Below are 56,261 nucleotides of genomic sequence, written 5' to 3'. Positions count from 1 at the left end.
GTACCCGCTCGACCAGGGTCGTGAGGTTGGCCCGGTAGGTGGCGGCGTCGGTCTGCTTGTCGTTGTGGGCGAGCTGGATGAGGACCGGGTCGCCGGGCCGTACGGCGGCCTCCACCCGGTCGAAGAGGGCCGGGTTCGCGAGGAAGGTGACGGTGGACTCGCCGCCGTCCGCGTGGTTGGCGACGGCCACCCCCCGCTTCAGGTGGACGGGGAGCCGCTGGCCCCAGCCGGTGTACGGGTCGCCGGGCTGGTCGCAGACGGTGGAGTCACCGATCAGGAAGAGGCGGGTGGCGGTGGGGGCGGGCGTGACGAGGAGGGCCGCCACGCGCGGGGCGGAGCCGTCGAGCAGCAGGTCGAGGCCGGGGCTGCCGGTGGCTCCCGTGGGCTCGCCCTCGGGGTCGCGGACGTCGACGGTGAAGGAGCGGCGGATCCGCTCGCCGGCCCCGGTCGCGGTCTCGGCGAGCAGGGCGCGGCGGGTCTCGCCGCTGATCGCGGTGGCTCCGGCGGTGTCGCCGCCGAGGGTGACCGTGACGTCGTAGGTGCCGGGCGGGAGGTCGAAGTGGCAGGAGAGGGCGGTGGTCTCGGCGACGGCGGCGCAGTGGTCGAGGCCCTGGCCGTAGGAGTCGTCGGCGTGGGCGGCGGGCGCGGTGGCGGCGAGCAGCGCGAGCAGGCTCGCCGCCAGGACGGGGGTCCGCTTCAACGGAGTTCTCCTGGGAGTCAGTTCGGGAGGTGGTCGCCGACGAGGGCGAGGTTCTGGATGGCGGCGAGGCCGTAGAGGGCGGTGGTGTTGGTGCTGATCCACAGGTGCTCGTAGCCGGGTTCGAGGGCGGCCGGGCCCCGCACCGGCGTCTTGTCCCAGACCATGGCGGACGTGTAGCCGTCGCTCTTGTCGAACTTGGCCCAGGCGCGCTGGGCGAGCTTGGCGTCGTTCAACTGGGCGGCCGCGTAGGCGTCCTGACGGGAGTGGCCCTGGAAGAGGAGCAGGGTGCCGAAGTTCTTGCCGTAGCGGGCGGCCTGCTCGGCCTTGGTGGCGTTGAAGTAGCGGCAGTAGTCGAGCCACGCGCTCCTGAAGGCGGGCATGTCGACGAGGTCGATGAGCTCGGCGCACATCTCGACCAGGCCGAACATGGCGGAGAGGTGGGAGACGCCGACGACGGGCGTGTCGGCGACGGCGAAGCGGCCGGTGTCCAGGTCGTAGAGGCCGGTGCCCTGGACGAAGCCGTTGGGCTGGGCGGCGATCGTCTCCATGGTGGAGCGGAGCCGGGCCTCGGCCTTGGCGGCCTTCGGTCCGCCGCGCTCCCACTCGGTGAGCCAGGCGGCGGCGAGTCCGCTCCAGTCGGTGCCGAAGCCGATGGAGAGGGCGTGGCGGTCGGGGGTGTAGGGCTCGGTGCGGATCTTGCGGATGGGGTCGAGGACGAGGAAGGTCTCGTCGGAGTCGACCAGGTCGTGCATGAGGTCGCCGACGCGTTCGTCGGCGGTGAGGAAGTAGTAGGGGCGGCGGTAGACGGCGGTGGAGATCCGCTGCTGCTTGGCGCTGCACGCGAAGTGCTGGACGCCGTGGCGGGTGCCGAGGCCGGCCCACTCGCCGAGGTGGTAGACGTCGACCTCGCCGGTGTGGCGGGTCATGGCCTCGGCGAAGCGGAAGACGTCGGCGCGGCCGGACCGGAGGTAGGCGTACCAGAGCCACAGGTCGGGCGAGAGCTCGGAGTTGTCCCAGGCGTAGCCGCCGACGTCGTACCGCCACTGGTGCCGGTCCTCGTCGTAGGTGTGCATGATGTCGCCGTAGTCCCAGAAGCCGTACCAGCGGCGCTGTTCGACCTGGTCCTTGTAGTAGGCGAAGAGGTAGTCGAGACGGTCCTCGATCCTCGCCCTGGCGGGGGTGGAGCGGTCGACGGGCGAGAACAGGCCGCCGAAGACGCGGGCGCGGACCAGGTCCTCGGGGCTCGCGGCGAGCTGCGGCGGGACACGGACGGCGGCGGCCTGGGCGACGAGGGCGGCGGCGGTCGGGGTGGCGGCGTTGGCCCAGAACATCAGCTCGCTGGTGCGGGCGATGCCGTACGGGGTGCCGAAGCCGGGCTCGTAGTCCTCGTAGGTGATGTTGAGGCCCTCCAGCTGCTCGGGGAAGGTGTCCTGACCCATGCCGTCGTGGTAGAAGCGCAGGTCCATGGGCTGGGCCTCGGGCGACCAGAGCCAGAGGGTCACCTCGGCCTCGTCGCCGGCGGCGCCCCGGATGTCGAGCTGGGCGGGGTGCTTCTGCCAGAAGTCCCGCAGGCCGAAGGAGAGTCCGCCGCTCGCGCCGCCGACGTAGCCGAAGCCGCTCGCGCGGCGGCCGCCGCCGGCCGGGATCCAGCCGTGGCCGGCCTTGGTGCGCTTGCGGATGCCGAAGCCGTCCGCGGTGAGCTGCGCGAGGGTGTAGTCGCCCCACGTGGGGATGTACCGCAGCCGGCTGGTGACGCGCTGGTCCCAGGTGGCCGGGTCGGGCAGCTTCTCCCCCTTGACCTGTGCCGCGCGGACGGCGGCGCCGGGGTCGCGGCGCAGGCCGGTGATGCCCTGCACGGCCTCGGTGAGGAAGCCGGCGTCCTCGCCCGCGAGGCGGATGTGCCGGTCGTAGCAGGCGTCGCGCATCGGGACGGTGAAGCGGACGCCGAGGCCGCGGACGAAGTCCTTGTTCTGGTCGCCGTCGTAGGTGATCGTGTGGACCATGCGCAGGGCCTCGGAGCCGGCGTGGAAGTACAGCCGGATCGAGAAGGGCAGCCAACTGCGGTTGCCCTTGCGGTGCTTGCCGTCGACGCGGACGACGGCCCTGACGGGGCCGGACTGTTCGACGACGGCGCGGGAGATCTCGCCGTCGAACCGCTCCCACCTGGCGTTGCCCTGGTCGCCGTCGTCGAGGTCGCCCTGGCGCAGCAGCACGAGCCGCCCGTCGCCGGCGATCCTCACGCCGTCGCGGGTCAGGGACTCGACGAGCTTGCGGCCGTCCTTCCCCAGCACGGCCGTCACGACACCGGTGTCGACGGTGATCCTGCGGTCGGTCTCCACGACCGTCACGGTCTTCGCGCCCGCGACGGGCGTGCCGGGCGCGAGCGAGAAGCGGTCGGCGCCGGCCGCCTCGGGGCCGACGGCGTGGGCCGTCCACTTCAGCGAGCCGTCGGGCCAGCGGGCGGTCGTCCAGGTCTGCACGGGGACGGGGGCGCCGTCCGCGGTGGTGAGCGCGAACGCCGTGTCACCGGCGTGGACGCCCTTGGGCCAGGCGACGCCGAAGGTGGACCCGCCGGCGGCGCCGAGGCCGCCCGGCTCCAGCCATGTGAGGGTCGCGGGCCGCTCCTCGGCGGCCACCTCGGCGACAGGGGCGGCCTGCGCCTCGCTCCGCCCGAGCACCCAGCTGAACTGCGCGGCGGCACCGGCGACGGCGGCCGCCCTGAGCAGAGAACGACGAGGTATCGAAGACACGGAAGCTCCTTTCGAGGGCACACCGATCGGCACACCCGAGGGAGGGGGAAGGCGTGGGGGTACGAAGGTGACGGCCGGGCCCCGGGCACGCGCCCGACCGGACCGGGTTCGGCGCCGGCGGTCGGGCGGTCGGTGGACCGGGGCCCGGGGACGCGGGGGCGGTCAGCTCCCCGGGAGGGTGGCCGCGCGGCGTTCCGTGGCGAGGGTGCCGGCGGTCAGGAGGCCCAGGGCGGGCAGGGAGAGGGGGGCGGAGAGCCAGCCGGAGGCGGCGACGACCGCCAGGCCGCAGACGACGAGCAGCGAGCCGGCCGGATCGCGCAGGGAGCGGCGCCCGGCGGCCGGGAGCAGGGTCCGCCAGGTCGCCCCGGGCCGCCAGGCGGTGGCCGCCCGGAGGACGGCGACGGTCGCCCAGAGCGCCGCGAGGATCGCGACGGCCCCGGCCGCGCGCCCGCCGGGCACCGGCAGCGCCCGTACGAGCGCGAGGTCGGCCCAGACCAGCGCGAGCACGGCCCACCAGCCGAGGCCCACCGCCCACCCGCCGCCCCGGAGCGCGGCGCGCACCTCCGCGGCGAAGGCCCGCGGCCCGGTCTCCTCGTCCCCGACGGTGCGCCGCAGGTGCCCGGCGCCGGCGGCGAACGCCGCCGGCAGCGTGACGAGCGGGAGCGCGGCGACGGCGATCCACACGCCCGTCAGCAGGCACTCGGCGAACACCGCGAAGCGGGCGAAGAAGCGCGCGCCGCGCACCGGGGCTTCGGCGGCGGTCACTTGAGCCCCGAGGTGGCCATGCCGTCGATCAGGTACCGCTGGAAGGCGAGGAAGAAGGCGACCACCGGCAGCAGCGCCACCAGCGACATCGCGATCATGCCGCCGTAGTTGGCGACGCCGTCCTGGTCGACGAACATCTTCAGGCCGAGCGACACCGTGTACTTCTCGGGTTCGTTGAGGTAGATCAGCGGGCCCAGGAAGTCGTTCCAGGCGTTGATGAAGGTGAAGATCGCGCTGGTGATGAGGGCGGGCCGGCACAGCGGCAGCACGATCGACCAGTACGTCCGCAGGTGCCCGCACCCGTCGAGCCGCGCCGCCTCGTCCAGCTCCTTGGGGAGCCCGCGCATGAACTGCACCATCAGGAAGACGAAGAAGGCGTCGGTGGCGAGGTACTTGCCGAGCAGCAACGGCGTGTAGGTGTTGATCAGTTCGAGCTTCTGGAAGAGCACGTACTGCGGGATGAGGAGCACGTGGTACGGCAGCAGCAGGGTGCCGATCATCAGCGTGAAGAGCAGGTTGCGGCCGGCGAAGCCGATCTTGGCGAAGGCGTACGCGGCGAGCGAGCTGGAGACCAGCACGCCGACGACCGAAGCGACCGCGAGGAAGAGCGAGTTGGAGAAGAAGGTGGAGATGGGGATGTCGGCGATGCCGTCGGCGAGCCGCCGGTAGTTGTCGGTGATGGGGTCGGTCGGGATGACGTTCAGGCTGCCGACGATCTCGTCGTTCGGCTTGAACGAGCCGCCGATCACCCAGAAGACCGGGTAGAGAACCACCGCGAGCACGGCGAGGGAGCCGAGGTGCCAGGCGGCGGCGCCGGCGTTCCACCGCCGCGCGCCGGTGCGGACGAGGCTCATCGGCCTCCCTCCTCGTAGTGCACCCAGCGCCGCTGGGACCAGAACAGGACCGCCGTGACCAGGCCGACGGCGAGCAGCAGCATCCAGGCCATCGCGGAGGCGAGCCCCATCCGGCTGTTCTCGAAGCCCTGGACGTAGAGGTAGCAGGTGTAGACGAGGGTGCCGTCGGCCGGGCCGCAGGCGTTGCCCTGGCTGCCGATGATGTAGGCGGAGCCGAAGATCTGGAAGGAGTGGATCGTCTCCAGGAGCACGTTGAAGAAGAGCACCGGGGAGATCATCGGCAGGGTGATGTTCCAGAACCGGCGCCACGGTCCCGCGCCGTCCATCTGCGCGGCCTCGTACAGCTCGCGGGGCACCTGCTTGAGCCCGGCGAGGAAGATGACCATGGGGGCGCCGAACTGCCAGACGGTGAGCGCCACCAGCGCGTAGATGATCTTGTCGGGGTCGCCGATCCAGCCGCCCGGGTCGAAGCCCAGCAGCCGCTGTGCCCGGTCGACGGGCGCGTCGTCGGCGAAGAGGGCGCGCCACACGATGGCGATGGAGACGCTGGCGCCGATGAGCGAGGGGGCGTAGAAGGCGGCCCGGTAGAAGCCCTGGCCGCGCCGGCTCTGGTTGAGGAGCACGGCGACGCCGAGGGCGGCGGCCAGTTTCAGCGGGGTGCCGACGAGCACGTACCAGCCGGTGACCTCGACGGAGGTGCGCCAGCGGGGGTCGCCGAACATCTCGGTGAAGTTGTCGAGGCCGATCCAGCGGGGGGCGTCGAAGAGGTTGTAGTCCGTGAAGGCGAAGTAGAGCGAGACGGCCATGGGGCCCGCGGTCAGCAGCAGGAAGCCGGTGATCCAGGGGGACATGAAGAGGTAGCCGGCGAGGTTGTCGCGGGCGGTGCGGGAGCGGGGCGCGGCACCCGGCCGCCGGGGGCGCCGTCCGCGCGGGGCGGGGACCGCGGCTGCGGCCCCCCGGCCCGGCGGGGCCGCGGCCGGGGACTCCGGGGCGGCGGGCTTCGGTGCGGTGGTCACGGCGGGGTCCATCAGGAGCCGAGGGCCGTCTTCGCCTCGGCGAAGTACTGCTTCACCGCGTCGGCGACGGTCCGGGTGCCCAGGGACATCTCCTCGGAGAGGCGCAGGAAGGCGGCCTCGCAGACGTCGGCGCCGGCCGGGTGCGGGGTGATCGGCTCCAGGACGCGGGACTCGACGAGCTGCTTCTCGTAGGCGGCGATCTGCTTGCCGACCTCGTCGGCGGGCACGTAGGCGGCGTTCTGCGCCTCGGTCGCGGGGACGCCCCGGTCGTAGCCCATGATCGTGCCGACCTCGGGGTCGTGGACCATGAAGTCGATGAACTGGGCGACCTCCTTGGGGTGCTTGGTGCGCTTGGAGGCGCTGAGCATCAGCGAGCCGAGGTACTGTCCGGTGCGCTTGCCGTCGGTGGTGGGGATGGGGGCGAGGCCGTACCGGCTCTTGCCCTCGGCGGTGTAGCGGACGGCGAAGTTGTCCCAGGTGAACTCGGCGCCGGCGAGTTCGGCGGTCACCGCGGACTTGGGCTTGGCCTGGATGGTCTTCTTCGGGTCGGCGTAGACGCCGGACTGCACCCGGGCGGCGGCCTTGGTCCACCAGTCCGTGAGGTCGGCCTCGGTGAAGCCGAGGCCGGAGGCGGTGAAGAAGGCCTTGCCCTGCTGGCGCAGGTACATGTCGTACAGGTACATGATCCCGTAGGGGCCGGCGTCGCCGGCCCGGCCGGCCGTCTCCCGGATCTTCGCGAGGGCGTCGTGGTACTGGTCCCAGGTCCAGCCGGGCTGCGGGGCGACCCTGGCCTTCTCGAAGACGGCCCGGTCGATGACGAGGGCCATCGAGTTGGAGCCGACGGGCACGCCGAGGAGCTTGCCGTCGACCTCGCCGAACTTCTCCAGGCCGGCCCGGAAGCCCTCCATGCGGAGGTGCCCGGCCTCGACCTGCTCGCGCAGGTCGAGGAGGACGTTCTTGGCGTCGTACTTGCGCAGGAAGCCGATGGCGTTCTGGAAGACGTCGGGCGTGTTGCCGCCGGACGCCTGGGTGTTGAACTTCTTCCAGAAGTCGGCGTACGGCTGGAAGTCGGTCTTCACCTTGATCTTCGGGAACTTCTTCTCGAAGAGGGCGATCGACCGGTTGATCCGCTTGGCGCGGTCGTCGGAGCCCCACCAGGTGTACCGGATGGTGACGGTTCCGTCGCCGGCCGAGCCGGAGCCGCCGCCGCAGCCCGCCGCGGTCAGGCCGAGTGCCGCCACCGAGCCACCCGTGATCTTCAGCAGACTCCGACGGTCGACAGTGCCATGAGTACGCACAGTTCGTCCTCCCGCGCGTGATTAGAACGTTTCAGGAAAGCGCTTGCTGGGTCACCGTAGGGTTGCCCGTCAGTCACGTCAACGCTTCGGACAGGATCTTTCGAAGCGCTTCAAACCCGGCGCACGCTCCCCTCTGATGAAAGGATTCAAAGCAGCGGATCAGGCCAGCCGTACGACGTTCCACGACAGCGGCTCCAGGACGGCCTTCAGCACCCCGTCCGAGAGCTCCGCCCCGGCCACCTCGTGGGGCACCACCCGCTCCGGTTCGGCCAGGGTGTTGCGCGCCTCCGGGTCGGCGTCGGCGAGCGCGCTGTGCCCCACCACCCTCGTCAACCCGCATCCCCGCAGGGCGACTTCCAGCGGAAGCGACCTCTCCCGGTCGCGGTTGACCGCGAAGACGGTGACGCTCCCGTCCTCGGCGCGCACCGCCGTCGCGTGCAGCAACGGCACCTCGCCGTACTTCTCGGTGCGGTACGCGGGCGAGACCGGCCGCACGTCGAGGACGGTCCCCCGGCCGTGCCGCGCGGCCTGCGCGAAGGGGAAGAAGGTCGTCTGCCGCCAGGCGGGCCCGCCGGGTTCGGTCATGATCGGCGCGATCACGTTCACGAGCTGGGCGAGGCAGGCCACCGCGATCCGGTCGGCGTGCCGCAGCAGCGTGATGAGGAGCGAGCCGAGGACGACCGCGTCGGTGACCGTGTAGACGTCCTCCAGAAGCCGGGGCGCCTCCTGCCAGTCCTCGAAGGGGTGCGGGTTGGGGCGGCGCTGGTACCAGACGTTCCACTCGTCGAAGGAGAGCGTGAGCCGCTTCCCGGACTTCAGCCGGGCCGCCACGTGGTCGCAGGTGGCGACGACCTCCTCGATGAACGCCTCCATGTGGACGGCGGAGGCGAGGAACGAGTCGCGGTCGCCGTCGACCTCCTCGTAGTAGGCGTGCAGCGAGACGTGGTCCACGACCTCGTACGTCTCCGCCAGCACGGTCGCCTCCCAGGCCGCGAAGGTGGGCAGGTCGCGGGCGGAGCTGCCGCAGGCGACGAGTTCGAGGCCCGGGTCGATCTGGCGCAGGGCCCGGGCGGTCTGGGCCGCGAGCCGGCCGTACTCCTCGGCGGTCTTCTGGCCGGTCTGCCAGGTGCCGTCCATCTCGTTGCCGAGGCACCACAGCCGGATGCCGAACGGCTCCTTGTCGCCGTGGGCCACCCGCAGGTCGGAGAGGGCGGTGCCGCCGGGGTGGTTGGCGTACTCGACGAGCTCCATCGCCTCGGTGATGCCGCGGGTGCCGAGGTTCACGGCCATCATCGGCTCGGCCTGCGGGCCGATCTTGCGCAGGAAGCCCATGAACTCGCTCAGGCCGAAGCGGTTGGACTCGGTGGTCCGCCAGGCGGGGTCGAGCCGGCGCGGGCGGTCGGCGACGGGGCCGACGCCGTCCTCCCACCGGTAGCCGGAGACGAAGTTCCCGCCCGGGTAGCGCACGGCGGTGACGCCGAGCTCGCGGACGAGGTCGAGGACGTCGGTGCGCAGGCCCTCGGCGTCGGCGGCGGGGTGGCCGGGCTCGTACACGCCGGTGTAGACGCAGCGCCCCAGGTGCTCGACGAACGAGCCGAAGAGGCGGGGGTCGACGGGACCGACGGTGAAGTCGGGGTCGAGGGTGAAGCGGGCGGTGTGCTCGGGAAGTGACACGCGGATCCCTCTCGATCTCGTTCGGTATTTCGACCAACGGTCGTATGTCCGGACGAGAACGTAGGAGCGGAGCACCCGGGCGTCAATGGATCACCTGCCCCGACGCCCGAAGGCCGGGCGGACCCCTTTCGGGGGCCGCCCGGCCTCGTCGTACGCGGAGCCCGCTCTCGCGGGGCGGGCTGTTATTCGAGCAGCTCCGCGTACGAGCCCATGGCCAGGGCGATGTCCGCCTGGGCCCAGAACCGGTGGTAGGTGAAGACGGGGGCGGCGCCGCCCGCCAGGTACGCCTCGATCTTCGGCCAGGCCGGGTCGTCCTGGTAGAAGGAGCGGATCGAGGCGAAGGTGGAGGTGGAGTTCACCGCGTCGCCGTTCGGCATCACGCCGGACCAGCCGGTCGGCACGTAGACCGGGTCGTCGAAGCGGTTGTAGTCGGCGCGGGTCTCCGCCACGGCGATGCCCAGCGGGTCCTGGTGGTGGTCCCACATGCCGTCGAGGAGGGCCTTGGCGACCCGCTTGGCCTCCGCGTGGCCGGACTTGGCCGCGTAGTAGGTCAGGGTCTTGGCGTAGGCGGCGGCGACACCGACGTCGTTCGTGTAGTCGGCGACGGTGACGTGCAGGCCGTTGTTGGCGCCGGGGTTCGCCGCGTTCCAGGTGTCCGGGGCGCCGGACCACTGGAGCGTGGACGGGATGCGGTAGGTGCCGTCGGGGTTGACCGTGGTCTCCGAGAGCGCCCACGAGACCCACTTGTCGAGGACGGTCTTCGCCTCGGCGTCGCCGGTCTGCTGGTAGTACTCCGCGACCCGCTCCATCGACCACGCCTGGAAGCCGAACCACTGGTTCGACGCCGGGTCGTGGTAGACGGGCTTCTCGTCGTAGAACATGCCGTAGAAGGTCGGGGTGCCGGCCGGCGGAGTGGCGTACCGGCCCTGCCAGCTGTTGGTGGCACCGCCGGCGATGGCGCCCTCGGAGGACTGGAGCCAGCGGTAGAACTCCAGCTGCCGGTCGAGGCTGGTCGCCCAGTCCGCCTGTCCCGTGGCCGACTTCGGCTTCAGCGGGGCGTAGGAGCTGAGGGCGTGGGCCGCGAGCGGGTTCTGGTAGCCGCTGTGGTTGTGGCTGGAGCCGATCCGCCACGACCAGCCGGCCGAGGTGTCGACGGCGCCGCCCCAGGCGTAGTACCAGGACAGCAGGTAGTGGGAGCTGTTCTTGCCGGTGCCGGCCGGGCAGGCGGTCGGGCCGACGCAGTCGCCGATCTTCTTGAAGTACTTGTCGAACATGGCGTACCGCAGGTAGTCGCCCATCTTGGCGGCCTTGCCGACGGTCGTGGCGACCTGGGCGCCCTTGCCCTGCTCCTTGGCCCAGAGGTCGGCCCAGTAGGCGGCCTGGATGGCGCGGGCGTCGGCGTCCGGGGCGTTGGTGTACTTCCACTGCTTGGCGTAGGACGCGTCCCCGGTGAAGATGTCCAGGTAGCCGTTCTTGCCGCCGTAGGAGAAGTTGTCGCAGGTCGGGTGGGTGACGGTCTCCCAGACGGACTCCTGCGGGCCGCGCTGGAAGGTGTTGATGTACGAGGGGCCGGTCGCCGTCGGACCCGCGGAGCACTTGCCCGGCTCGTTGCCGAACCCGTAGACGTTGTCGACGTCCTGGATCCAGTGCATCCCGTAGATGTCGTCGGTGCCGTAGGCGCTCTTCAGCTCGGCCGCGATCGGGTCGGCGCCGGCGCTGACGCCGGAGTCGAGGCGGGCCGGGTACTGCGAGGGGAGGTCCCACTCGGGTGCGTACGTGGCCGGCTTCGAGGCGTTGTAACTGGAGTTCGTGGGCTGGTCGGCGTGGGTCGGGATCATGAACTTCTCCATGGTGTCCCACGCGCCGTTGAACTTGGTCCAGTCGCCGGTGATCTTGCCGTACATGGCCTGGAGCCAGATGAGGTAGCTGTACGCCTCCGAGGTCGTCTCGTGCCCGTGGTCGGGGGCCTCGACGATCAGGGTCTCGACGGAGTGGTACGGGATGCCCTCGGGCGAGAAGTAGCCGTTGGCCGGGTTGGTGATCTTCCCGTACAGGTCGAGGAAGCGGGCGTCGTACGTGGAGTTCGCGGCCAGCTGCGTGACCTGGACCTCGGCCTTGGCGTGGCCGGGGGCGGTCGCGGCGAAGACGGCGACGCCGGTGCCGGTGGTGCCCGCGGTGACGGTCACCTTCTGGGCGGTGTTCCAGTTGGCCGGGGTGAAGGTGAGGGTGGCCGGGGAGGCGGTGAGGTTCGTGTTGCCCGAGGTGCGGGCCACCGTGACCGTGACGTTCGCCGTCGGGGCCGTGGAGAGCTTGAGGTCGAAGGTGCCGGTGGCGCCCTGGCGGACGGCCAACTGGCCCGGCGTGGCGACCAGCGCGGCGCCGGCGGCCACCGTGATGCCGACCGGCGCGGACTCGGCGGAGGCGCCCTGGCTGTCGTACGCCTTGGCGTAGAGGGAGTGGGCACCGGCGGCGAGACCGGCGGCGCTGTGGGTGAACGGCGCGGTGGTGTCGGTGCCGAGCAGGGTCGTGTCGCTGTAGAACTCGACCTTGTCCACGGTGGCGCCGTCGGCCGCGGCGGCGGTGGCGGCGAGCGGGACGGCGGTGCCCTCGGTGTAGACGGCGCCGGCGGCGGGGCTGGTGAGGACGGCGACCGGCGGCTGGTGGGCGCCGGTGCACGGGGTGCCGTTGACGGCGAAGTTCGTGGGTGCGGCGTTGGTGCCCGTGTAGGTGAACTGGCCGCCGGCGGTGACGGCCGCGCCGGCGGCGACGGTGCCGTTCCAGCCGGCGTTGGTGACCGTCACGTTCTTGCCGGACTGGGACCAGACGCCGTTCCAGCCGTTGGCGAGCTTCTGGTCGCCGGCGTAGGAGTAGGTGAGCGTCCAGCCGTTCAGGGCCTCGGAGCCCCGGTTGGTCAGGGTGAGTTCGGCGGTGAAGCCCGAACCCCAGTCGTTGGTCTTGTAGTCGACGCTGCACTGCACGGCGGCGGCCTGCGCGGTGCCGGCCCCGGCTCCGGCGGCCAGCAGGCCGAGGGGGAGCGAGAGCGCGGCCGTCAGGGCGGTCAGATGCCTGCGGGGGCGTTTTCTGATGCGTGGCATGCGGGTGGATCTCCTCGCGGCTCGGGAGGTCGGGTGGTGCCTTGAGCGGGCCGTACGGGGAGTGCGGGGCGGTGCTCGATGGTGCGGGGGCGGGCTTGGAAGCAGGCCCTGCGCGGGCAGGGGGAACAAGCCCTGAACCAGTGGGAGCGCTCCCACTGTGCAAGCGTGACGCAACCACGTCAAGATGCGTGAAGAGTCGAAGGCAGGACACGAGGAATTTCCTCAACTCCTCTTTTGCTTGGCCGCTGTTGACGCTACGGTCTGCCCGACCAGTGGGAGCGATTCCATCCAGTCGGCACGCCGTAGGGGGCGTGCCCTCGCTGCGAGGACTCGCTCATGCGACATCCCCCACGTCTCACCGCGCTGCTCGCAGGAGCAGCGGTCATGGCGGCGAGCACCGCGCTCGCCGTCGTGGGTACGGCCTCAGGAGCCGCGGCCGCACCCGTCTGCACCGTGGAGTACTCGGTCACCAACCAGTGGACCGGCGGCTTCCAGGGTGCGCTCACCGTCACCAACCACAGCACCGCGCTGAACGGCTGGAGCCTCGGCTTCTCCTTCCCGGCCGGCCAGCAGGTCAGCCAGGGCTGGGGCGGCAAGTGGACCCAGTCCGGCGCCGCCGTCACCGTCGCCAACGAGAGCTGGAACGCCCAGCTCGGCACCGGCGCGAAGGTGACGACGGGGTTCATCGCGTCGTGGACGGGGGCCAACACCGCCCCGGCCGCGTTCACGCTCGGCGGAGTGGCCTGCGACGTCGACGGGCCGACCACCCCGCCGACGACCACTCCCCCGACCACGCCACCCACCACCCCGCCCACCTCGCAGCCGCCGACCCCCGTCACCGGCGCGCCCGAACTGTCCGTCACCGGCAACACGTTCACCGACCAGAACGGCGCGGTCCGCCGGCTGCTCGGCGTCAACCGCTCCGGCGGCGAGTTCATGTGCGTCCAGGGCTACGGCATCTGGGACGGTCCGGTCGACGACGCCTCCGTGAAGGCGATCGCCGACTGGAAGGCCAACACGGTCCGCATCCCCCTGAACGAGGAGTGCTGGCTCGGCCTGGACAACATCAAGCCCGAGTACCGGGGCGCCCCCTACGTCGGCGCCGTCAAGGACCTGGTCGCCAAGGTCCTCGCCCACGGCATGACCCCGGTGGTCGAACTGCACTGGAGCCACGGCCAGTACACCGGCAACTCCGCCGGCTGCGCCGACGTGCACGCCTCGTGCCAGAAGCCGATGCCCAACGCCCGGTACACCCCGGCGTTCTGGACCTCGGTGGCCGACACGTTCAAGCACGACAAGCGGGTCGTCTTCGACCTCTTCAACGAGCCCTATCCGGACCGGGCGACCGCCACCGCGACCCAGGCGTGGACCTGCTGGCGCGACGGCGGCACCTGCCCCGGCATCGGGTACGAGGTCGCCGGCATGCAGGACCTGGTGGACGCGGTCCGCGCCACGGGGGCGAAGAACCTGATCCTCGTCCCGGGCCTCGCGTACTCCAACGACCTCAGCCAGTGGCTGACGTACCGCCCCACGGATCCGGCGGCGAATCTGGCCGCCGCCTGGCACGTCTACAACTTCAACACCTGCTCCACCGAGACGTGCTGGAACGACACCCTCGCCCCCGTCGCCGCGCAGGTACCCCTGCTGGCCGGCGAGATCGGCGAGAACACCTGCGGACACGCGTTCATCGACCGCGTCATGAAGTGGTTCGACGACCGCGGGCTCTCGTACCTGGGCTGGACCTGGAACACCTGGAACTGCAACTCCGGTCCCGCGCTGATCAGTTCGTACGACGGCACACCCACCGCGTTCGGCATCGGGCTGCGCGACCACCTGCGCGCGGTGAACCCGTGAGGTCCGCCCGTCCCGTCCCTCCCGCACACCACCCGCACACCACCCCGAAAGGAACCCCCACCCCCATGAGCCGCACCAGCCGTACCGCCCTTCTGGCGGCCCTCGGCCTCGTCACCGCGACCGGGGCCACCGCCACGGTCTTCGGCGCCACCGCCGGCGCCGCGACCCCCGGCTGCAAGGTCGACTACACCATCACCAACCAGTGGAACACCGGCTTCGGCGCCAACGTCGCGGTCACCAACACCGGCGACCCGGTGACCTCCTGGACGCTGGAGTGGAGCTACGGCGGCAACCAGCAGGTCACCCAGGGCTGGAACGCCACCATCACCCAGTCCGGCGCCGCCGTCACCGCCAAGAGCATGTCCTACAACGGCACGCTCGCGACCGGCGGTTCGACGTCCTTCGGCTTCAACGGCTCCTACAGCGGGACCAACGCCGTACCGACGACCTTCAAGCTCAACGGCGTCACCTGCAACACCACCACGCAGCCGACGGACCCGCCGACCACGCCCCCGACGACCCCGCCCACGACGCCGCCGACCACCCCGCCCGGCCAGAAGGCGGACAACCCGTACGCCGGCGCCAAGGTGTACGTGAACCCCGAGTGGTCCGCGAACGCCGCCGCCGAACCGGGCGGCAGCAGGATCTCGAACCAGCCCACCGGCGTCTGGCTGGACCGCACCGCCGCGATCAACGGCGTCAACGGCGGCATGGGCCTGCGCGCCCACCTCGACGAGGCCCTCCGCCAGAAGGGCTCCGGCGAGCTGGTCGTCCAGTTCGTGATCTACAACCTGCCCGGCCGCGACTGCGCCGCGCTCGCCTCCAACGGCGAGCTGGGCCCCACGGAGATCGACCGCTACAAGACCGAGTACATCGACCCGATCGCGGCGATCCTCTCGGACCCGAAGTACGCGGGCCTGCGGATCGTCACCACCGTCGAGATCGACTCCCTCCCCAACCTCGTGACGAACGTGGCCGGCCGTCCGACCGAGACCGCCAACTGCAACGTCATGAAGGAGAACGGCAACTACATCAAGGGCGTCGGCTACGCGCTCAACAAGCTCGGCGCGATCCCGAACGTCTACAACTACGTCGACGCGGGCCACCACGGCTGGCTCGGCTGGGACTCCAACTTCGGACCCTCCGCGGAGCTGTTCAAGACGGCCGCGACCGCCGAGGGCTCGACCGTCGCCAACGTCCACGGCTTCATCGTGAACACCGCCAACTACAGCGCGCTGAAGGAGGACCACTTCAAGGTCACCGACAGCGTCAACGGCACCTCCGTGCGCACGTCGAAGTGGATCGACTGGAACCAGTACGTCGACGAGCTCTCCTACGCCCAGGCGATGCGCGACAAGCTGGTCTCGATCGGCTTCGACAGCAAGATCGGCATGCTGATCGACACCTCCCGGAACGGCTGGGGCGGCACCGCCCGGCCCACCGGTCCGGGCGCCCTCACCAGCGTCGACACCTACGTCAACGGCGGCCGCTTCGACCGGCGCATCAACCCCGGCAACTGGTGCAACCAGTCCGGGGCGGGCCTCGGCGAGCGTCCCCAGGCGGCCCCGGCCGCCGGCATCGACGCGTACGTCTGGATGAAGCCCCCGGGCGAGTCCGACGGCGCGTCGAAGGAGATCCCGAACGACGAGGGCAAGGGCTTCGACCGCATGTGCGACCCGACCTACACGGGCAACGTCCGTAACGGCAACAGCATGTCCGGCGCCCTTCCCGACGCGCCGCTCGCGGGCAAGTGGTTCTCCGCCCAGTTCCAGGAGCTCATGAGGAACGCGCACCCGGCGCTGTGACCCCTCCGCCCCGCGCCCGGATCCGGCGGACCGGGCGCGGGGCCGGAGCGTCCACGAGACGGCCGGACGGGACCCCCACGGTCCCGTCCGGCCGTTCCCTCGTCCGGGGAGCCGGGGCGTGCGCCCCCGGGGCTCAGCAGGACCCCCGGACCACCAGCTCCGTCGGGAAGACCCGGCGCGGGTCCTCCGGCGAGCCCGCGACGGCGTGGAGGAGCATCCGGGCCATCGTGCGGCCCATGCGCTCCGTCGGCTGCCGGACGCTCGTCAGCGGCGGGTCCATCAGGCGGGCCACCGGGGAGTCGTCGACGCCGACGAGGGCCACGTCCTCGGGGATGCGGCGGCCCGCCTCGCGCAGGGCGCCGCGGGCGCCGGCGGCCATCACGTCGGAGGCGACGAAGACGGCGTCCAGGTCCGGGCGGCGGGCGAGGAGTTCGCGCATGGCCGCGCGGCCGCCCGCCTCGGTGAAGTCGCCGGGCGCGACCAGGCCCTCGTCGGGCGCGTGGCCCGCCTCGGCGAGGCCGGCGCGGTAGCCGCCGAGACGGGCCCGGGCGACGTACATGTCCAGCGGGCCGGTGACGGTGGCGATGCGCCGCCTGCCGCGGCCCACCAGGTGGGCGACGGCGGCGCGGCCGGCGCCGATGTTGTCGGAGTCGACGTAGGGGACGGGCTCGGCCTCGGAGCGGCGCCCGTTCATGACGACCGGGATGCCGAGTTCGCGGATGCGGTCGGGCAGCGGGTCGTCGCCGTGCACGGAGGCGAGGAGGACGCCGTCGACGCGCTGGGCGGCCAGGTACTGCTCGAAGCGCTGGCGCTCCTGCTCGCTGCGGACCAGGGTGAGCAGCAGTTGCTTGTCGGCCTCGGCCAGTTCGGCGCTGACGCCGCGGATGAGGTCGAGGAAGTAGGGCTCGGCGAAGAGCCGCGCCTCGGCCTCCGGGATGACGAGGGCGACGGCGTCCGTGCGGCTGCCGGCGAGCGCGCGGGCGGCCTGGTTGGGTACGTAGCCGAGCTCGGCGACGGCCCGCGCCACGGCGGCGCGGGTCTGCTCGCTCACGCGCGGGGAGCCGTTGATGACCCGCGAGACGGTGCCCCGGCCGACCCCGGCACGGGCCGCGACCTGCTCCAGGGTGGGTCTGCTGTTCTGCCGTCCGTTCACCGTCGCCGTACTCCCCTCGTCGGACATCGCGCCGCTCACCAGGGCCTCGGCTGGGCGGACCCTCCGGCGGGCGGAGCGGCCGTGCAGGTGGAAAGGGGCCCGCGGGGGCCCCACCGGGATGGGAGCGCTCCCACCCTAGAGCACCGCCCTCCCGCCGCGCCACGCGCGCGTTCAGGAGATGACGTGAAGACCCGCGTCCTGGCGCCCCGAAACCCGCCGAACACCTTCCGGTAACGAATCCGCGTTCATGTCTTGACACCCCCACCTCCCCGGCGGCAACCTTCCGGCAACGACGTGGGAGCGCTCCCATCAGGGGAGTCGGCACAGCCTGCATCAGGTCCCAGGGCCCGCCGAGCCGCGAGCAGCCGGCCGGACCTCTTGGCGCACAACGAGCACCACCTTGGACGAGGAGAGTGGAATGCGCACTTCCAGCAGCAGACGTGGTCGTCGCACGGCCGCCGCGGCGGTCGCCGCAGTGGTGACCGGCACGGTCCTGCTCACCGGTTGCGGAAGCGACACGGACGACGAGGCCGGGAAGGACGCCGGCAAGATCACGCTGCGGGTCGGCACCTTCGGCTCGTTCGGCTACGACAACAAGACGGGCGCGAAGCTCTACGCGGAGTACGAGCGGCTCCACCCGAACATCAAGATCGAGGAGTCGAACGTCTCCGACGGTCAGAAGTACTGGGACACCCTGAAGCTGCGCCTCTCCCAGAACAGCGGCGTCGCCGACATCCAGGCGATCGAGGTCGGCTACATCGCCGAGGCCACCGGCGAGAGCATGGCCTCCAAGTGGGTCGACCTGAGCAAGGAGGGCGGCGCCGACACCTCCAAGTTCCTCGACTGGAAGGTCAAGCAGGCCACCACCGGCGACGGCAAGGTCATCGCCCTCGGCACCGACATCGGCCCGATGGCCGTCTGCTACAACAAGGAGCTCTTCGGCAAGGCCAAGCTGCCCACCGACCGCGAAGAGGTCGGCAAGCTGTGGAACGGCGACTGGTCGAAGTTCCTCACGGTCGGCGAGACGTACAAGAAGAACGCGCCGGCCGGCACCGCCTTCCACGACTCCGCGAGCGGCCTCTTCAACGCGGTGCTCTCCAGCGACCCGGTCCAGTACGCGAACTCCAGCGGCCAGCTCGACTGGGAGAACAGCCCCGGCGTGAAGAAGGCGTGGGAGCTCGGCGTGAAGGCGGCCGAGGGCGGACTCACCGCCAAGCTGCGCCAGTTCGACGAGAAGGGCACCTGGAACGCGGCCTTCAAGAACTCCAAGTTCGCCACCGTCGCCTGCCCCTCCTGGATGACCGGCATCATCAAGGACCAGGCCGGCCCCGCCAACCAGGGCAAGTGGGACATCGCCGCGCCGCCGGTCGCCGGCAACTGGGGCGGCTCCTTCCTCGCCGTGCCCAAGGCGAGCAAGCACGCCAAGGAGGCCGCCGAGCTCGCCGCCTGGCTGACCGCCCCCGAGCAGCACGCCAAGGTCTTCGCGGTGAACGGCAACATCCCGTCCACCAAGGACACCCTCCTCTCGTCCACCGTGCAGAACGCCAAGCTGCCGTACTTCGGCGACACCCCCGTCGGCAAGATCTTCTCCTCGGCGGCGGCCGGCATCCAGCCCGCCGTGATCAGCCGCTACGACGGCCAGGTGAAGACCTTCCTCACCGACAACGGCATCCTCGACATCGAGCAGCGGGGCACCGACCCGGCCAAGGCGTGGGAGAACGTCAAGAAGCTGGTCGAGGACAAGATCGACCAGTAGCGGGGACCGTGTGCCGGCCCGCCGCCAGCGACGGGCGGCGGGCCGGCACCGTCCGCACCACCGCACGCATCGACCTGGAAGGACGCCACCCGTGGCCACCTCCGTACGGGCGGAGCAGGGCGGCACCCCGCCGCCCGCCGCACCGCCCTCCCCGCCCGCCCCCCGCGGCCGGCGCCGCCGCTCCGGCCCCGGAGGCTGGCGCAGCACCCTCTACCGCTGGGACGTCAAGGCGATCCCGTACGTCTTCATCGCCCCCTTCTTCCTCACCTTCGCCGCCTTCGGCCTCTTCCCGCTGATCTACACCGGCTACCTCTCGCTCAACCGGGTCGAGCTCGGCGGCACCGCCGAGTGGAAGGGCCTGGAGAACTACACGGACCTCGCCACCAGCGAGTTCTTCTGGAACGCGCTGCTCAACACCTTCACCATCGGCGTCATCTCCACCGTCCCGCAGCTGCTGATGGCCCTCGGCCTCGCCCACCTGCTGAACTACAAGCTCCGCGGCCGCGGCTTCTTCCGGGTCGCGATCCTCGCCCCGTACGCCACCTCGATCGCGGCGGCGACGCTGGTCTTCGCCCAGCTCTTCAACACCGACTACGGGATGATCAACACCCTCCTCGACTGGGTCGGGATCGGGCCGATCGACTGGAACAACTCCAAGTGGCCGGCGCAGATCGCGATCTCCGTGATCGTCACCTGGCGCTGGACCGGCTACAACGCGCTGATCTACCTCGCCGCCATGCAGGCCGTGCCGCAGGACCTCTACGAGGCCGCCTCGCTGGACGGGGCCTCCCGCTGGCGCCAGTTCATCAGCGTCACCATCCCCTCCATCCGGCCGACGATCTTCTTCACCATCATCGTCTCCACCATCGGCGCCACCCAGCTCTTCGGCGAGCCGATGCTCTTCGGCGGCAGCGTCGGCATCAGCGGCGGCAGCGGCCACCAGTTCCAGACGCTGAGCCTCCTGATGTACGAAAAGGGATGGATCACCGGCGCGCTGGGCTCCGCCTCGGCGATCGCCTGGGTCATGCTGGCGCTCCTGCTGCTCCTCGGCGGCATCCAGGCGCTCGTCTCCCGCCGCAACCGCAAGAAGCTGGGGGACTGACCATGGCCCGCACCCTCGACACCACCCCGACCGTCGAGCCGAAGACGCCCGGCGAGCGCCCGGCGCGCCGCCGCTTCCGCCAGACGGCGGGCCGGCAGCACCACGCCGGACCGCTCACCTACGTCCTGCTGGTCGCCGCCACGATCGTCTCGCTCTTCCCGCTGTACTGGAACGTGGTCGCCGCCTCGCACACCGGCGACCGGGTGGTCCAGGCCCCGGCGCCGCTGCTGCCCGGCTCCCGCCTCCTCGACAACCTCAGCTTCGCCTGGGACCAGGTCGACATGGGCGAGGCGCTGATCAACACCACCGTCGTGGCGAGCCTGGTGGCCGCCTCGACCGTCCTCTTCTCCACCCTCGCCGGCTTCGCCTTCGCCAAGCTGCCCTTCAAGGGCCGCGGCATGCTGCTCTCGCTGGTGGTCGCCACCATGACGATCCCCCCGCAGCTCAGCGTCATCCCGCTCTACCAGATCATCACCGACCTCGGCTGGTTCGACCAGCTCCAGTCCGTGGTGCTGCCCTCGCTCGTCGCGGCCTTCGGTGTCTTCTTCATGCGCCAGTTCCTGGTCGAGGCGCTGCCCGTCGAACTGGTCGAGGCGGCCCGGATGGACGGGGCGCACAGCCTCCGCGTCATCTGGCACGTCGTCTTCCCGGTGGCCCGGCCGGCCATGGCCGTGCTCGGCATGCTCGTCTTCGTGCAGGCGTGGAACGACTTCTTCTGGCCGTTCATCGCGCTCACCCCGGACGGCAACCCGACCCTCCAGGTCGCGCTCGCCGGACTCGGCGCGGGCAACCACACCGTGGACCACGCGATCGTGCTGACCGGCGCGCTCATATCGACCGTGCCGCTGCTGCTGGTCTTCGCCTTCCTGGGCAAGCACATCGTGGGCGGCATCACGGCCGGCGCGGTCAAGAGCTGACCGGCCCGCCCCCTCCTCCGTACCGCAACCCTCTCGGCCCCGTCCGGGTCCGCCGCAGTCGCCGGATCCGAACGGGCCGTCCCTCACCCCGCGTTGGGAGCTCTCTCCTATGACCGCGTCCGAAACCCGGCCGCTCACCGCCGTCCGCCAGTTCCCCTCCGACTTCCTCTGGGGCGCGGCCACCGCCGCCTACCAGATCGAGGGAGCGGCCCGCGAGGACGGCCGCACGCCGTCCATCTGGGACACCTTCTCGCACACCCCCGGCAAGGTCTTCGAGGGCCACACCGGCGACGTGGCCGTCGACCACTACCACCGGTTCCGCGACGACGTCGCCCTCATGGCCGAACTCGGCCTGAACGCCTACCGGTTCTCCGTCTCCTGGTCGCGGGTCCAGCCCACCGGCCGGGGCCCCGCCGTCCAGAAGGGCCTGGACTTCTACCGGGCGCTGGTGGACGAGCTGCTCGCCGCCGGCATCGAGCCCGCCCTCACCCTCTACCACTGGGACCTGCCGCAGGAGCTGGAGGACGCCGGCGGCTGGCCCGAGCGCGCCACGGCCGAGCGGTTCGCCGAGTACGCCGGGATCGTCGCGGACGCCGTCGGCGACCGGGTCAAGCGGTGGACGACGCTCAACGAGCCCTGGTGCTCCGCCTTCCTCGGCTACGGCTCCGGGGTGCACGCCCCCGGCCGCACCGACCCGGTCGCCTCGCTGCGCGCCGCCCACCACCTCAACCTGGGCCACGGGCTCGCCGTCCAGGCGCTGCGCGCCGCCCTGCCGGCGGACCGGCAGATCGCGGTCTCGCTCAACCTGCACGAGGTGCGGCCGCGCACCACCTCCGCCGAGGACCTGGAGGCGGCCCGCCGGATCGACGCCGTCGGCAACCGGGTCTGGCTGGGCCCGATGCTGGAGGGCGCCTACCCGGAGGACCTGCTCGCCGACACCCGGCACCTCACCGACTGGTCCTTCGTGCAGGACGGCGACACGGCGACGGCGAACCAGCCGCTGGACTTCCTCGCCATCAACTACTACGCGCCCACCCTGGTGGCGCACGTCGCGGAGGGCGAGGAGAAGCCGCAGGACGACGGGCACGGCGACAGCGCCCACTCGCCGTGGCCGGGCGCCGACTCGGTCGCCTTCCACCGCGCGCCCGGCGAGCGGACGGCGATGGGCTGGCCGGTGGACCCGACCGGCCTGTACGACCTGCTGCGCCGGACCTCGGAGGCGTACCCGGGCCTGCCGCTGGTGATCAGCGAGAACGGGGCCGCGTACGAGGACGTCGTCGGCGAGGACGGCGGGGTGCACGACCCGGAGCGCACCGCCTACGTGCACGCCCATCTGGCGGAGGTGCACCGGGCGATCGCCGACGGCATCGACGTCCGGGGCTACTACCTGTGGTCGCTGCTGGACAACTTCGAGTGGGCGTACGGCTACGCGAAGCGGTTCGGCATGGTCCACGTCGACTACGACACCCTGCGGCGCACCCCCAAGACCAGCGCCCGCTGGTACTCCGGGGTGGCCCGCTCGGGCGTGCTGCACGCGCCCGACGCGGTCTGAGCCGTGACGTGAGGAAGGGCCGTGCCGGGTCACCGGCACGGCCCTCAGCCGTTCTTGACGCGTGATCAGATGTCGACGACCCGGTAGCCGATGACGTAGACGCCGCCGGAGCCCTCGACGGTCCGCCACTGGGTCTCGGCGCCGACCTCGCTGCCGGTGACCAGGGTGGAGCCGAGCTTGTCGTCGCCGCCGAAGGTGTCCTTGTCCCACAGGGTCAGGGTGCGCGCCTGCTCCTTGCCGAGGATGAGGGCGGCGTTGCCGTTGCCGTCCGCCATGGAGCGGACGTAGCCGGAGCCCATCGTCTGGTAGCTGATGCCGTTGCCCGGCCAGACCTTGACGGCGTTGCCGTTGGCGTCGGTGATCTTGAGGTACGCCTCGTCGTGGTCGCCCTCGCTGTTCTGCTGGCAGTGGAGCTCGTAGAGCTCGATCCGCACGTAGTCGATCGGCTCGGCCTGGGCGGTGCCGGCGAAGGCGGCGATGCTGCCGAGCCCGAGGAGGGCGGTGGCGGCGGCGCGAGCGACGCGGTTCCTGCGCATGGTGTGTCTCCCCCGAAGGTGTGCGTTTTCCTGTTCTCCTGCGTGCCGTTCCCCCGGCACGTCCCTTACTGTGCCGCCTCTCCCCCGCCCCGTTCTCCGCGCGTTCCGCTCAACGGAACGAATCCCGGAGAGGGTGGGGGGCGAGCGCGGCCGGCGGGATCGAGCGGTGCGGCACGCCGCGGGTCAGGGCGCGGCCGAGGGCGGCCCCGGCGCCGGCGACGGCCTCGCCGAGCGCGTCGAGCCGCCGCCCGGCCGGCACCATCGCGGCGAGCGCGGCGACGGTCCGCCCGTCCCGGCCCCGGACGGGGAAGGCGGCGCAGCACACCCCGTCCATCACGTCCTCCCGGTCGAGGACCGGCCCGCCCCGGCGCGGTCCGCGCAGCGCGGATCCGGCGGCGGTGTCGAGCCGGAACGCGGTGCCGTTCCGCACCGGCACCAGCGGTTCCAGCTCGCCCGGGGCGGAGGCGACGACGAGGGCCTGGTCCTCGCGGAGCACGGCGAGGACGACGCTGGCGCCGGTCGCGGCGCGCAGCCGCTGCACCGGCAGCCGGGCGGCGAGCCGGAGCCCCGGGTGCGGCTCCCATGCCTGCCCGAGGCGGTAGAGCTGCGGTCCGACGCGGTAGCGGGAGCCGCGCCGCTCCACCGCGCCGACGGTGACGAGCTGGTCGAGCAGCCGGTGCGCGCTGCCCTTGGGCACCCCGCAGGCGAGGGCGAGCTCCGTGACGCCGGCCTCGTCGCCGCACCGGCGCAGCGCGTCGAGGAGGGCGAAGGCCCCTTCGAGCACGCCCCGGCCGCGTCCCGGCCGGTCGGTCGTGTCGTTCCGCTCCACGTCGACGGGTCTCGGACGTGTCCCGTGGTCCATGGGTGGCGTTCCCCTTGTCTCTCGGCCCGGCCGGTGTCCCCCATGGCACGGCTCCGGGCGCGCTCCCACGATGCCGCAGACCCGGACGAATCACCGAAGGGTTCCGCGCCGGTGCGTCGCGGCGGGACGGGCGGCCGCGGGTTAGGATCACCGGCCGTGACTCCCGTACGCCTCCGCCGCCGCGCCGCGCTGGCCGCCGCCGCGCTGACCGCGCTGCTCGTGGCCGCCCCCGCGCCCGCCGCGGCACCCCCCGGTGCGCCCGCCCACGAACCCGCCGCGGCTCCCGCCGCCGTCCCCGCCGCCGCCACCCTGACGGTGTTCGCCCACCGGGGCGCCTCCTCGGCGGCGCCGGAGAACACGCTGGCCGCGGGCGAGGTGGCACGTCGGGCGGGGGTGGAGTGGATCGAGAACGACGTCCGGCCGAGCCGGGACGGGGTGCCGTACGTGATCCACGACGCGACCGTGGACCGGACGACCGACGGCACGGGGCAGGTACGCGCGCTGACGTCGGCGCGGATCGACGCGCTGGACGCGGGCTCCTGGTTCGCCCCGTCGTTCGCGGGCGCCCGGGTGCCGACGCTCGCCGCGCAGCTGGCGGACCTGCGGGAGCGGGGCGGCCGGCTGCTCCTGGAGATCAAGGGGCCGCACTCCGAGGCGGAGGTGGCGCGGATCGTCCGGGAGGTGCGCGGGCAGCGGATGGCGGACCGGGTGCTGGTGCAGAGCTTCGACGCGGTGTCGCTGGGGTACGTCAGGGAGCTGGCGCCGGAGCTGCCGCGGGCGCTGCTGCGCGACCGGCTCGACGCGGATCCGGTCGCGGTCGCCCGCGACCTGGGGCTGGCCTCGTACCACGTGTCGGACAAGGGGCTCGCCGCCCGGCCGGGCGCGGTGGCGGAGCTGCACGCGGCGGGGGTGGCGGTGAACGTGTGGACGGTGAACGCCCCGGCGCGCTGGCGGGCGCTGGCGGAGCTGGGCGTGGACGGGGTGATCACGGACCGGCCCGCGGAGCTGGCCGGCTGGAACGCGGCGCGGTCGGCGAACGGCTGAGGGCCGGGCCCGTCGCGAGGACGGGCCCGGCCCGGTGACCGGCCGCGCAGGGGATCAGACGCGGTCGGCGGCGATCAGCACGTACTGGAAGGAGCCGTCCTTGTACGACTCGATGAACGCCTCCTCGATGCCGGTGACCAGCGACGAGGTGGCGCGCAGCTCCCAGTAGGGCAGCGTGTCGGGGGTCAGGTCGATGACGGCCTGGGGCACCAGGCGGTTGTCGGCCATCGCCTTCAGGTACTCGCGGCGCGAGTGGATGTTGCACTCGAAGTGGGCGTTGATCTGGGAGACCCACTTGGAGGGCTGCCCGTACTTGGGGTTCCAGCAGCCGGTGATGGTGACGTACCGGCCGCCGACCTTGAGGAAGCGGGAGTGCTCGGCCATCAGGTCGTCGAGGTCGACGTACATGCTGGACTCGTTGTTCCAGGAGGCGGCGATGGAGCCCTTCTCGAACGGGGTGTCGAGCATGTTGCAGACCTGGGCGCGGACGTGGCTGTCGATGCCCAGCTCGCGGGCGCGCCTGTTGCCGAACTCGGCCTGGGTGGAGGAGAGGGTGACGCCCTCGACCTTGCAGCCGAAGCGCTGGTGGGCCATGACGCTCGATCCGCCGCGGCCGCAGCCGGCGTCGACGAGGGTGTCGGCCGCGGTGATCGGCCCGAGGTGGTCGAGGAGGACCTCGGCCTGGGCGGACTCCAGCCGGTGGAGCTCGGTGATCAGCTTCTTCTCGTACTCGCTGTCCTCGGGGGTGCCGAGGGAGGCGTGGTCGACGGCGCCGATGCCGTAGTGGTGGTGGTAGAGGCCGTCCACATCACCGAGGCGCAGGTTCACGGGCCGGGCCTCGGCGTTCCAGTAGCGGGCGATGTCGCCCTGGTAGGGCGTCGCCGGGCCGGGGATGGTCGCGGAGGCGTCGGTGGCGGTGAGCTCGGTGGTCACAGGGAAATCCATTTCTTGCCGGTAGGTGCTTACCAGAAGTCGGGCAGGCTGTAGCGGAACGTGTTGGTCTGGTGCCAGTAGTGGTTGCCGTCGACCCAGGTGGCGACGCCCTTGAGGAAGCGCAGCACGGTGGGGACGGGGAAGGCGGCGGCCACCTCTGTGGCGGCGGCCTCGAAGGCGTGCATGAGGTCGTTGTGGACCTCGATCGCCTTGAGGTACGCGTCGCGTTCGGAGAGCTTCTCGCGCTCGGCGAGCACCACCGGGAGGTTGAGGTGGACGCCGGGGCTGGAGAGTTCCTTGGTGTAGGAGTACAGGTCGTTGACGATGGTCGTCGCGTTGCCCGCGAGGGCGATGACCCGCTGCATCTCCGGCCTGGCGTGCAGGTCCGCCGGGAGTTCGTAGCCGCCGACGGTGTCGGTGATGGTGGGGCAGGGGCGGAAGTTGTTGAACTGGCGCATCGCCAGGTACTCCCACACCTCGGGGATGTGGTCGGTCTCGGCCCAGGCCGCTTCGGCGAGGTAGCCCATGTGGAGGCGGGCCATGTCGTGCCGGTAGCGGTCGGACTGGGAGGGCGAGGCGGCCGCGGTGAAGTACTCCATGGCGGAGCGGTAGGCGCGCCGGGGGGCGTCCGAGCCGAGCGACTCCGCCCACGCCGGGGCGTACTCCGGGGTGGTGTGGACGGGGTCGAGCGCGGTGTGCGCCATGAGCAGGCGCCCGCCGAGGCCGATGGGCGAGCCGCCGTGGTCCTCGCAGTAGCAGTCGTCGACGGCGTTCTCCGCGACCATGAGCCGGGTGGCGAGCATGACGTGGTCGACGGTCGGGGCGTCGGGGTGGCAGGCCACCATGTAGCGCCCGACGGAGAAGCCGTCGAACTGGCCCTCCCACTCCTCCGGGTAGAGCTGGACCTCGTCGACGGCCCAGTCCTTGATCCGGCGGCTGACCTCGTCCACCCGGGCGGGGTCGGGGTCCGGGACGGGGTGGAAGTAGAGGCCGGGGATGGGCCGGCCCTCCGCCGCCGGGGCGGCGGAGGGGGCGGCGGCCGGGTCCGGCGGCCCGTCCGGCACCGGGGGCGGTGCCGGACGGGCGAACGAGACGCTGGACGTGCCGAGTCCGCTGGGTCCGCCGGGGATCCAGCGGGGTGCGGCCTCCGGCGCGGGCGCCTCGGCGGCGGGGCCGGCGAGGGCCCGGGCGAGGACGTCGGCCCCGAGGCGGGCCGCCGCCGCGGGCAGGTGTGCCGGCAGGGGGGAGAGCCCGGGCTCGGGCATCCGTAGCTCCTTGCTGGGTGGGGTGGTGCTCCGTCCCGGAGCCGGGACGGACGGGGCCGTCAGTCGCGGCGGCGGGCGATCTGCACGTTCTCCATCACGCCGAGGGCGTCGGGGACGAGGACGGCGGCGGAGTAGTAGGTGGTGACCAGGTACGACATGATCGCCTGCTCGCTGATGCCCATGAAGCGGACCGACAGGCCGGGCTCGAACTCCTCCGGGATGCCGGTCTGGCGGAGGCCGATGACGCCCTGGTTCTCCTCGCCGGTGCGCATGGCGATGATGGAGCTGGTCTGCTCCTTGGTGATCGGGATCTTGTTGCAGGGGAGGATCGGGACGCCGCGCCAGGCCGGGACGGACTGGCCGCCGAGGTCGACGTGGTCCGGGTAGAGACCGCGGGCGTTGAACTCGCGCCCGATGGCGGCGATGGTGCGCGGGTGCGCGAGGAAGAGCTTGGTGCCCCGGCGGCGGCTGAGCAGCTCGTCCATGTCGTCCGGGGTGGGCGGGCCGGAGTGGGTCTGGATGCGCTGCTTGAAGTCGGCGTTGTGGAGGAGGCCGAACTCGCGGTTGTTGACGAGCTCGTGCTCCTGGCGCTCGCGCAGGGCCTCGATGGTCAGGCGGAGCTGCTCCTCCGTCTGGTTGTGCGGGCCGTTGTAGAGGTCGGCGACACGGGTGTGGATCTTGAGGACGGTCTGCGCGACGGAGAGCTCGTACTCGCGGGGCTTGAGCTCGTAGTCCACGAAGGCGCCGGGGAGCACGGCCTCGCCGACGTGGCCGGCGGACATGGCGATCTCCTTCTCGCCGTGCTTGTTCTGCGCCTGCTCGGGAAGGGTGCTGAACGCCTCGATGTGGGCCTGCAGCGCCGGGGAGTTCGCCATCACCGCGGCGAAGTCGGCACGGGAGAGGGTGAGCAGGGTGCCCGAGGTCTCGGCGGTGGCCGTGTAGTCCCAGGTGGCGTCGGCGTCGAGGAGCGCGTTCTCGCCGAAGCGGTCGCCGTCGCCGAGGACCGCGACGGCGATGTCGTCGCCGTAGGCGCCCTCGGAGATCTGGCTGATGCGGCCGTGCGCGAGGAGGTGGATCTCGCCGGCCGGGTTGCCCCGGGTGACGATGACGTCACCGGCGGAGAAGTCGCGCTGGGTGCAGCGGTCGGCGAGCGCGGTGAGCACGTCGACGTCGTCGAAGCCGCGGAGCAGGGCGAGTTCGCCGAGCTCGCGGGGGATGACGCGGACGGTGGCGCCGTCCTGGACGAACTCCACCCGGCCGTCGCCGACGGTGTAGCTGAGCCGGCGGTTGACCCGGTAGGCGCCGCCCTTGGTCTCCACCCAGGGGAGCATCCGCAGCAGCCAGCGGGAGGTGATCTCCTGCATCTGCGGGGCGGACTTGGTGGTGCTGGCGAGGTTCCGCGCGGCGTCGGTGCTGAGGGACTGCTGCGGCGGTGCCGCCTGGGCTTCCGGGCTGGTGTCGACGGTCATCGGACCGGGGTCTCCTTAGCGAGGTGGTGACCGGGCACGGCGACACGCCGAACCCGTCGAGGAGGGGAATGGAGGGAGGGCGTCTGGCCATCCGTCCAGACCCGGGGAACAGTAACGGCCCGTCAGCACGGCGTGCCCGGCCGGACGAGGGGCATTACCTCGATGCAGTGATCTTGTTTCGGGGGTGGTTTACCGGCTTTCCCGTCGGCTTTCCGCCACGGTCTCCGGAGGCCGGGCGGCGTGTGGGCCGGTGGGGGTCACGGGGCGCCCCGGCGCCCCGATCGGACGGCACGCAATCCGGCCACGTCGTCCCCGGCATCGCGTGCTTGACAACCCGCCCCTGCCGTCACACAAGTCAACCGAAGACGTCAACGCGGCCTCGGCCGGGGCCCCGGCGATCTTCCGGGTCCGGTCGGAAGTCGTTCCGGGGCTGCCCCAACTTCCGTGTGCGCAGGGGGACTTCGTGGGACCATGCTGAGTCCGGGACGAGGACGGCGCTCGGCAGTACGGGGGGGTACGCGTGACGCGTCTGCATGCTCGCGGGTCGGGGCGGGGGTCGTGGTGAGCGGGACGGTGGAGGCGCACGCGGAGGGGGCGCCGGACCGGCGGTTCGCCAACGCGGACCTGCTCCCCGCCGAGACCGGTGAGTTCCGGTGGCGGTGGTGGGACTTCGCGGCCATCTGGGTCTGCGTGTCCTGGAGCCTGGCCTCTCTGATGCTCTCCGGGATGCCGGGCCAGGACCGGTTCACCTGGCCGCAGACACTGCTGATCTGTGGCGTGGCCCAGTTCGTGGTCCTGCTGCCGTCGTTCCTGGTGGAGCACGCGGGCGACCGGTACGGGGTGCCGTTCGCGGTCTTCGCGCGCAGTGCCTTCGGGGTGAGGGGAGCCGCGCTGCCGGCCCTGCTGAGGTTCGCCTCGGCGTGCGTCTTCTTCGGCTTCCAGGCCGATCTCGGCGTCCAGGGCATCCAGCTGCTGACCGGGGGCCTGGGCGAATACGACGGCGACAGCTTCTTCAACCCCGCCTACCTGGTGTTCCTGGCCCTCCAGTTGTGGATCATCACGAAGGGTCCGAACGGGCTGCGCAGGTTCGCGGACCTCGCCGCACCCGTGCTGATCGTGGGGCTGGTCGTGGCGTTCCTCTGGGCGTCCGCGCACGGGACGGGGCCGGTGCTGCCCGAGCCGGCGCGGCCGATCGGCTGGGGGGCGGACTTCTGGCTGGCGGCCGCCCCGGCCCTGGCCTCCGCGACGGCGCTGTTCGCGGCGGTCGGACTGACCGTGCCCGATCTGGTGCATCTGGGCTCCTCCGGCCGGCGCGCGGAGGGCACCGGGCGGCGCCTGGGGGTGGGGCTGCTGCTGCCCGTCCTGATGACGGGGATCCTGCTGTACACGATGGCGCTGATGTCGCTGTCCGCGTACGGCACGGACGGCTACTCCGGTTCGCTCACCGTGCACGCGCTGTCCGACATGCCGGGTGGCAGCGTCGTCGCCGCGGCCATGCTGATCGTGGCGACGCTCTGCGGCAACCTCGGGCTCAACCTGGTGTCGGCGGGGTACGACCTGTCGAGCACCGCCCCGTCCGTGCTCGGATTCCGGGGCGCGGCGGTGCTGGCGGCCCTCGCGGGCACGGCCGTCGCGTGGTGGGCGCGGAGCAGCAGCGACTACGAGGTGCTGTCCTGGGCGAGCCTGGCCGAGGGCTTCTTCGGCACCGTGTCCGGCATCCTCGCGGTGGAGTACTGGATCGTGCGCCGGACACGGCTGCGGCCGGCCGATCTCTACCGGGCCGGAGGGCCGTACTGGTACACGGGCGGCTGGAACTGGCGCGCCGTGGTCGCGTTCGCGGCGGGCGGGGTGCTGGCGGTGGGTGGTTCACCGGAGGGCACCGGCGCGGACGGCCCGCTGCTTCCCTTCCTCGCCCCGCTGGACGACTTCGGCTGGCTCGTCGGTCTGGTCGTCGCCGGCGGGCTGTACGCGGTGCTGACGCTACGGGCGCGGTCCGCGCGGGCGGGTGACTGACGGGCGGCGCGCGGGTGTTCCCGGTCCCCGGTGCCCGAGCCGCCCGCCCGGCCGCCGCGACCGGCCCGACTACCATGAGGCCGGTCGAGGCAACGGGGGCCCGGGCCGCGAGCGGCACCGGGACCTGCGGAGAGGACGGGCACGGATGCGTCGGCTCGGGGAGCTGGAAGCGGAGATCATGGACCGCTTCTGGCGGTGGCGGCGCGCCGCCACCGTGCGCGAGATCGTCGACGACATCAACCGTCACCGCGACATCGCGTACACCACGGTCACCACGGTGACCGGCATCCTCTTCCACAAGGGCCACCTCACCCGCACCCGCGAGGGACGCGTCTGGCTCTACCGCGCCGCCGCCACCCGCGAGGCGTACGCGGCCGCCCTCATGGAGGACGGCCTCGACGCCAGCGAGGACCGCACGGCCGCCCTCGCGCGGTTCGTGGAGAACCTCGACGCCGACGAACTCGCCGCGCTGCGCACCGCGCTCCGCGACGCCGAGCGGCGGACCGAGGGCTGACCGGCGCCCCCGCCCCGCCGGGTCACGCGGCGCCGGTCGGCGTCACGGCTCCCCGCGTGCCGCTCCGCAGCGCCTGGCCGCACCGGGTGCCGGCCCTCGGCGTGACCGTCCGGCTCGCCCTCACCGTCACCTTCGTCCTCGCCCGGGCCGAACCGCGCCGGGCCCACGTCGCCGGCCGGCACCACCTGCCGCCGCTGCGCCGCCGCCCGACGCGGTCCTCGCCACCCCCACGTACGGACTGGCGGCCGGGCGCCGACGGCGGCTTCGGCGCGGCCGTCCCCGCACCCGGCGCTGCGCGGCGCGCTGGTCTCGGCGACCCTGACCGACCCCGTCCCGCCGCTGCTCGTGGCCCGCCCGCCGGGGGGTCCGACGCAGCGCGTCCGAAACACCTGTGCACGTCGGGCGGGGTGGCTCGTTGGACCGGGCGAACCACTCGCTCCCCGTCTCCCGGAGGCCGACATGCACCCCCTGCCCGTGGACGAGTTCGTCGCGACGCTGCCGAAGGCCACCCTGTTCGGCGCCGTGTACTTCACCGACATGGACGAGCGGCCCGTGCAGCTCCATGCCGTCTACAGCGCCGAACACCCCTGGCAGCTCCCGGGCGGGACGGCGGAGGCGGGCGAGCGCCCGTGGCAGACCGCCGTGCGGGAGACCGCGGAGGAGACCGGGCTGACGGTGTCCGGACCCCCGCGGCTGCTCGCGGCCGTGTTCGGCCTGCCGGGGGCGGCGTGGCCGCTGGCCAGCGCCGGGTACGTCTTCGACGGCGGGCGGCTCACCGACCGGCAGATCGCGGAGCTCGTCCTCGACCCGGCGGAGCACGACGAGGTCCGCGTCCTGCCGCTCCAGGACTGGCGGGCCCTGATGCCCCCGCGGGACTTCGCCCGCCTCGCCGCCTTCGCGGAGGCCCGCAGGACGGGCACGGCCGCGTACGTCGGCAGCTGGGACTGGGACGAGTCGCCGTCGGACGCCCGCTGACCCTTCCTACACGGCGCGCCGGAGCGTGCGGATCGCGGGCACGGCCAGGAGGGCGGCGCTCGCCGCGACGCAGGTGGCCGCCGACAGCAGCAGGAAGTGGTGCGGGGTGGTCAGGCCGGTGGCGGGGCCGGCGAGGATCTGGCCGGCGGAGATGCCGGAGACCGAGCCGGCGAGTTCGTACGCGCTGACGCGGTTGAGGACCTCGGGCGGGGTGTGGGTCTGCACGCTGGTGGCCCACATCACCGACCAGAAGGCGAGGGCCGCGCCCGCCGTGGCGTGGGCGGTCAGGAGCAGCGGCAGGCCGGCGTCGAGGGCCACGGACAGCGGCAGCGCGGTGTAGAGGACCATCGCGGCGGCGCCGGCGGCAAGGGGACGGGCGGGGCGGATCCGGAGGGCCACGAGACCGCCGAGCACCGTCCCCACGCCCAGAAAGGAGACCGCGAGGCCGTACGCGTCGGGGCCGAGGCGTGCGCCGACCAGGGCCGAGGCGAGCGGGACCAGCGGGCCGAAGACGAGCACGCCGTGGACGACCCAGATCAGGATCACCGCCCACATCCACGTCCGGGCGCGGAACTCCCGCCAGCCGCGGCGCAGGTCGCGGCGGAGCGAACTCCCGGTCCGCGGCGGGGAGTCGGGCGCGGCGGGCGCGAGCCGCAGCAGCGCCAGGCAGCCGGCGCTGACGAGGAAGGTGGCGGCGTCGAGGGCGTACACGGTGCCGGCGTCGGTCAGCGCGATGAGGAGGCCCGCGCAGGCCGGGCCGAGGAGGTGGGCGAGGGCGTCGGCCACCTTGAGGGTGGCGTTGGCGCGGTGCGGGTCGCGGGCGACGAGCGGGACCATCCCGTTGACGCCGGGCAGGAACATCGCGACGGCCGCACCGGCCACCGCCGCCATCGACAGGAGGAGCCAGAACGGCGGGCTGCCGGCGAAGAACGCCACGGCCAGCACGCCCTGCGTCGCGACCCGGACGAGGTCGGCGCCGACCATCATCCGGCGGGCGCCGAACCGGTCGGCGAGGACGCCGCCGACGAGGACCAGCAGGACGAAGGTGCCGGTCCAGGCGCCGAGGACGAGTCCGACGCCGGTCACGCCGTACAGCGCGCCGACGGCCAGCGCGGCGGCGACGGGCATCATCGCGTCGCCGAGCTGGGAGACCGCGCGGGCGGTGAAGTAGAGGGTGAAACGCCGGTCCCACAAGGGGAGTCGGCGGACGGGAGGGTGCGCGGGGGCGGTCGGCGCCGGTGCGTCGGGGTGCTGGGTGGTCACCCTCCGATGCTGGACCGGCCCCCGTGGCCTCCCCAGTGTCCCGAACGACACGATGGGGTACTTTCGCGCCATGACGCCCCTCCCCCGGACCGAACTCCCCTCCCCGCACCGGGTCGTGGCGCTGCTGCAGCCGCCCCAGCCGGCCTTCCCGCTGGCCTGCGCGTCGGGGGTCTTCGGTGATCACGGCCCGGCGGTCCCGGCCCGGTACGCGTTCGAGGTCTGCGCCGAGCGGCCGGGGCCGGTCGGGACCGACTCCGGGTACGCCATGCTGGTCACGGCGGGCCTGGAGGCGCTGGAGCGCGCGGACACGGTGCTCGTGCCCGGCTGGGGGCCGCCGGACGGCGGCCAGGTGTCGCCGGACGTGGTGGCGGCGGTGCGGCGGGCGCACGCGCGCGGGGCGCGGGTCGTCGGCCTGTGCGCGGGCGCGTTCGTCCTGGCCGCCGCAGGGCTCCTGGACGGGCGGCGGGCCGCCACGCACTGGGCCCGCGCCGCCGAACTGGCCTCCCGCTTCCCCCGGGTCCGGGTGGATCCGGCGGTGCTCTACGTGGACCACGGCTCCGTCGCCACGAGCGCGGGCGCGGCGGCGGGGGTGGATCTGTGCCTGCATCTGGTGAGCGCCGACCAGGGCGCCGCGTACGCGACGCGGATCGCCCGGCGGATGGTCATGCCGCCGCACCGCGAGGGCTGCCAGCTGCAGTACGCGGAGCTGCCGGCGGCCGGTCCTGCCGCGGACTCGCTGGCGCCGCTCCTGGACTGGCTGGGCGAGCACCTCGACGAGCCGGTGTCGGTCGCCGACATGGCGGCCCGGGCGCGGGTCTCGCCCCGGACGCTGACCCGGCGGTTCACCGAGCAGCTGGGCATCAGCCCGGGGCGGTGGCTGCTCGACCGGCGGATCGACGCGACCCGGGCGCTGCTGGAGGAGACGGACCTGCCCGTGGAGACCATCGCCCACCGGGTCGGTCTCTCCTCCGCCGTGAACCTGCGCCGCCGCTTCCACGAGGCCCTGCGCACCACGCCGGCCGCGTACCGGCGCGCCTTCCGGGCGGCGAGGGCGGGCCGGGAGGGGTGAGGGCGGGGCCCGTCAGCGGTTCACGCTGGACGGCCGGACCGGGCGCGTCGACGCGGGCGGGCTCGTCGTCGTCCCGCCCGGGGTGCCGCACTCCTTCGGCGCCGTGCGGGGCTCGACGGCGGACGTGCCGGCGGTCCTGACGCCCGGCGTCGACCGGTTCGGCTACTTCCCCGCGCTCGGCCGCATCCAGTCCGGGCAGGAGCCGTTCTCGGTCCTGCTGCCCGAACAGGACCGGTACGACGTGCACCTCGTCCCGCCGCCCGGCGGCGCGGCGGCGGACTAGCGGGCCGCGTGCGCGCCGGCGCGGACGTCGAGCGCCAGGGTCGTGCCGCCTCGGGTCAGGATGAGGTAGCGGGGTTCGAAGCCCTGCGCGACGGCGAAGCAGAGGCGGCCGGTGGTCTCGCCGCGGGCGAACGAGCCGTCGGAGGCGCCCGGTTCGTCGCCGCACCGGCCGCCGCGGAGCAGCTGCGGCTCGCCCGTTCCCTCCCCGATGAGCTTCACCGGCACCCACGGGACGTCGGCGGGGGTCGGGTTGCGGACGGTGAGGGGGACGGAGACGATCCGGAGCCGGGTGTCGTCGCCGGCCGGGACGCTGTCCGCGGCGGGCCCCCGGGCGGTGACGTGGAGGTCGTCGAGCCGCGCCTCCCGCCCCGTGGGGACCACCTGCTTCGGGAAGGACTTCGCGTCGCGGTAGATGCCCATGCCGTCGGCCACGTGCCGGCTGTCCCCGTGGGTCTCGGCGTCGAGCAGGGCGTTCCCGGCCAGGAGCAGGGCGGCGGCGGTGAGCGTGGCGGTGACGAGCCGGGGCGCGAAGGGCAGCACCGCCGACGCGGCCCGCAGCAGCGGGCGGACCCTCCAGGCCACGACGGCCGTGAACAGGCCGGTCAGGACCACGGCGAGGACGGCCCACGGGTGGTGGTGGAGCTCCACCACGCCGTCCCGGCTCCGGACGGAGAGCGGTCGGCCGGTGGCGCGGGAGAGCGTCACGATCACCGGCTCGCCGAGGGAGAGGTGGTTCACCCGCTCCTGGCCGGCGGCCAGGGCGAGGACGCGGCCGTCCGTGGTCATGGCCTCCACCACGTAGTCGAACCGCTCGTGTCCGTCGGACAGGCCCGGATCGTCGTCGACCTTCATGATGACGGCGTGGTGCCGCTCGACGGGCGCCACGGCCTCCACCGTCCACACGGCCAGGAACGCGGCCGCGGCACCGGCGAGGACCAGCAGGCCCACGCTCAGCCAGCCGAAGACGGTGGTCCGTTCGTTCCTCAGGGCCTGTTCGGCCCTCTCCTCCTTCAGGGACATGTCCGCCACGGTAGGGGGGAGCGGTGAACTCCTTCATGAGTACGGATACTCACCGCTCCCCGATGCCGTGGGCGGCCGCCGTCAGCCCTGGTCGGCCGTGAAGGAGGCCATCCAGGTCAGGGCCGCGTTCCAGTTGACGGTCAGCTCGTTGGTGGACCAGGACTGGATGTCGTCGACATAGCAGAACTGGCCGACGCAGCCCTTCAGTTTCGCCTGGGCGACCGGGTCCTGGATGCTGGAGTTGGGGCCTCCGGCGAGCGAGCCGGCGGGCGGGTGCGGCAGGGCGGGGTCGAGCTGGCGGGCGTACCAGCGGCTGTGCTGGTTCCGGGCGCTGACCTCGCCGTAGCCGGTGACGTAGGAGAGGTTCAGGGCGTTGCGGCCGAGGACGTAGTCCATGCTCTGGAGGGCGCCGTCGCGGTACTTGGCGCCGCCGGTGAGGTCGTGGGCGGTGGCGAGGACGACGGCGTTGTTGAGGATCTGGTGGGTGGAGCCCCAGTCGTACTTCTGGCCCTCGGGGGCGTACGGCATGCCGTAGGGGTGTGCCCGGAGGGTGGCGAGGTAGCGGTCGGCTCCGGTCCGGACGGAGTGGCGGACCCGGTCGCGGCCGGGGAGGCGGCTGGGGACGGTGGCGAGGTCGAGGCGGGCGGGGACGGCGGTGCCGGCCCAGTCGAAGGCGATGGGTCCGAAGATGTCGGCGGTGTGGACCGGGGAGGCGAGGACGTGGTCCTCGAACTCCTTCTCGCCGGTGGTGAGATACAGCTCGGCGGCGGCCCAGTAGAACTCGTCGGCGACGTTCCGGTCGGCGTAGGCGCCGCCGCCGATGCCGTCGTTCTCGGAGGCGAGGACGTCGGGGTGGGCGAGAGCGGCGGCCCACGCCGTGCGGGCGGCGGCGAGCGCGGTGGCGGCGAACCGGGGGTCGTACGCGTCGTAGAGACGGGCCGCCTGGGCGGCGGTCGCGGCGAGGTTGAGGGTGGCGGCGGTGGTCGGCGGGTGCAGTTCCCGCTTCTGGGGGTCGTCGGCGGGCATCAGCGGCAGGCCGGTCCACTGCTCGTCGTGGACCTTGTGGTGGGCCATGCCGGCGAGCGGTTCGCCGTCCGGGACCTGCATCTTCAGCAGGAACTCCAGTTCCCAGCGAGCCTCGTCGAGGATGTCGGGGACGCCGTTGCCGCTCTCGGGGAGGGTGAGGGTGCCGTCGCCGAGGGCCTCGGGGCGGCCGGTGCGGGCGTGCAGCGCGCGCTCGTAGGTGGAGAGGAGCTGCCAGACGGAGATGCCGCCGTTGACGACGTACTTGCCGTGGTCCCCGGCGTCGTACCAGCCGCCGGTGACGTCGAGCGTGTAGGAGCAGAGGCCGGGTTGGCAGGGCACGCGGTCGTCGCCCCGGTTGGGGGCGGTGCCGACGTGGCCCGCCGCGCGGCCGTAGCCGGGACGCAGGTCGTCGCGGACGGGGGTGCCGCTGCGCTGGGTGTAGTAGAACTTCGCGGCGTCCACGCGGAGTCGGTCGTAGGCCTCGGTGCCGATGTCGAAGGGGTGGCTGGTCTCGCCGTCGGCGACGAGGGTGAAGCCCCGGCCGGGCGCGCGGTGGCGGCCGAAGTCGATCGAGTGGACGCGCTGGCCGGAGGAGGCGTCCAGGCCGCGCGGGACGGTCCGGCCGCGGGCGACGACGGTGCCGCGGGCGTTCTTCAGCTGCCAGGGGAGCGGCTCGGTCGCCTCGGTGACCAGGGTGGCGTTCTTGGGTCCCCGGGGCAGATAGGCGACCTGGTTGACGCGGACGCGGGGGCCGGTGTCGGGTTCGTACGTCTCCGGCGGCACCCCGCCGAGCAGGGAGACGTCGTCGAGGCAGAACCGCCAGGGGTCGGCGGCGCCGCCGAGCTGGAAGGCGACCTGGCCCTGGGTGGTGTCCACCGGGGAGGCGAAGGTGTACGTGTAGGTGTCGCCGGAGACGCTGAGCTGCGGGACGACCTCGTGGTAGGCGTCGTACGGGGCGACCTGGAGGCCGACCACCGCGCGGACGGAGTGGCCGGCGGGGGTGCCGGTCGCGTGGAAGGAGATCCGGTACGTCTCGCCCTGAGTGAGCGTCAGGTCGTTCTGGCCGACCGCCGCGTCCCAGCGGTTCACGGTGCCGCCGGGCACGTCGGCGCAGAGCGCGCCGCCGTCCGTCCCGGCGGTGACGCCGCTGGTCCACCAGGAGTCGGCGCCCGCGTCGAAGCCGCCGTTCCTGATCCGTTCGGTCTCGTCGGCGCCCGCCGGCACGGCGGGCACCGCGGTCAGGCCTGCGGCGAGCAGGGCCGACAGGGAGAGCAGGGCGGTTCTGCGTCGGTTCACGTGCGGGCTCCTCGGTGGGGGTGACGGAGCAGGCATGGGAGCGCTCCCATGCGGGGGCGGTGGACATCCTGACGGGCGGGACGCGGGGACGTCAACGGCTCGGACGGGACCGGCCTGCCACGGCCCGGATACGGCCAATCGGAGACCGGCCCTCCGGTCGGGGCGGCGCCGGCGCCCGGAAAGCGGCCGGCACCTGGGGTTCGGGGGTGCCGGCGGGCGCCGCGGTCGCACAGGCATCGCAGGGGTGTCACACGCTCGTCACACCCCGGTCGTCACCCCATCGCACCCGCGCCCTCCGGCGTGGCCGGAACGCATACGCTCCAACCCGCCGCTCCCCCAACGCCGTTGATCACACCCCGGTGACCTCACATACTGCGCTGACCGACCGCCGGGCGCCGCTCGCGCCGACGGCCGGAACTCGACCACTCACCTCATCTCCGAACCTGGGGGAGACTTGCGCGCACCCGTGCGAAAAGCACGCGCCTTCACGATCGCGGCGGCCACCTCGGTGGCCCTCGTGGCGGGCATGACCGTCCCGGCCACGGCGATCGCCGCCACCACCCCGTACGACACCACCCGCACCCCCGCACCCGACCGCACCACCGCCCCCGCGCGGATCGGCGGCGACCAGCGCGTCCCGCTCGTCACCGGCGACCGCGTGGTGGTGGACGCCGGGGGCCGGATGGTGCGGTTCGAGGCCGCCCCCGGCCGCGAACGCATACCCGTCGAGGTGCGGCGCACCGGCGACCGCACCCTGGTGGTGCCCGCCGACGCCCGGCGCCTGATCGCCGACGGACGGCTCGACCAGCGGCTCTTCGACCTCTCCGTGCTCACCGACCCCCGCCTGCGGGCGAGCCACGGCTCCGGGCTCAAGCTGATCGTCCGGTACGAGGGCGGCGCGGGCGCCGCCCGGGCGCAGGTCCGCGCCGCCGGCGACACCGAACTGCGGCGTACCTTCCCGACCCTCGGCGCCGACGCCCTGCTCGCCTCCCCGGACGACCTGGCCCGGGTGTGGGAGGCGCTGACCGACCGGCGTCCGGACGGCGCGCGGGCCACCGCCGCCGGCGTCGCGACGGTCTGGCTGGACGGGGTGCGGGGCGCGCGCCTCGACCGCGGTGTCCGGCAGATCGGCGCCGACCGGGCCTGGGAGGCCGGCTACGACGGCACCGGCGTGCGGATCGCCGTCCTCGACACCGGCGTCGACCGGACCCACGAGGACCTGAGGACCCGGGTCGTCGGCGAGAAGAACTTCTCCGCCTCCCCCGACGCGGTCGACCGCGTCGGGCACGGCACCCATGTCGCGTCGATCGCCGCCGGCACCGGCGCCCGGTCCGGCGGCCGGTTCACGGGCGTGGCCCCGGGTGCCGAGGTGATCAGCGGGAAGGTCCTGGACGACGAGGGGTACGGCGACGACTCGGCCGTCCTCGCGGGCATGGAGTGGGCGGTCGCCGAGGGCGCCGACGTCGTCAACCTCAGCCTCGGCGCCCCCGACAGCCCCGGCGTCGACCCGCTGGAGGCGGCGATCGACCGGCTGTCCGCGGAGAAGGGCGTCCTGTTCGCGGTCGCCGCCGGAAACGACGGCGAGTCCGGACCGTCGTCGGTGGGCTCCCCCGGCACCGCGGACGCGGCGCTGACCGTCGGCGCCGTCGACCACGAGGACCGGCTCGCCCCCTTCTCCGGCACCGGTCCGCGCGTCGGCGACGGGGCCGTGAAGCCGGACGTGACCGCGCCCGGGGTCGCCGTCACGGCGGCCGCGGCGCCCGGCAGCGCGCTCGACGTCCGGCCCGGCACCCCGCACCCGGCGCCCGGCTACCTCCGGCTCGACGGCACCTCGATGGCGACCCCGCACGTGGCGGGCGCGGCCGCGCTCCTCAAGCAGCGGCACCCCGACTGGACGGGCGCCGAGCTCAAGGCCGCGCTGGCCGGGTCCGCGCAGGGCAGCGCCGGTCTCACCGCCTTCCAGCAGGGCACGGGCCGGATCCAGGCCGACCGGGCGCTCGCCGGGACCGTGGTCTCCGAGGCGGTGTCGCTGAACTTCGGCACGGCCCGGTGGCCGCACGCCGACGACCGGCCGGTGACCCGGAAGCTCGTCTACCGCAACCTCGGGACGGCGGACGTCACCCTCGACCTGTCGGTGTCCGGCCTGGACCCGGCGGGCGAGGCCGCCCCCGGCGGCTTCTTCACGCTCGGCGCGCCCCGGGTGACCGTTCCGGCGGGCGGGACGGCGGCCGTCGACCTGGTCGCCGACACCCGTCTCGGCGAGGCCGACGGCACCTACTCGGGGTACGTCACCGCCACCGGCGCGGGGCAGTCGGTCCGGACGGCCGCGGTGGCCGTGCGGGAGGCCGAGTCGTACGACCTCACCGTCCGCACGCTCGGCCGCGACGGCGCCGACGCGCGGGACTTCGCCAACACCCTGACCGGCGTCGCCGGTCCGGCGGCCGGCTTCCAGGCCCGGATCGACAGCGAGCCCGGCAGCCACACGCTGCGCGTGCCGAAGGGGACGTACACGCTCGACACGGCCGTCTACGAGGACCCCTCGGACTACGCCAAGGGCACCGACTGGATCGCCCAGCCGAAGCTGGACGTCTCCGGCGACACCACGGTCACGGTCGACGCGCGGACGACCGCGCCCGTGGAGCTGACCGTGCCCGGGATCGACCGGGCGGACTACGCGGGCACGTACTACGAGCGGAACACCGAGATCGGCCGGGTCGGCAGCGGCTGGGTCCTGCGCGGCTTCACCGGCTTCCGCACCGCCCACCGGGGCCCGGCCGTCACCGACGGCACGCTGCTCCAGACCTGGGACGCGCACTTCCTCGACGACGCCGACGGCGGGGAGGGCGACAGCCAGTACGCGGTGGCCTACGGCGGGAGGACCGACACCCTCGCCACCGGCTACACCCGGCACGCCGAGGCGGACGAGTTCGCCACGCTGAAGGTCGGCCTCGGCGCCTCCGCGCCCGGCAAGTCCGCGCTCGCCTCCCCGTACGCGCACCTGCCCGGAGCGCCGGAGGGCAACGGCTTCTCCGCCCCGCAGCCGGCGCCGGGCACCCGCACCTTCCGCGTCTCGACCGCCGACGGCGTCCGCTGGCTGACCCGGTTCAACCAGCTGGGCGCGCCCGACGAGTGGGGCTACCCGGCCTTCGAGGGCGGGTACGCGATGACCGCGCCGCGCCGGTACGAGGCGGGGCGGACGTACCGGGAACGGTTCAACACCGGCGTGTTCGGCCCGCTCCTGGGCGAGGGCACGGGCGTCTTCCGTACGGCTCCCGACCCGGCGACGGGCGAGCAGCACCTGGTCGGGGCCGTCCCGCTGCTGGCCGACGGGCGGGGGCACGTGGGCATGACGCCCTACTCCTCCGCCACGACGACGCTCTACCGCGACGGTGTCCGCGTCGCGGCGAACGACGATCCGCTGAGCGGCACGGAACCCTTCGTGGTCGACGGCGCCGAGGCCGAGTACCGGCTGGTCACGTCGGTGGAGCGGGCGGCCGCGGTCGCCGGGGCGTCCACCCGGATCGACGCCTCCTTCGCGTTCCGGTCGAAGGAGGTCGCGGCCACCACGGCGCTGCCGGTGTCCACGGTCCGCTTCGCGGCCCCGGTCGACCTCTCCTCGCGGGCCCCGGCGCGGGCCTGGGCGACGGTCCCGGTGACCGTGCAGGGCGCGGCGGCCGGCGGGAACCTCGCGTCCCTGACGGTGAAGGTCAGTTACGACGAGGGCACGACCTGGCAGGGCGTGCGGGTCGTCGACGGCCGGATCGTGGTGAGGAACCCGGCGAAGGGCGCCGGGATCTCGCTCGCCGCCGAGATCACCGACCGGCAGGGCAACACGTCGACGGTGTCGATCCGCAACGCCTGGTCCGGCAGGTAGCGGCGCCTGACCCGGCGTCACCACCTTTCGTGGTGACGCCGGTTCGGCGTGTCCTGGGCTTCGCGCCGCCGCACCGCCTCGGCGATCCAGGTGCGGGCGTACGGGGAGGTGCGGCCCGGCGAGGTGGGGTAGTCCTCGTCCTCCAGGACCTCCAGGCGTGCGCCGATGGCGAGGGTGTTCGACGCCGATCCGGGCGAGGCAGTGGTTCATCGACCCCTGGAACCGGTCGGGGGCGTCCTTCGTCTCCGCCTCGACGGTGTCGAGCAGGCCAGTCGTGGACCTCGGGGGCGCGGGCCTCGCGGAGCATGGCGTCGAGTGCGGCGAGGCCGAAGGCCCGGGGGCGGCAGACGAGAGTGGCGAGGGGCCGGGCTGCGGTGTCGCCGGCCGGCCGTCTCCGGTGCCCCGGGCGCGGCTGACGCGCGGCGTACCGGGTAGACGCGGTGCAGGAACGAGATCGAGCCGGGAAGGCGGCGAGGACGATGCGAGGGCATCCGCGGAGCGGGGCGGCCGACCCGGGGACGAGCTGCCGGCCCAGGCTCACCGACGAGGAGTTCCGGAGCCTGATGCGGGAGGCCAGGTCCCTGGCGCGCCGCCGGATGCTCGGGAGACCGGCGCCCGGTGACAGCGATTTCGCGCACCGCACCCAGCACGCGGAGTTCGGCGCGGCGGCCCACTGAGGCCGCCGCGCGGGGGCGATCGGGTGAAGCCGCCCCGGCGCGCCGCCCGGCGTCTCGGGGCCGCGCGGCCCGGGCGGGCAGGGTGGGGGCATGACGGTGGCCGCATGACGGGAACGACGACGGTCCGGCGCGTGTCCGGTGCCCTGCTGGCCGTGCTGCTGCTCGGCGGCTGCGGGGCGCCCGCGGCGCGCGAGGACGGCGCGACCGACGCCGGGCGGCGGTTCGCCGCCGCGCTGTCGGCCGGTGACTACCGGACCGGGTGCGGGCTGCTCGCCCCGGAGACCCGTGAGCAGGTCGAGGAGGACGGGCGGACGCCGTGCCCGGTCGGGCTGCGCGAGGCGGGGCTGCCGACGGCGGGGCTCGCGCGCGGCGTCGACGTCTACGGGCGCGAGGCGCTGCTCCGGATGACGGGCGACACGCTGTTCCTGTCCCAGTTCGACGCGGGCTGGCGGGTGACGGCCGCCGGCTGCGAGGAACCGGGCTCGGAGGACGAACCGTACCGCTGCTCGGTGAAGGGAGGCTGACGGCATGAGGGCCGTGTTCCTCGGCTGTGTCGTGACGATCCTGGGCGGTCTCGCCTACTTCACGGTGATCGGGGCGATGCACCGGTGACGCCCGGAAGCGCGGACCGCGACGGGTCCCCCGGCTTCTGGCGGTCGAACAGCCTCACCCTCGTCTTCGGCGCGGCGTTCTTCGTCGTCCTCGCCGGCCAGGCGGTCGCCGGACGCGCCGAGTTCAACGAGCAGCTGGCGGTGGCGGGGCTCCAGCAGGTCGGCTTCGGCGCCTATCTGGCCTCCTCGGACTTCGCCGTGGACGTCACCGAGAACTGGCAGTCGGAGTTCCTCCAGTTCTTCCTGTACGTGTACGGGACGGTGTACCTGCTCCAGCGCGGCTCCCCGGAGTCCAAGCCCCTCGACCGGGCGGGGACGGAGAGCGAGCGGTACCAGCGGATGGGCCCGCACGCGCGGTCGGACTCGCCGCGCTGGGCGGGGACGAGGGACTGGCGGCAGACCCTGTACTCGCGCTCCCTGGGCCTGGTCATGGGCGCGTTCTTCCTGGGGTCCTGGTTCGCCCAGTCGGTCTCCGGCGTCTCCGCGTACAACGGGGAGCGGCTGCGGCAGCTCCAGGCGCCGATCGACTGGGGCGCGTACCTCGTCTCGGCCGACTTCTGGAACCGTTCGCTGCAGAACTGGCAGTCGGAACTCCTCGCCGTCGCGGCCATGGCCGTCCTCTCCGTCTACCTCCGCCAGCGCGGCTCCCCGGAGTCCAAGCCGGTCGGCGCCGCGCACACCTCGACCGGCGTCGAGGGCTGAGGCCGGTCCCGGCCGGTCAGTGGTGGGCGTAGCGGTCCGGGAGCGGCACGGAGTCGGACGGGGTCGCGGACGCCGTGGAGGCGCCCGGCCGGTGGCCGTCGAGGGGCAGGCGGTAGAGGGCGAAGGCGTGGTCGATCACGGGCTGGGCGACGTTCCGGACCCGGACTCCCCCGGCGGTCATGCCGTGCTCGGTGCCGAGGTGGGCGTGGCCGTGGACGGCCAGGTCGGCGCCGTGGGCGTCGATGGCCTCGGCGAGGAGGTAGCTGCCGAGGAAGGGATAGATCTCGGGCGGCTCGCCCGCGAGGGTGTCGGGGACCGGGGAGAAGTGCGTGAGCGCGATGCGGACGGCGCAGCCGTGCTCGGTCAGTTCGGCGAGGGCGCCGGCGAGCCGTTCGGCGCTGTGCCGGGTCGTCCGGACGAACGCCTTCATCTCGGGCTCGCCGAACTCGCCCGCGCTGCGGCCGACGAAACCGCCGCAGAAGCCCTTCACCCCGGCGACGCCGACCTTGTGACCGTCGACGGGCAGGACGACGCTGTCGCCCTCCAGGACGTGCACGCCGGCGTCGCGGAGCACCCGGGCGACGTCGTCCGGTGCGTCCGCGTGGTGGTCGTGGTTGCCGAGGACGGCGACGACGGGGACGCCGAGGGAGGCGACCTCGCCCGCCACCACCTCGGCCTCGGCCACGGAGCCGTGCCGGGTCAGGTCGCCAGCGAGCAGCAGCAGGTCGGCGCAGTCGGGAAGGGTCTCGAAGGCGGGGCGGAGCAGGCCCGCGCAGCCCTCGCCGAGGTGGATGTCGCCGACGGCGGCGACGCGGACGGCGGAGTGCGGGGCGGTCCGGTCCGGTTCGACGAGGGTCATGGCAGTTCCTCCCCGTGGTCCGGGGCGTCGTGGCCGGCGACGGCGAGCTCCGCCCGTACGGTGACGCCGCCGAGGGTGTCGCGGGCGAGGTCCACGATCTCCTCGCGCCGGGCGGCGTCGGTCACCGTCCCGGTGAGCAGGACGGTTCTGCCGCGCCACTCCGCCCGGACGCCGAGCTCGGCCTGCCCGTCCGTGGCGAGCCGCTCCCGCAGCAGGGCGAGGCGGTACTCGTCCACGGCGGGCTCCGGCAGGGAGGCCGACGACCGCCCGCCGGCGTCCGGCGCCCTCTCGTACCGCACCGGTGCGGGGCGCCCTGCTCCGGCGGAGGCGTGCTCGGGGCGCTCGGGCCGGTCAGTCACGGCGGTCCGCCTCCTCCCGGGTCGGCTCGGTCTGCGGGAGGACGCCCAGGAGGCCGAGCAGGTAGAGGAAGGCCACCGCCATGGGATGGTCGCGGGTCTCCTCGCGGACCCGGTCCCAGTCGACGCGTTCCCGCAGGCCGCGGGCGACCGGCAGCAGGGCGCCGTAGTCGCAGTGGTGCTCGGAGAGCGCCGCGAGACGGCAGGTCATCAGGTCGGTCGGGTCGATCACCGGCAGGTGGACGGAGTCGACGGGGAGGGTCCAGGCCCGGTCGAGGAGTTCCCTGGTGACGGGCCGGCCGGCGAGGGAGAAGATCAGGTCGATCTGCTCGCCGCCGCTGCGGGCCTTGACCAGCCAGTCCTCGGGCGGGTCGACGATCCGGATGCCGCGGTCGCGCAGCAGTTGGACGACGGTCTCGGAGTCCTCCGCGCGCAGCGCGAAGTCGGCGTCGTGCTGGAGCCGGACCGGGATGCCGTACGCGTAGGCGGCGACGCTGCCGACGAGGGCGAAGGGGCAGCCGGAGCCCTTGAGGACGGCGCCGACCTCCTTGGTGACCTCCAGGATGGCCTGGGTGTGGTCGGGCGGCAGTGCCTCGGCGACCCGGCCGCCGCCTCCCGGCGCGTCCCCGGTGTGGGTGGCGTGTGCCATGAGGTTCATGTCTCCTCCTCGATGGGGGCCCGCAGGGCGCTGGCGCCGGAGCGCCAGGCGTCCGTGACGGCCCGGCCGAGGGTGTCCTCCAGGAAGATCGTGGCCCGCGCGCCGAAGGCGACGTCGGCGGCCAGTCCGGGTTCCTCGTCGAGCAGGCCGCCGACGACCTCGCGCCGGACCAGCTGCTCGTGCACGGCGTCGGCCTCGACGTGCTCGTCGTAGAAGCGGGCCGCCTCCTCGCCCGCACCGCACCGGCGCAGGGCGGCGGCGAGCCAGGAGGCGGCGGGCGGCGAGGTGATCTCCAGGACGGCGAAGTGGCCGATGAGGGAGCCCCGGTGGGCCCGGTGGAGCCCGAACAGCGACATCACGTTGCCTGCGGCCAGGGCGGGCGCCCCGACGGCCGGCAGATAGTGCCCGTAGTCCGGTACGAGGTCGAGCGCGCGCATCAGGTCGGCGTAGAGCCGGGCGTGCACCCGCTCCTGCCGGCCGCAGCCGAACTCGTCGTACAGCACGGCCGCCATGCCCGCCTTGGCACGGCCCCGGAGCCGGGGCAGCACCCAGGCGTGCGGATCGGACTCCCGCAGCTGGTGCACGGAACGCAGCACCGCGTACTCCCGCAGCAGCTCGATCGTGCCGTGGCGCAGCAGGTGGCGGGAGACGCCCCGGCCGTCGGGCGGCTCGGTCAGCAGGCCGTCGAAGACCTCGGCGGGCGACACGGTGCCGGGGCAGGCGTCCCGCAGCGCCGAGACGAAGCCGCCCTCCAGGAGGGCCCGCAGACGCAGCAGCCCGAGGTCCCACTCGGCGGAGTCGGGCACGTGCGCGAAGCCGCGGTAGTGGAGCTCGTAGCAGAGGTGGAGGGCCAGCTGGACGTCCTCGCCGAACGGATCGGCGGCCAGGACGGCGTCGGCGCCGGGCAGCGGGCCGGACCGGCCGCCGAGGCGGGCGGTCACGGCGGCGGAGAGCTCCCCTCGGGCCGGGGGCAGGGCGGGCGCCCCGGTGTCGGCGGCGGTCGGAGCGGTGATCGTCATGGCTCGGGTCTCCTCGGTCTGGGGCGGGCGCCTGGGCGCGGGGGCGTCAGGCGGCCGGCTCGGGGCCTTCGGTCCGGCGGGCGCGGGCCCGCCGGCGGTGGCTGGTGTCGCAGAACGGATCACGCAGACTGCGCCGGCACCGGCACAGCGCGACGACGGGGCGGTCGCTGCGGCGCACGGTCCCGTCGGGCATCACGATCTCCACGGGGCCGTCGATCAGCAGCGGGCCCTCCCCGAGGGGGGTGACCCGGACGGCCCGGACGCCGGGCCGCGGGGGGCCGGGGTCCCGGTCCGCCGGGTCGGGGGCCGGTTGCTGCTCGTGCACGGTTTCCACGGCGTACCTCCGGGGGCGAGGCCGGGGGACGGAGTCGTCGGTACGGCTCCGGTCCCCCGGGGACGGATGCATGGGCGCCTGCCCTGTCTCGGGCCCTCCATGCCCGGACGGCGGCGCGGCCCTGGTCAGCGCGGGGGCCGGGCGAGGGGGCCGGAGTCGAGGTGGCGGAGGAGGGTGAGCGCGTCGTCGTGGACGACGACGGCGCCGGCGTCCTCCAGTTCCCTGCGGGTCGTGCCGCCGGTGAGGAGTCCGATGCAGGGCACGCCGGCCCGTCCGGCGGACTCGACGTCCCACACGGTGTCGCCGACGAGGACGGCGTCCTCGGGTTCGGCGCCCATCTTGTCCAGGGCGGCCCGCACCAGGTCCGGGGCGGGTTTGGTGGCGGTGACGTCGGCGCTGGAGGTGGCCGTGTCGATGACGTCGTCGGCGTCGAGCCGGGCGCGGACGGCGGCCACCTCCTCCTCGGAGGCGGAGCTGGCCAGCACGATCCGCCAGCCCCGGGCGGCGGTGGCGCGCAGCAGCTCGGCGGCGCCGTCGAAGGGGGCCAGCGAGTCGAACCAGGTGGCGTAGAGGGTGCCGTGGGCGTCCGCGACGGCGGCGTCCTCGTCGTGGCTGCGGCCGGTGCCGAGCACGGCGTCGAGGAGCCGGTCGGCGCCCATGCCGACGGCCCGGTGGATCCGGGCCATCGGCACCGTGTGGCCGTGCTGCCGCAGGGCCATCCACCAGGTGAGGGTGTGCAGGTAATTGGTGTCGACGAGGGTGCCGTCGACGTCGAACAGGGCGACGCCGCGGGCCTGGGGTGCGGAGTGCGGGGTCATCGCGTCTCCCGGGGGCGGAGGGGGTCACCGGGCCGGGCCGTGGTCGGCCACCGGCGCGGCGCGCCTGCCCGGGCGGGGGCGGGCCATGCGGGCGTCGGCGGCGTGGACGGCGCGGATCACCACGAGCCGCTCGGTGCGGGTGCCCGGTGCGACGATGCCGCGCGCCTCGAACCAGTCGGCCCGGGCCGTCATCACCGGCCCGAACGGCTGCTCCCGGCTCGCGACGACCCGGGCCCGCAGGCCGGCGGCGTCCAGCGCGGCGAGCGTGTCGCCGACGCCGCTGAGCGAGGACTGGACGAGGAGCAGGACGCCGTCGGGAGCGAGGACGGCGGGTGCGTCGCGGCAGATCCGGTCGAGGAGCAGCCGCCCGTCGTGGCCGGCGTCCCAGGCCCGCGCGGGTCCCGAGACGGGCGCGTCCGGCGAGGGCGCGGGGACGTAGGGCGGATTGGCGGTCACCAGGTCGAACCTCTCCCCCGCGACGGGGGCGGCGAGGTCGCCCCGCAGCACCCGTACCCGGCAGCGGCGCAGCCGGGCGTTGCGGCGCGCGGCGGTCACGGCGGCCGGCGCGATGTCGGCGGCGGTCGCCCGGGCGCCCCGGCGGGCCGCCGCGATGGCGAGGACGCCGGTGCCGGTGCACAGGTCGAGGGTGCGGGCGCCGCGCGCCAGGCGTTCGCGGGCGAGGCTCTCCAGGAGCAGGGCGGTGTCGCCCTGGGGCGCGTACACCCCGTTCGGTCTGATCATCGTCATGGCTGCGTCCGGTGGTCGTCGTGGGCCTCGGCCGGCCGTCGTCGTGGGGTCGACCGGTCTCGCGGCGTCGTGGCGAGAGCGCGGATACCCGCTCCCCGGCCGGGCACGCGCGCGTGGCGGTGGTGGTTACGGCCGGTGGAGGCGGGTAGCCGCCCGCCGACGGGCACTGCACCGACACGACGCGAAACAGGGAGATGACCGAGATGGTGCACGACACGATCGAGGTGGAGGCCCCGCTGCGCGAGGTCTACGACCAGTGGACGCAGTTCGAGGAGTTCCCCCGCTTCATGGACGGCGTCGAGGAGGTGCAGCAGCTCGACGACCGGCTCTGCCACTGGCGGACCAAGATCGCGGGGGCGACCCGTGAGTTCGACACCGAGATCGTCGACCAGCTGCCGGACGAGCGCATCGCCTGGCGGACGGTGGGCGGCGACGTGAAGCAGAAGGGGGTCGTCACCTTCGAGAAGGTGGACGACGCGCACACGCGCGTGCACCTCAGCATGGAGGTGGAGGCCTCCGGCATGGCCGACCGGGCGGCGAAGGCGATGGGGGTGGTGGAGAGCCGGATCGAAGGCGACCTGCACCGGTTCAAACACTTCATCGAGGACCGCGACCGGGCGACCGGCGGCTGGCGCGGACGGCTCCGTCCCGGCGAGAGCGCGGGCGCGGCCACGCCGCCCGATCCCGCGACCCCGACCGACGGCATCCCCCCGCACGGCATGCCGCCGTCCGAGGAGATGCCGCGCCACGACCGTCCCCCGTACGCGGGTCCCGCCTAGCCATGTCCGGTTCCCCAGGCTCACCCCTCCTCCTCCTGGACGTGTCGCTGCACACGGAGGAACAGGGCCGCCTCCCGGTGGCCCCGGTCGGCGGCGGGGCGGACGCCGTGCCGCTGGTCCTCGGGGAGGGCACGGTGGCGAGCCTGGGGCTGACCTTCCGGCTGGACGGCGAGGTGGACGGGCTGACCTTCGAGGAGGAGCGCGCCCGGGACGGCCGGGTCCTGGCCACCACCCGGACGCTGCTCGGCGACTTCCGGCGCGGCGGTCCGTACGAGGTGTGGCTCCCGCCCCAGCGCTGGCCGGTGGGACGCGTGCACTGCGGCGTCTACCGGATCACCGGCCGGCTGCTCGACGGGGCCGGGCGGGAGCTGGCCCTCGAGAACCACGACCTGCGCCTGGTCCACCTGAGCGGCACCCCGACGGCGCCCGCGTGACGCGGGCGCGCGTTCCGCTGGGCGGTGCCCACCCTGCACGTCCGGCTTCCGCGCCGGGCCCGGGACGGGCACCGCCCGGCGGAACGGGTTCAGGGGGTGGCGCGCGCGCGTGTTCGGGCTCGGTGGAGGAGGTAGGTGCCTGCCGTGGCGGCCAGGACGAGCATGCAGGCGATGAAGACGATGCCCGCGCCCTCCAGGCCCAGGGGGTCCGCCAGGAGGCCGACGCCGATCACCGGGATCGAGATGCCGGTGTACGCGACGACGAACAGGGACGAGATGACGGCGGCCCGCCGGTCGGGCGGGGACGCGGCGGCCACGGCGGAGAGCGCGGCGCGGAAGGCGAGGCCCTGTCCGGTGCCGCCGACGAGGGCGGCGAGGACCACGTACACCAGGTGGTCGGTGGCGAGGGCGGCGGCGAGCAGCACGAGGCCGGCGAAGAGGACCGCGCAGCCCAGCGGCAGCGAGCGCGTGGCGCCGACGCGGCCCGCGGCGACCTGCCCCGCCGTCGAGGCGAAGAAGGCGAGGGCGACGACGAGGCCGCTGACGGCGTGGTTGTCGACGTGCAGGTAGCGGGCGAGGAAGGCGGGGCTCACGGAGGTGAAGACGCCGAAGAGCGCGAAGCCGACGAAGGAGGCGACGGCCGCCGGCACGAACACCGCCCGCACGCGCGCGGGGAGGGTGGGTTTCCGGGGCCGTACGGCACGGAGGGGCCGACGTTCCGCGACCGTCTCGGGCAGCCGCTGGAGGACGAGGGCCGAGACCGCGACGAGGGCGAGGTGGACGGCGAAGGGCAGCAGCAGCGGCTCGGGGGCGTACTCGGCGAGGAGCCCGGCGAGGAGGGGGCCGCAGCCGAGGCCGCCCATGTTGGCGGCGGTGGCGACGAGGGTGGCGCGGGCGGCGCCGTCGGGCGGGGCGAGTTCCATGACGTACGCGGTGGCGGCGCCGGTGAAGAGGCCCGCCGACAGTCCCGACAGCAGCCGGCCCGCGTACAGCCAGCCCAGCGCGTCGGCGCACAGGAAGCAGACGGCGCTGGCCGCCGCGAAGGCGAGTCCCCAGCCGAGGGTGGGGCGCCGGCCGATGGTGTCGGAGGCGTTGCCGGCGAGGAGCAGCACGCCGATGACCCCGAAGGCGTACACGGCGTAGACCACCGTGACGGTGAGTTCGGAGAAGCCGAACTCCTCCTGGTACAGGGGGTAGAGCGGGGTCGGGAGCGTGGTGCCGGCCATGCACACCACGAACACCGCCCCGGCGAGCAGACAGGGCAGCCATCCGCGTCGGTCACCGGCCATACCGGCGACCGTAACCCGCCCGGCGCCGCGGGGCCGGGCAGCACGCCGGGCCCTCGCGTCGCACGGGGGCGGCCGACGCCGTCGTACGTCAGTGGCCGCCGAGGCCCGGCAGGCAGGTGCCGTCCATGGTCCGGCCGGAGACCTCGGCGGTGACGGTCCCGGAGTCGGTGACCTGGCCCTTGACGCAGACCTTTCCGGTGCCGCCGGCGACGGCCAGGTTCCGGAGCGTGGGACCGGCCTGGGCGCCGGCGCGGTATTCGACGTCGTTCGGCTTCAGGCCGAGGGCGGCGGCGACGGCGGCCCGCACCTCCGTCTCCCCGGGACTTCCGGTCGCCAGCTCCCGCAGGACGGTGCCGAGCCGGTCCGCCTTCTGCTGCTCGCCGGCCCGTTCCTGCTCGGTGAGTTCCATCTCCTGGCGGTACGCATGGTTCTCCCGGTACTTGCTCGCGGGGTCCTGCGGGATGCACGCCGTCCCCGGCGGGAGCTGCGGCTCCGGCGGGCTCGGGCAGAACCGCATGCCCTCCCCGGACGGGGTGGCGGCGGCGCGCGGGTCGGCGGAGGGTTCGGCGCAGCCGGTGACGAGCGCGGCGAGGAGGGCGGCGCCGGCGGCGGCGCGGGGCAGGTGTCGACGCATGCCGCCATCCTGGCCGCCGCTGTCGGCGGGGCCGTCGGCCGCCCCCCGGACGTGACCGTTCCGTGTCCGGTCAGGCGGCGCCCGGCGCCCAGAAGTTGTGGGCCTCGGCAACCCGGGGCGGGGGCTGGTCCGCCCAGCCGAGGTCGGCCGCGACGGGCATGACCTTGTCGCCGAACGCCTTCATCTGCGCTTCGCTCGCCCAGACGTCGAAGATCTCCAGGCCGCTGTCGGTTCCCACGCACGTGTGGGAGAGGCAGCCGTCGAAGATGCCGGGGATCGTCTGGAGTTTGGCGTTGAGCGCGTCGTACTGGTCCGTGGTGACTCCGTCGAGGACGGCGTGGACGAGGATCGGCATGATCCCTCCTCCTCGTGAGGCGACGGTCCGCCCCCTCCCTCCCAGGACACCACGCCGGGCCGGGGACGGCACCCGCTCCGGGTGCGCGCCGGCGGCCGGGCCGGTATGCCGGAGGTACCGGTAGGCGGAGGAGGAGGGTGGCTCGCATGGCTCGCTCGGCGCTCGTCGTGATCGACATGCTGAACACGTACGCGCACGAGGACGCGGAGCGGCTGGTGCCGTCGGTGGCGGCGGCGCTGCCCGCGATCGTGGACCTGCTGCGGCGGGCGCGGGCGGCGGGGACGCCGGTGGTGTACGCCAACGACAACTTCGGCGACTGGCGCTCGCACCACGGGGAGATCCTGGACCTGGCGCTCGGGGGCCGTCATCCGGAGCTGGTCGAGCCGGTGCGGCCGGACGAGGAGGCGCTGTTCGTGGTGAAGGCGCGGCACTCGGTGTTCTACGAGACGCCGCTGGAGTACCTGCTCCGCTCGCTGGACGTGACGGATCTGGTGCTGACCGGTCAGGTCACCGAGCAGTGCGTGCTCTACTCGGCGCTGGACGCGCACATCCGGCACCTGGACGTGACGGTGCCCCGGGACGCGGTCGCCCACATCCACGAGGACCTGGCGCGGGCGGCGCTGCGGATGATCGAGCGGAACATGGGCGGCCGGATCGTCGACGCCGCCGACGTCGCGTTCTGACCGCGCCCCGCGCCCGCTGACCGCCCCCGGCCGGTCGCGTCAGATGCCGAAGCCCAGGAGGGCCACCTCCAGCGGGAGCGCGGGGCGCTCGGGGAGGGCGGGCGGTTCCTCGCCGCGGCCGGTGTGGGTGGGGCGGACCGGGCGGAGCGCTGCCACGCCGTCGGCGGCCCAGCCGGCTCCGGTGGCGGGCAGGGAGAGCGTCATCCTCCGGCCGTCGGGCAGGGTCGTCTCCAGGGTGGTCGGGTCGTTCGTCCGCATGGCACCTCGCTCGGGTCGCGCGCCGCTTCTGGAGGGAAGGACGGCCGGGCGGGCGGAGGAGTTCCCTCCGGGTTCAGCCCGCTTCGGGGGCGGGGGACGTCGTGGCGGGTTCCGGCCGCTCCTCGCGTTCCCTGGCGGCGACGCGGCGGGTGAGACGGGTGCCGATGCCGAGCTGGGCGGCCGCGGCGGCGAGGGCGACGACGAGGCAGCCGAGCCAGAGGGGGGCGGCGCCCCAGGTGTGGATGACCCAGCCGCCGACGAGCGGGGCGACGACGGCGGAGCCGGTCCAGGCGACCTGGTAGAGGCCCTGGTAGCGGCCGCGCAGGTGGTCCGGGGAGATCCGGGCCACGAGCGCGAAGCTGGTGGGGGTGTTGCCGATCTCGCCGAGGGTCCACACGATGATGGAGGCGCCGTAGATCCAGGCGGTGTGGCCGAGGAGGAGGACGGAGTAGCCGACGCCGATCAGCGCGGAGGAGCCGGCGAGCACCCAGGACTCGGGGAAGCGCTTGTAGAGCCGGGTGAGCGGCAGTTGGACGGCGACGATCACGATGCCGTTGAGCGCGGCGACCTGTCCGAAGGTGCTCGGCGAGAACCCGTCCTGGCCCATTGCGATGGGCAGTCCGCTCTCGGACTGGAGCAGGATGGTGAGGACGAGGAACTGGGCGGCGACGAAGGCGACGAAGCTCCGGTCGCGCAGGACGGCGCCGAACCCCTCCGCCTCCTCTTCCCCGGTGGGCGCGGCGGCCCGCGGGCGGCCGGGGACGCGGGTGGCGATCAGGACGGCGCCGATGAGGGTGGTGGCGCCGTTGAGCCAGAACAGCGCGGTGTAGCCGACCAGGGAGACCAGCCCGACGGAGAGCATCGCGATGGAGTAACCGACGTTGATGGCCCAGAAGTTGAGCGAGTAGGCGCGGACCTGGTCCTTGCCCGGGATGACGTCGGCGATGAGCGCGTTGTGGGCGGGCCGGGTGGCGTTGTTGACCACGCCGACGACGAAGGCGCCGACGAGCAGGGCCCATGGGGAGCGGGCGTAGGCGAGGCCGATCATGCTCACGGCGGTGGCGCCGAGGGCGCCGACGAGGGTGGGCTTGTGGCCGAACCGGTCGCCGAGGGCGCCGCCGAACGGTCCCGCGAGGAGGGAGCCGACGCCGATGCCGGCGACGACGGTGCCGGCGAAGGCCGCGCTGCGGTCCAGCTCGTCGGTGATGTAGAAGGCGAGCAGGGGCATCACGAACCCGCAGGCGCGGTTGACGAGTTGGGCGGTCCAGAGCCACCAGAAGCCGGACGGGAGCCCGCCGAAGGTCGCCGCGAGCGAGGTGCGCGCCCTCGTGAGTGGCCGGAATGCCATGCGTGTCCCTTCGTCGTGACGCCGTCGGACCGGGCCGGACGGTACGGGACCGGGGTTCCTCCGGTCCGAACACCGAATGAATACCGGCCGGGGCGGTTCCGCGAAAGGCGGGATCGCGCCACGCGCCTCTCGGACAGCCGCGTGAACCGCCCGTGAAGGGGGAGCGCCGGGGAGTCGGGGATCCTTTCGGTGGAAGAGTGCCGGTGTTCTCCCCTTGGCGCTACCTTGTCCTGCGGGCAGATCGCACAGCAGGCCGCAAGCCTTTGAGAGTTGACGGCGTGTCACGCAAACGGCGAGGTCAGCGGGGTCTTTCGCTGCGCCGTCTCCGTCCCTATGATCGCAGTCGCGCACCGGCCCCATGCACGGATGTACCGCGACATATGAGGATCAGCCAGACCGATCGAACCGCAGGCCGGCACCATGCGGCACGGCGGGGCGCAGGACAGTTCTGCGCGTTGTTCCATGCACTTCCGTACCGCTGATCCGAGACAGCTGGGAGGCGAAGGGCACGTGATCGACAGGGAGCGGGACCCGTGGACGGGGAACGCCGCCGGATGAACCCACTGACCTACACACCGCGCCTGGTGAGGGCGCTCCCGCCGGTGCACGTGAACGGGCGGACGCTGAAGGCCTACGCGATGTTCGCGGACCCGGAGCGGGCCGGCGAGCTGCCGAAGCCGGAGTGGCTGGAGCGGCACGCGGCCACGGTGCTGAGCGAGCCCCCGGGCGAGGGCGACCATCCGGCCGGCTTCCTGATCCTGCACCACGGAGCCGAAGGAACGTATCTGCTGGTGAGCCAGTGGTACGACGCCGACATGCTGAAGCACTGGGTGCGCGGCTCGGTCCCCGGGGCCGGCGGGGACGTGGTCTTCGCGCCCCTCGCCCAGCGCGACCTGATCGCCTGCGTCTGGGAGCTGGAGGTCGTGAAGTTCGAGCGCGACGCCTGGGTGAACACGGTGCTCGCGCGCGGCAGCGTCGACCGGGCGGCCCTCGACGCGTATCTGGACACGACGTTCTCGGGATGGGTGTAGGGGTGGGCGTGAGGCACGACATCGAGGTCCGGCGGATCGAGCCGGACCAGCTGGAGGCGCTGCTCGCGCTCTGCGTCGAGCACGCGGAGTACGAGAAGGCGGACTTCGCCGACGACGGGCAGGTGGAGCGCTGGCGTACGGCGTTCTTCGGCGAGCGGCCCGCGGTGTACGGGTGGCTCGCGCTGGACGGCGGGAAGCCCTGCGGCTTCATGACGGTGACCGTCGAATTCTCCACCTGGAGCGCCGCCCGGTTCGCCCACATGGACTGCCTGTACCTCCAGGAGGCGTACCGCGGGCTCGGGCTCGGACGGGTCTTCCTGGAGCGGCTGCGCGAGTTCGCGCGGGCCGAGGGGTGCGGCTGGGCGGAGTGGCAGACGCCGCGGGACAACGAGCCGGGCATCGGCTTCTACGCGCGGATGGGTGCCCGCTCCAAGGAGAAGGTCCGTTTCACCTACGACGTCGGGATGCGTGACGGCTCGTGACGAAGACGCCCGAACCGAAGGCCCCGCCGGCCCCGCTGCCGCCGTGGTCGATCGACCCCGCCGACCAGGCCGGTCCGGCGCCCGCGCTCGGCGATCTGGTCGGCGCGGCCGCGGCGAACTGGCCGGACCGCGCGGCCCTGCACGACGGCCGGCTCGGCCTGACCTTCGCCGAACTGGAGGAGCGGGCCACCACGCTCGCGGCCTGGCTGGCCGGGCAGGGCGTCGGCCCGGACGACCGGGTGGCGATCCTCGCCGAGAAGAGCGCGCTGATGCCGGTGCTGGCGATCGCGGCGTGGAAGTGCGGCGCCGTCTACGTGCCGCTCGACGGCACGGCCCCGGAGCCGCGGCTGCGCGGACTGCTGGAACGGCTCGACGCGCGGATCGTGCTGGCCCTCGACGATCGGGCGCCGGTCGCCGACGGGGTCCGCTGGGCCGGCCGGGCGGAGCTGGACGCG

At 73.5% G+C, this 56,261-nt stretch carries 51 protein-coding genes and 1 pseudogene (2 of these 52 running past the window's edge); 22 read left to right on the top strand and 30 right to left on the bottom strand.

All coding sequences use genetic code 11. The features are described from left to right. The 8 genes from ABFY03_RS31680 to ABFY03_RS31645 all read right to left on the bottom strand — a co-directional run. Window positions 1-700 carry the 5' portion of a rhamnogalacturonan acetylesterase gene (locus tag ABFY03_RS31680; RefSeq protein WP_346171440.1) on the bottom strand. 350 nt of this gene lie to the left of the window's left edge, so only the first 700 of its 1,050 coding nucleotides appear in the window; it begins with the start codon at window positions 698-700; the stop codon falls past the left edge of the window. Window positions 701-717: 17 nt separating this feature from the next. Continuing rightward, a complete protein-coding gene (locus ABFY03_RS31675; RefSeq protein WP_346171439.1) occupies window positions 718-3,450 on the bottom strand; it encodes an exo-rhamnogalacturonan lyase family protein in 2,733 nt (910 codons plus the stop codon). A 162-nt stretch (window positions 3,451-3,612) separates the two neighbouring features. Continuing rightward, window positions 3,613-4,215, bottom strand: a complete 603-nt coding sequence (locus tag ABFY03_RS31670; protein ID WP_319010417.1) for a hypothetical protein — start codon at window positions 4,213-4,215, stop codon at window positions 3,613-3,615. Beyond that, window positions 4,212-5,069: a carbohydrate ABC transporter permease gene (locus tag ABFY03_RS31665; protein WP_346171438.1), complete on the bottom strand. Its 858-nt coding sequence runs from the start codon at window positions 5,067-5,069 to the stop codon at window positions 4,212-4,214. Before ABFY03_RS31665 ends, ABFY03_RS31670 begins: the two co-directional genes overlap by 4 nt. Further along, window positions 5,066-6,097, bottom strand: a complete 1,032-nt coding sequence (locus ABFY03_RS31660) for a carbohydrate ABC transporter permease (protein WP_386723553.1) — start codon at window positions 6,095-6,097, stop codon at window positions 5,066-5,068. Before ABFY03_RS31660 ends, ABFY03_RS31665 begins: the two co-directional genes overlap by 4 nt. After that, on the bottom strand, window positions 6,097-7,383 hold the full coding sequence (locus tag ABFY03_RS31655; protein WP_346171436.1) for an ABC transporter substrate-binding protein: 1,287 nt from the start codon (window positions 7,381-7,383) through the stop codon (window positions 6,097-6,099). Before ABFY03_RS31655 ends, ABFY03_RS31660 begins: the two co-directional genes overlap by 1 nt. 159 nt (window positions 7,384-7,542) lie before the next feature. Beyond that, window positions 7,543-9,057 (bottom strand): arabinosylfuranosidase ArfA, encoded by a 1,515-nt coding sequence (gene arfA / locus ABFY03_RS31650; RefSeq protein ID WP_346171435.1) that lies wholly within the window; start codon window positions 9,055-9,057, stop codon window positions 7,543-7,545. 182 nt (window positions 9,058-9,239) lie between these two features. Continuing rightward, on the bottom strand, window positions 9,240-12,152 hold the full coding sequence (locus ABFY03_RS31645; RefSeq protein ID WP_346171434.1) for a glycoside hydrolase family 48 protein: 2,913 nt from the start codon (window positions 12,150-12,152) through the stop codon (window positions 9,240-9,242). Window positions 12,153-12,488: 336 nt separating this feature from the next. Between ABFY03_RS31645 and ABFY03_RS31640 the strand changes: the two genes are divergently transcribed. Further along, the gene (locus ABFY03_RS31640) at window positions 12,489-14,006 is read left to right on the top strand and encodes a cellulase family glycosylhydrolase (protein WP_346171433.1); all 1,518 of its coding nucleotides are present in this window, start codon (window positions 12,489-12,491) and stop codon (window positions 14,004-14,006) included. A 65-nt stretch (window positions 14,007-14,071) separates the two neighbouring features. After that, window positions 14,072-15,811 carry a glycoside hydrolase family 6 protein gene (locus tag ABFY03_RS31635; protein ID WP_319010410.1) on the top strand — a complete coding sequence of 580 codons (1,740 nt, stop codon included), beginning with the start codon at window positions 14,072-14,074 and terminating at the stop codon, window positions 15,809-15,811. A 133-nt stretch (window positions 15,812-15,944) separates the two neighbouring features. On the opposite strand, the gene ABFY03_RS31630 is transcribed toward ABFY03_RS31635, so the two are convergent. Then, window positions 15,945-16,991 (bottom strand): LacI family DNA-binding transcriptional regulator, encoded by a 1,047-nt coding sequence (locus ABFY03_RS31630; protein WP_319010409.1) that lies wholly within the window; start codon window positions 16,989-16,991, stop codon window positions 15,945-15,947. 391 nt (window positions 16,992-17,382) lie between these two features. On the opposite strand from ABFY03_RS31630, the gene ABFY03_RS31625 reads away from it, so the two are divergent. The 4 genes from ABFY03_RS31625 (at window position 17,383) to ABFY03_RS31610 (ending at window position 22,291) form a co-directional block, all read left to right on the top strand. Next, window positions 17,383-18,720, top strand: a complete 1,338-nt coding sequence (locus ABFY03_RS31625) for an ABC transporter substrate-binding protein (protein ID WP_346171432.1) — start codon at window positions 17,383-17,385, stop codon at window positions 18,718-18,720. A gap of 91 nt (window positions 18,721-18,811) precedes the next feature. Further along, window positions 18,812-19,822 (top strand): carbohydrate ABC transporter permease, encoded by a 1,011-nt coding sequence (locus ABFY03_RS31620; protein WP_319010407.1) that lies wholly within the window; start codon window positions 18,812-18,814, stop codon window positions 19,820-19,822. Between the two features lie 2 nt (window positions 19,823-19,824). After that, the gene (locus ABFY03_RS31615) at window positions 19,825-20,739 is read left to right on the top strand and encodes a carbohydrate ABC transporter permease (RefSeq protein WP_319010406.1); all 915 of its coding nucleotides are present in this window, start codon (window positions 19,825-19,827) and stop codon (window positions 20,737-20,739) included. 109 nt (window positions 20,740-20,848) lie between these two features. Then, window positions 20,849-22,291 carry a GH1 family beta-glucosidase gene (locus tag ABFY03_RS31610; RefSeq protein WP_346171431.1) on the top strand — a complete coding sequence of 481 codons (1,443 nt, stop codon included), beginning with the start codon at window positions 20,849-20,851 and terminating at the stop codon, window positions 22,289-22,291. Between the two features lie 65 nt (window positions 22,292-22,356). Here ABFY03_RS31610 and ABFY03_RS31605 read toward each other — a convergent pair whose 3' ends face one another. Then, window positions 22,357-22,827, bottom strand: a complete 471-nt coding sequence (locus ABFY03_RS31605) for a hypothetical protein (RefSeq protein ID WP_319010404.1) — start codon at window positions 22,825-22,827, stop codon at window positions 22,357-22,359. A 109-nt stretch (window positions 22,828-22,936) separates the two neighbouring features. Beyond that, a complete protein-coding gene (locus tag ABFY03_RS31600; RefSeq protein WP_319010403.1) occupies window positions 22,937-23,689 on the bottom strand; it encodes an IclR family transcriptional regulator in 753 nt (250 codons plus the stop codon). A 156-nt stretch (window positions 23,690-23,845) separates the two neighbouring features. Here ABFY03_RS31600 and ABFY03_RS31595 point away from each other — a divergent pair, with 156 nt between their 5' ends. Next, window positions 23,846-24,733: a glycerophosphodiester phosphodiesterase family protein gene (locus tag ABFY03_RS31595; RefSeq protein ID WP_346171430.1), complete on the top strand. Its 888-nt coding sequence runs from the start codon at window positions 23,846-23,848 to the stop codon at window positions 24,731-24,733. A gap of 54 nt (window positions 24,734-24,787) precedes the next feature. Here ABFY03_RS31595 and ABFY03_RS31590 read toward each other — a convergent pair whose 3' ends face one another. The 3 genes from ABFY03_RS31590 to ABFY03_RS31580 are packed head-to-tail and all read right to left on the bottom strand — an operon-like array spanning window position 24,788 to window position 28,400. Then, window positions 24,788-25,666 (bottom strand): geranyl diphosphate 2-C-methyltransferase, encoded by an 879-nt coding sequence (locus tag ABFY03_RS31590; RefSeq protein WP_319010401.1) that lies wholly within the window; start codon window positions 25,664-25,666, stop codon window positions 24,788-24,790. A 29-nt stretch (window positions 25,667-25,695) separates the two neighbouring features. Beyond that, window positions 25,696-26,931, bottom strand: a complete 1,236-nt coding sequence (locus ABFY03_RS31585; protein ID WP_319010400.1) for a family 2 encapsulin nanocompartment cargo protein terpene cyclase — start codon at window positions 26,929-26,931, stop codon at window positions 25,696-25,698. Between the two features lie 59 nt (window positions 26,932-26,990). Then, window positions 26,991-28,400, bottom strand: a complete 1,410-nt coding sequence (locus ABFY03_RS31580) for a family 2B encapsulin nanocompartment shell protein (RefSeq protein WP_346171429.1) — start codon at window positions 28,398-28,400, stop codon at window positions 26,991-26,993. Window positions 28,401-28,961: 561 nt separating this feature from the next. On the opposite strand from ABFY03_RS31580, the gene ABFY03_RS31575 reads away from it, so the two are divergent. The 3 genes from ABFY03_RS31575 (at window position 28,962) to ABFY03_RS31565 (ending at window position 31,902) form a co-directional block, all read left to right on the top strand. After that, window positions 28,962-30,413, top strand: a complete 1,452-nt coding sequence (locus ABFY03_RS31575; protein WP_346171428.1) for a cytosine permease — start codon at window positions 28,962-28,964, stop codon at window positions 30,411-30,413. 145 nt (window positions 30,414-30,558) lie between these two features. After that, complete coding sequence (locus tag ABFY03_RS31570) at window positions 30,559-30,927, top strand: BlaI/MecI/CopY family transcriptional regulator (protein WP_319010397.1); 369 nt, start codon at window positions 30,559-30,561, stop codon at window positions 30,925-30,927. Between the two features lie 459 nt (window positions 30,928-31,386). Beyond that, window positions 31,387-31,902 carry an NUDIX domain-containing protein gene (locus ABFY03_RS31565; protein WP_346171427.1) on the top strand — a complete coding sequence of 172 codons (516 nt, stop codon included), beginning with the start codon at window positions 31,387-31,389 and terminating at the stop codon, window positions 31,900-31,902. 6 nt (window positions 31,903-31,908) lie between these two features. Here the strand turns inward: ABFY03_RS31565 and ABFY03_RS31560 are convergent, their stop codons facing one another. Next, on the bottom strand, window positions 31,909-33,165 hold the full coding sequence (locus ABFY03_RS31560; RefSeq protein ID WP_346171426.1) for an MFS transporter: 1,257 nt from the start codon (window positions 33,163-33,165) through the stop codon (window positions 31,909-31,911). A 70-nt stretch (window positions 33,166-33,235) separates the two neighbouring features. On the opposite strand from ABFY03_RS31560, the gene ABFY03_RS31555 reads away from it, so the two are divergent. Continuing rightward, window positions 33,236-34,234: a GlxA family transcriptional regulator gene (locus ABFY03_RS31555; RefSeq protein ID WP_346171425.1), complete on the top strand. Its 999-nt coding sequence runs from the start codon at window positions 33,236-33,238 to the stop codon at window positions 34,232-34,234. Window positions 34,235-34,337: 103 nt separating this feature from the next. Next, the gene (locus ABFY03_RS31550; RefSeq protein WP_346171424.1) at window positions 34,338-34,517 is read left to right on the top strand and encodes a hypothetical protein; all 180 of its coding nucleotides are present in this window, start codon (window positions 34,338-34,340) and stop codon (window positions 34,515-34,517) included. On the opposite strand, the gene ABFY03_RS31545 is transcribed toward ABFY03_RS31550, so the two are convergent. Beyond that, a complete protein-coding gene (locus ABFY03_RS31545) occupies window positions 34,514-35,536 on the bottom strand; it encodes a hypothetical protein (protein ID WP_346171423.1) in 1,023 nt (340 codons plus the stop codon). The two genes, ABFY03_RS31550 and ABFY03_RS31545, sit on opposite strands and share 4 nt — an antisense overlap. An 81-nt stretch (window positions 35,537-35,617) precedes the next feature. Beyond that, window positions 35,618-37,858 (bottom strand): glycoside hydrolase family 9 protein, encoded by a 2,241-nt coding sequence (locus tag ABFY03_RS31540; protein WP_346171422.1) that lies wholly within the window; start codon window positions 37,856-37,858, stop codon window positions 35,618-35,620. 526 nt (window positions 37,859-38,384) lie between these two features. Here ABFY03_RS31540 and ABFY03_RS31535 point away from each other — a divergent pair. After that, a complete protein-coding gene (locus ABFY03_RS31535) occupies window positions 38,385-41,732 on the top strand; it encodes a S8 family peptidase (protein ID WP_386723555.1) in 3,348 nt (1,115 codons plus the stop codon). Window positions 41,733-41,749: 17 nt separating this feature from the next. On the opposite strand, the pseudogene ABFY03_RS31530 reads toward ABFY03_RS31535, so the two are convergent. Continuing rightward, a pseudogene (locus tag ABFY03_RS31530) lies at window positions 41,750-42,114 on the bottom strand (hypothetical protein); the annotation flags it as partial. Between the two features lie 97 nt (window positions 42,115-42,211). Between ABFY03_RS31530 and ABFY03_RS31525 the strand changes: the two are divergent. The 3 genes from ABFY03_RS31525 to ABFY03_RS31515 all read left to right on the top strand — a co-directional run bounded on the left by ABFY03_RS31525 (window position 42,212) and on the right by ABFY03_RS31515 (window position 43,722). Then, window positions 42,212-42,409, top strand: coding sequence for a hypothetical protein (locus tag ABFY03_RS31525; RefSeq protein WP_346172381.1), 198 nt, complete (start codon window positions 42,212-42,214; stop codon window positions 42,407-42,409). Between the two features lie 104 nt (window positions 42,410-42,513). Then, window positions 42,514-42,933 carry a hypothetical protein gene (locus ABFY03_RS31520; protein ID WP_346171420.1) on the top strand — a complete coding sequence of 140 codons (420 nt, stop codon included), beginning with the start codon at window positions 42,514-42,516 and terminating at the stop codon, window positions 42,931-42,933. Window positions 42,934-43,017: 84 nt separating this feature from the next. Then, window positions 43,018-43,722, top strand: a complete 705-nt coding sequence (locus tag ABFY03_RS31515; RefSeq protein WP_319010387.1) for a DUF6766 family protein — start codon at window positions 43,018-43,020, stop codon at window positions 43,720-43,722. Between the two features lie 16 nt (window positions 43,723-43,738). Here the strand turns inward: ABFY03_RS31515 and ABFY03_RS31510 are convergent, their stop codons facing one another. The 7 genes from ABFY03_RS31510 to ABFY03_RS31480 form a co-directional block, all read right to left on the bottom strand. Continuing rightward, window positions 43,739-44,581: a metallophosphoesterase family protein gene (locus ABFY03_RS31510; protein ID WP_346171419.1), complete on the bottom strand. Its 843-nt coding sequence runs from the start codon at window positions 44,579-44,581 to the stop codon at window positions 43,739-43,741. Further along, entirely contained in the window at window positions 44,578-44,940 is a 363-nt protein-coding gene (locus tag ABFY03_RS31505) for a BON domain-containing protein (protein ID WP_346171418.1), read from the bottom strand. Before ABFY03_RS31505 ends, ABFY03_RS31510 begins: the two co-directional genes overlap by 4 nt. Beyond that, window positions 44,933-45,595 (bottom strand): nucleotidyltransferase family protein, encoded by a 663-nt coding sequence (locus tag ABFY03_RS31500; protein ID WP_319010384.1) that lies wholly within the window; start codon window positions 45,593-45,595, stop codon window positions 44,933-44,935. The genes ABFY03_RS31505 and ABFY03_RS31500 overlap by 8 nt, the downstream gene beginning before the upstream one ends. Further along, window positions 45,592-46,614 carry an iron-containing redox enzyme family protein gene (locus ABFY03_RS31495; RefSeq protein ID WP_346171417.1) on the bottom strand — a complete coding sequence of 341 codons (1,023 nt, stop codon included), beginning with the start codon at window positions 46,612-46,614 and terminating at the stop codon, window positions 45,592-45,594. The genes ABFY03_RS31500 and ABFY03_RS31495 overlap by 4 nt, the downstream gene beginning before the upstream one ends. Window positions 46,615-46,660: 46 nt before the next feature. Beyond that, the gene (locus ABFY03_RS31490) at window positions 46,661-46,948 is read right to left on the bottom strand and encodes a CDGSH iron-sulfur domain-containing protein (RefSeq protein WP_319010382.1); all 288 of its coding nucleotides are present in this window, start codon (window positions 46,946-46,948) and stop codon (window positions 46,661-46,663) included. Between the two features lie 125 nt (window positions 46,949-47,073). Next, a complete protein-coding gene (locus ABFY03_RS31485) occupies window positions 47,074-47,766 on the bottom strand; it encodes an HAD family hydrolase (protein ID WP_346171416.1) in 693 nt (230 codons plus the stop codon). Window positions 47,767-47,790: 24 nt separating this feature from the next. After that, entirely contained in the window at window positions 47,791-48,513 is a 723-nt protein-coding gene (locus ABFY03_RS31480; protein WP_346171415.1) for a HemK2/MTQ2 family protein methyltransferase, read from the bottom strand. Window positions 48,514-48,707: 194 nt separating this feature from the next. On the opposite strand from ABFY03_RS31480, the gene ABFY03_RS31475 reads away from it, so the two are divergent. Beyond that, complete coding sequence (locus ABFY03_RS31475) at window positions 48,708-49,292, top strand: SRPBCC family protein (protein ID WP_346171414.1); 585 nt, start codon at window positions 48,708-48,710, stop codon at window positions 49,290-49,292. A gap of 2 nt (window positions 49,293-49,294) precedes the next feature. Further along, a complete protein-coding gene (locus ABFY03_RS31470) occupies window positions 49,295-49,726 on the top strand; it encodes a hypothetical protein (protein ID WP_319010378.1) in 432 nt (143 codons plus the stop codon). Between the two features lie 89 nt (window positions 49,727-49,815). Here ABFY03_RS31470 and ABFY03_RS31465 read toward each other — a convergent pair whose 3' ends face one another. The 3 genes from ABFY03_RS31465 to ABFY03_RS31455 all read right to left on the bottom strand — a co-directional run bounded on the left by ABFY03_RS31465 (window position 49,816) and on the right by ABFY03_RS31455 (window position 52,004). After that, a complete protein-coding gene (locus ABFY03_RS31465; protein ID WP_346171413.1) occupies window positions 49,816-51,015 on the bottom strand; it encodes an MFS transporter in 1,200 nt (399 codons plus the stop codon). Between the two features lie 88 nt (window positions 51,016-51,103). Continuing rightward, the gene (locus ABFY03_RS31460) at window positions 51,104-51,649 is read right to left on the bottom strand and encodes a precorrin-3B C(17)-methyltransferase (protein ID WP_319010376.1); all 546 of its coding nucleotides are present in this window, start codon (window positions 51,647-51,649) and stop codon (window positions 51,104-51,106) included. Between the two features lie 70 nt (window positions 51,650-51,719). After that, a complete protein-coding gene (locus ABFY03_RS31455) occupies window positions 51,720-52,004 on the bottom strand; it encodes a hypothetical protein (RefSeq protein WP_319010375.1) in 285 nt (94 codons plus the stop codon). Between the two features lie 146 nt (window positions 52,005-52,150). Between ABFY03_RS31455 and ABFY03_RS31450 the strand changes: the two genes are divergently transcribed. Beyond that, a complete protein-coding gene (locus ABFY03_RS31450; protein ID WP_319010374.1) occupies window positions 52,151-52,687 on the top strand; it encodes a cysteine hydrolase family protein in 537 nt (178 codons plus the stop codon). A gap of 39 nt (window positions 52,688-52,726) precedes the next feature. Here ABFY03_RS31450 and ABFY03_RS31445 read toward each other — a convergent pair whose 3' ends face one another. Beyond that, window positions 52,727-52,945: a hypothetical protein gene (locus tag ABFY03_RS31445; RefSeq protein ID WP_319010373.1), complete on the bottom strand. Its 219-nt coding sequence runs from the start codon at window positions 52,943-52,945 to the stop codon at window positions 52,727-52,729. Window positions 52,946-53,018: 73 nt separating this feature from the next. Beyond that, window positions 53,019-54,293 carry an MDR family MFS transporter gene (locus tag ABFY03_RS31440; protein WP_319010372.1) on the bottom strand — a complete coding sequence of 425 codons (1,275 nt, stop codon included), beginning with the start codon at window positions 54,291-54,293 and terminating at the stop codon, window positions 53,019-53,021. Between the two features lie 554 nt (window positions 54,294-54,847). On the opposite strand from ABFY03_RS31440, the gene ABFY03_RS31435 reads away from it, so the two are divergent. The 3 genes in view from ABFY03_RS31435 to ABFY03_RS31425 are tightly spaced (at most 8 nt apart) and all read left to right on the top strand, a layout consistent with a single transcriptional unit that may run on beyond the window. Further along, window positions 54,848-55,324 (top strand): hypothetical protein, encoded by a 477-nt coding sequence (locus tag ABFY03_RS31435; protein WP_319010371.1) that lies wholly within the window; start codon window positions 54,848-54,850, stop codon window positions 55,322-55,324. Between the two features lie 8 nt (window positions 55,325-55,332). Beyond that, window positions 55,333-55,806, top strand: coding sequence for a GNAT family N-acetyltransferase (locus ABFY03_RS31430; RefSeq protein ID WP_319010370.1), 474 nt, complete (start codon window positions 55,333-55,335; stop codon window positions 55,804-55,806). Beyond that, a protein-coding gene (locus tag ABFY03_RS31425; RefSeq protein ID WP_346171412.1) for an amino acid adenylation domain-containing protein crosses the window boundary here: on the top strand, window positions 55,803-56,261 show its start. 1,194 nt of this gene lie beyond the right edge of the window; only the first 459 of its 1,653 coding nucleotides appear in the window; it begins with the start codon at window positions 55,803-55,805; the stop codon falls past the right edge of the window. The genes ABFY03_RS31430 and ABFY03_RS31425 overlap by 4 nt, the downstream gene beginning before the upstream one ends.

The organism is Streptomyces roseofulvus, from assembly GCF_039534915.1.
Taxonomy (GTDB): Bacteria; Actinomycetota; Actinomycetes; order Streptomycetales; family Streptomycetaceae; genus Streptomyces; species Streptomyces roseofulvus.
Note: the sequence above shows the minus strand (reverse complement) of the source record. Positions and strands in the feature narration are given on the sequence as shown.

Coding starts and splice junctions, on each gene's coding strand:
- ABFY03_RS31665 (WP_346171438.1), bottom strand. CDS start 5,069: ATGAGCCTCGTCCGCACCGGCGCGCGGCGGTGGAACGCCGGCGCCGCC.
- ABFY03_RS31660 (WP_386723553.1), bottom strand. CDS start 6,097: ATGGACCCCGCCGTGACCACCGCACCGAAGCCCGCCGCCCCGGAGTCC.
- ABFY03_RS31645 (WP_346171434.1), bottom strand. CDS start 12,152: ATGCCACGCATCAGAAAACGCCCCCGCAGGCATCTGACCGCCCTGACG.
- ABFY03_RS31640 (WP_346171433.1), top strand. CDS start 12,489: ATGCGACATCCCCCACGTCTCACCGCGCTGCTCGCAGGAGCAGCGGTC.
- ABFY03_RS31635 (WP_319010410.1), top strand. CDS start 14,072: ATGAGCCGCACCAGCCGTACCGCCCTTCTGGCGGCCCTCGGCCTCGTC.
- ABFY03_RS31630 (WP_319010409.1), bottom strand. CDS start 16,991: ATGTCCGACGAGGGGAGTACGGCGACGGTGAACGGACGGCAGAACAGC.
- ABFY03_RS31625 (WP_346171432.1), top strand. CDS start 17,383: ATGCGCACTTCCAGCAGCAGACGTGGTCGTCGCACGGCCGCCGCGGCG.
- ABFY03_RS31615 (WP_319010406.1), top strand. CDS start 19,825: ATGGCCCGCACCCTCGACACCACCCCGACCGTCGAGCCGAAGACGCCC.
- ABFY03_RS31610 (WP_346171431.1), top strand. CDS start 20,849: ATGACCGCGTCCGAAACCCGGCCGCTCACCGCCGTCCGCCAGTTCCCC.
- ABFY03_RS31605 (WP_319010404.1), bottom strand. CDS start 22,827: ATGCGCAGGAACCGCGTCGCTCGCGCCGCCGCCACCGCCCTCCTCGGG.
- ABFY03_RS31600 (WP_319010403.1), bottom strand. CDS start 23,689: ATGGACCACGGGACACGTCCGAGACCCGTCGACGTGGAGCGGAACGAC.
- ABFY03_RS31585 (WP_319010400.1), bottom strand. CDS start 26,931: ATGCCCGAGCCCGGGCTCTCCCCCCTGCCGGCACACCTGCCCGCGGCG.
- ABFY03_RS31580 (WP_346171429.1), bottom strand. CDS start 28,400: ATGACCGTCGACACCAGCCCGGAAGCCCAGGCGGCACCGCCGCAGCAG.
- ABFY03_RS31570 (WP_319010397.1), top strand. CDS start 30,559: ATGCGTCGGCTCGGGGAGCTGGAAGCGGAGATCATGGACCGCTTCTGG.
- ABFY03_RS31565 (WP_346171427.1), top strand. CDS start 31,387: ATGCACCCCCTGCCCGTGGACGAGTTCGTCGCGACGCTGCCGAAGGCC.
- ABFY03_RS31555 (WP_346171425.1), top strand. CDS start 33,236: ATGACGCCCCTCCCCCGGACCGAACTCCCCTCCCCGCACCGGGTCGTG.
- ABFY03_RS31545 (WP_346171423.1), bottom strand. CDS start 35,536: ATGTCCCTGAAGGAGGAGAGGGCCGAACAGGCCCTGAGGAACGAACGG.
- ABFY03_RS31535 (WP_386723555.1), top strand. CDS start 38,385: ATGACCGTCCCGGCCACGGCGATCGCCGCCACCACCCCGTACGACACC.
- ABFY03_RS31525 (WP_346172381.1), top strand. CDS start 42,212: ATGCGAGGGCATCCGCGGAGCGGGGCGGCCGACCCGGGGACGAGCTGC.
- ABFY03_RS31520 (WP_346171420.1), top strand. CDS start 42,514: ATGACGGGAACGACGACGGTCCGGCGCGTGTCCGGTGCCCTGCTGGCC.
- ABFY03_RS31510 (WP_346171419.1), bottom strand. CDS start 44,581: ATGACCCTCGTCGAACCGGACCGGACCGCCCCGCACTCCGCCGTCCGC.
- ABFY03_RS31500 (WP_319010384.1), bottom strand. CDS start 45,595: ATGAACCTCATGGCACACGCCACCCACACCGGGGACGCGCCGGGAGGC.
- ABFY03_RS31495 (WP_346171417.1), bottom strand. CDS start 46,614: ATGACGATCACCGCTCCGACCGCCGCCGACACCGGGGCGCCCGCCCTG.
- ABFY03_RS31485 (WP_346171416.1), bottom strand. CDS start 47,766: ATGACCCCGCACTCCGCACCCCAGGCCCGCGGCGTCGCCCTGTTCGAC.
- ABFY03_RS31480 (WP_346171415.1), bottom strand. CDS start 48,513: ATGACGATGATCAGACCGAACGGGGTGTACGCGCCCCAGGGCGACACC.
- ABFY03_RS31475 (WP_346171414.1), top strand. CDS start 48,708: ATGACCGAGATGGTGCACGACACGATCGAGGTGGAGGCCCCGCTGCGC.
- ABFY03_RS31470 (WP_319010378.1), top strand. CDS start 49,295: ATGTCCGGTTCCCCAGGCTCACCCCTCCTCCTCCTGGACGTGTCGCTG.
- ABFY03_RS31465 (WP_346171413.1), bottom strand. CDS start 51,015: ATGGCCGGTGACCGACGCGGATGGCTGCCCTGTCTGCTCGCCGGGGCG.
- ABFY03_RS31460 (WP_319010376.1), bottom strand. CDS start 51,649: ATGCGTCGACACCTGCCCCGCGCCGCCGCCGGCGCCGCCCTCCTCGCC.
- ABFY03_RS31455 (WP_319010375.1), bottom strand. CDS start 52,004: ATGCCGATCCTCGTCCACGCCGTCCTCGACGGAGTCACCACGGACCAG.
- ABFY03_RS31450 (WP_319010374.1), top strand. CDS start 52,151: ATGGCTCGCTCGGCGCTCGTCGTGATCGACATGCTGAACACGTACGCG.
- ABFY03_RS31445 (WP_319010373.1), bottom strand. CDS start 52,945: ATGCGGACGAACGACCCGACCACCCTGGAGACGACCCTGCCCGACGGC.
- ABFY03_RS31440 (WP_319010372.1), bottom strand. CDS start 54,293: ATGGCATTCCGGCCACTCACGAGGGCGCGCACCTCGCTCGCGGCGACC.
- ABFY03_RS31435 (WP_319010371.1), top strand. CDS start 54,848: ATGAACCCACTGACCTACACACCGCGCCTGGTGAGGGCGCTCCCGCCG.